This window comes from Pseudarthrobacter sp. DSP2-3-2b1 (assembly GCF_049895945.1).
GTDB lineage: Bacteria > Actinomycetota > Actinomycetes > Actinomycetales > Micrococcaceae > Arthrobacter.
The window spans coordinates 55,772-111,960 of the sequence record NZ_JAFCTI010000004.1 but is presented as its reverse complement, the minus strand read 5'-3'; the positions used below and the strand labels follow the sequence as shown (position 1 = coordinate 111,960).

Genomic DNA, 56,189 nt, shown 5'->3' with positions numbered 1-56,189 from the left:
CATTGCGGACTGACTGGAAGCTGCCGATCACCACGGACGGTTCCTCCCAGTCCCAGAACCGCAGCGTCGGGTTGCGGCGGCCCGCTCCCACCTCCTCGGTGAGGACCTCATCCAGGGCCACGTTGACGGCCGTGGGCAGCACCGCGGGCGCAATGATGTTCCAGTGATGGTCCGCCCAGGTTGTCGCCTTGGCGAGGGCACGCCTGACCGTCACGGCGATGGCATCGGCAGAAAAGCCGAACAGGGCAGCGCCGGGAGGCAGCGAGGCGGTCACCACCGCCGACAGATCCGCCGCCGTCGTGGTTTCCGGAAGTCCGGTGAGTGCGCGGTTGATGTCCAGGAGCGCCTCGTCCGGTTCCAGGAAGAAGTCCCCGCTGACTGAAACGCCGGTGAGCACACCCTCCTCGACGCCAAGGTCAACCACCACCAGCTTGCCGCCCGGCACCTTGTACTCGCCGTGCAGGCGGGCGGCGGTGCTGTCTTCAGCTGTGTTTGGCGTGTCAGTCATGCGTTCCATCCTGCCGCACTTTGGGGAGGCTGCGGAAATGTCCGCAGAACGCAAAAAGCCCGCACCGTTTCCGGTGCGGGCTTTCCAAAGAACCAGGGGGTGAAGTGAATTACTTCTTGCCGCCGAAGCCCTTGAAGCGAGCGTTGAAGCGCTCGACGCGGCCTGCAGAGTCCATGATGCGCTGCTTGCCCGTGTAGAACGGGTGGGACTCGGAGGAGATTTCGACGTCGATAACCGGGTAGGTGTTTCCGTCTTCCCACTCGATGGTCTTCTTGGAAGACACGGTGGACTTGGTCAGGAACTTGACGCCGGAAGCCAGGTCGTTGAAAACAACAGCTTCGTACTTCGGGTGTGTATCAGACTTCATAATTGGACCTTTGTTCGCACAACTGGATTTTGCCAGCTGCCAGGTATGAATGGGATGGCCGCTGCAGAAGGCGCAGTAGAGCCAGCTGTTAATAATAGCCGATCAACGTGGACCCCGCTAACCACGCGGGCGGAGCTCCCAGAACGCGACGGCCGAGGCTGCTGCCACGTTGAGGGAGTCGACGCCGGGGCGCATCGGGATCTTGACGGCGAGGTCGACGGCGGCAAGCGTTTCAGGGCTCATGCCGGCACCTTCGGTACCTAGCACCAGGGCGAGTTTGTCCGGATTCCCTGCAGCGAGTTCGTCGACGTCGACCGCGTCCCCAGTGAGTTCCAGCGCCGCGACAGTGAACCCCTCGCTCTGGAGCAGTGACAGGTCCTGCGGCCAGTTTTCCAGCCTCGCCCAGGGAACCTGGAATACGGTCCCCATGCTGACGCGGACGCTGCGGCGGTACAGCGGATCGCCGCAGCGCGGCGAGATCAGCACAGCGTCGATGTCCAGCGCGGCAGCCGAACGGAAAATCGCGCCCACATTCGTGTGGTCCACGATGTCTTCCAAAACGGCGACCCTGCGGGCACCCGCCAGAAGCTCGTCCAGGGGTACCGGCACCGGCCGCTGCATCGCTGCCATGGCCCCGCGGTGGAGGTGGAATCCGGTGATCTCCTCCAGCAGGGCGGCTGTGCCGATGAACGCCGGGACGTCCGGAAAGGCGGCCAGGACATCCTGCAGGTCCGCCAGCCATTTTTCGGCGAGGAAAAAGGATCTCGGCTGGTGTCCGGCCGCCAGCGCCCGGCGCAGCACGCGGGAGGACTCGGCGATGTACATGCCCTCCGCCGGTTCCCGCAGCTTGCGCAGGTGCACATCGGTCAGCTGGGTGTAGTCGGAGACGCGCGGGTCTGCGGCGGATTCGAGGTAATGGATTGTCACGGGCTGATTATTCCAGCAGGTTGGCGATCATAAAGCCCAGCGCCACCAGGCCCAGGATAAAGATGACGGTCCGCAGCACTGGCGGGGACAGCCGCCGCCCCACCTTCGCACCCAGGAGTCCGCCGATGGTGGAGCTCACCGCGATCAGGAGCACCACCAGCCAGTTGATCCGGTCGAAGGCGAAGATCAGGTACGAGAAGGCTGCAACGAGATTCACGCCCAGGACCAGGATGTTCTTCATGGCGTTGGCGTTCTGGATGGTGCCCGTCAGGAAAATGCCCAGGATGCCGACCAGCAGGATCCCTTGGGCGGCCACGAAATAACCCCCGTAGATCCCCGCAAAGTAGACCAGTACCAGCAGGAGGACACCATGCCTTTTGTCACGTACCGCGTGCTCGGGATTCGCTTCGCGGTCGCGGACCCACGCCTGCAGCCGCGGCTGGAACACCACCATCAGCAGCGCCATAACCAGCAGGACCGGAGCGACGAAGTGGAACACCGTCTCCGGCAGGTTCAGCAGCAGGAATGCGCCGGTGATGCCGCCCAGGAGCGACGCCGGCAGGAGCCTGAGCAGCTGCCTGCCCCTGCCCTTCAGTTCCCGCCGGTATCCCCAGGCGCCCGAGGCGCCGCCGGCCACCAGGCCCATGGCGTTGCTCATGGATGCAACAACGGGTGTGAGGCCGAGGGCGAGGAGGACAGGGAAGGTAACCAGGGTGCCGGAGCCGACGACGGCGTTGATGGTTCCGGCCCACAGGCCGGCGAAAAGCACAAAGATACTGCCGAGAAGATCCAAGGTGATGGTTCGGGCGGCGCTCTAGCGGCGTGCGGCGGCGGTGTACCTGCCGGCGTTCACCGTGACCTCAAGGTCAAGCCCGAAGGTCTCGCTCAGGTTTGCGGCGGTGAGGACCTCATCGATGGGGCCAGCCGCCACAACGTTTGCCTCGCGCAGCAGCATGGCGTGGGTAAAGCCCGGCGGCACTTCTTCAAGGTGGTGGGTGACCAGCACGATGGCCGGAGCGGCTTCGTCCCGGGCGAGCTCGCTGAGGCGGTGGACCAGGTCCTCGCGGCCGCCCAGGTCCAGGCCGGCGCCCGGCTCGTCAAGCAGCAGGAGTTCCGGATCAGTCATCAGTGCCCTGGCAATCTGCACCCGCTTGCGCTCCCCCTCGGAGAGCGAGGCGAAGGGCCGGTTAAGCAGTGGTCCCATGCCCCACTCGTTAAGGAGTGTGAAGGCCCGGCGTTCGTCCGCCTTCTCGTAGCCTTCGCGCCAGCGGCCAGTCACGCCGTAAGCGGCTGTGACCACAACATTCAGGACTTTCTCGTGCTCCGGGATCTGGTTCGCCAGGGCAGCCGAGGACAGCCCGATGCGGGGACGGAGTTCAAACACGTCAACCGCGCCAAGGATTTCCTCCAGAATGCCGGCCATGCCGCTGGTGGGATGCAGCCGGGCAGCAGCAATCTGCAGGAGAGTGGTCTTGCCGGCTCCGTTGGGACCGAGGATCACCCAACGCTCGCCTTCCTTGACCTGCCAATCCACCTTGTTCAGGAGCGTTTTTGCCCCACGGACAACGCTGACGGCGGCCAATTCAAGAACATCACTCATAGGAGTAGACACTAGGACAAAACGGGGGCCGACTGATAACTGATACGCCTGCCCTCCGTCCGCGGCGTCCCGGGTTCGCTGCTTGCAGAGGACGAATTCCGGCGGCACTCCCCCGCTGGCTAAGATTGCAGCCATGACTTCGAACGTGACTGCGGTCAGCTATGGCCTCAAACTGATCCCCGCAGAGCTCGAACAGCTGCGGTCCCTCCTCACCGGAAACGGCGCGGCTCTCCAGGCGGAAACCCAGGCCGGAGACGGCCGTTACGGTGTCCACACCGCAGACCTGGCCTTGCCGGACGCGGCGGCCGCCGGCATCGCTGCACTGCGGCACGCCGTAGCCCAGCACCCTCAGGACGGCATCGACACCGCCATTGTCCCCACCGGACTGCGGACGGCCACCCGCAAATTCCTGATCATGGACGTCGACTCAACACTGATCCAGCAGGAAGTCATCGAACTTCTGGCTGCGTACGCGGGCAAGCGCGAAGAAGTGGCCGCTGTCACTGAAGCCGCCATGCGCGGGGAACTGGACTTCGCCCAGAGCCTGCACGCCCGGGTGGCGGTTCTCGCCGGACTGCCGGCCGACGTCGTCGATTCCGTGCGGGCCGAGGTCAGACTCAGCGAAGGCGCCGCCGAACTGGTGGCCGCGTTCAAGGCCGCAGGCCATGTTGTTGCCGTGGTCTCCGGCGGGTTCAACCAGATTCTGAAGCCCATCGCCGAGAATCTGGGCCTGGATTACTGGATCGCAAATGAGCTGGAGATTGTGGATGGCGCCCTGACCGGGAAGGTGCTGGGGGCAGTCATTGACCGCGCCGCCAAAGAAAAGTACCTCCGCGAGTGGGCCGCAGCCGAAGGAATCCCGTTGGAGCACACCATTGCCGTGGGCGACGGCGCCAACGATCTGGACATGCTCAGTGCTGCCGGGATCGGGGTGGCTTTTAATGCCAAGCCGGCGGTCCGGGCGGTCGCAGATTCGGCCATCAACATGCCCTACCTTGATGCAGTGCGGCACATCGCGGGCGTCTGAAGCCACTCGCCGCCCGTCCTGGTGGCCGCGTTAACGCAAGGAAGGCACTCCACGGTTGATGTTCACCGTGGGGTGCCTTCGCTGTTGACGAAAGGGTTACTTTGCGCTCTTGCCGAAGTAGTCCGAACCGCCGGCGTACTCGGTGTGGCCGGACTCGACGTCGGCGGTGGCCATACCGGCCACTACCTCAGCGAACTCCTCCACGGAGTAGAGCTTGCCGGCTTCGGCGCGGCGGGCCTCGATGGCGCCCGGGTTTGACCGGTCCAGCAGCGTTGCCGTGACGGTTCCCTCGATCATGTCGCCGGACACGACCACCAGGGAGATGCCCTTTTCAGCCAGGTTCGGCAGGAGCGCGCGCAGGGCGTCCTCGCCGGCGCGCTTGCTGCGGGCAACAGGCTCGTACTCGGGCATGGTGGGCACGGAGTTGATGAAGTGGGCCTGGTGGCTGGTCACGAAGACAACCCGGGAGCCCTCCTTCATGAGCGGCACTGCGGCGTTGAGCATGTTGACCTGCGCGTCGCGGTTCAGCTTGAGCGCGTAATCGTCCGCCATGCCGGATTCCATGCCGCCGGAGGCGTTGAGGACCAGGACGTCCAGCGAACCGAAGTTCTCCATGGCGGCGCTGGCCAGAGCCTGGACGCCTTCCTGAGTGGTGAGGTCCGCGCCAACAGCAACGGCACGGCCGCCCGCGGCTTCGATTCCTGCCACCACTTTGTTGGCGCGCGGCGCCTTCTGGCGGTAATTAACCACGACGGCGGCGCCCGCGGAAGCGAGGTTCTTGGCCACTTCTGCGCCGATTCCCCGTGAGGATCCGGTGACGATGGCAGTCTTGTTATCCAGCAGTCCCATGTGTACTCCTTTTGTTCGAAACGTCTAAAAGCCTCTAGGTCTGCAGTCCATCATGCCAGCGCTGTACCCGAATTTGCTTGTGTGACCCCCACAAAGAAGCCCGGGCCGGCTAGTGTCCGGTCCGATTCCGGGTACCCGGCAGAGGTCATGCGGCGTAGGCTCGCCCCATGATGAGCCGCCGGAATCCAGCAGGGCCCCGGCCATGACCGGCACCGCAGGAACCGCCTCCACTCCGGAAGAGCTGTTCAGCAATTCGCCCGAGGGACTTCAGCTCTGCCAGGTTGTCCGGAGCGCGATTCTCAACGCCGGTCCGGCGGTTGAACGCACCACCACCAGCCAGGTGGCCTTCCGGAACAGGCGCGGTTTCGCCTACGTCTGGAATCCCCGGCGGCACCTGAAAACCGAGGTGCCGGCAGTCCTATCCATCGCACTGCCGCGGCGGCTCGAGTCGGCCCGGTTCAAGGAGGTGGTCCAGCCGTCCCCCGGCGTCTGGATGCATCATCTGGAACTGGCCACCGCCAGCGACGTCGATGCCGAAGTGACGGAGTGGCTCCGCGAGGCGTTCGAAGCCGCGTCCTGACGAAGGCCCGTCAGTGACCCATGCCCAGGCCGCCGTCCACCGGGATGATGGCGCCGGAGATGTAGGCTGCCTCGTCGCTGGCGATCCAGCGGACCACGTTCGCCACTTCCGACGCCTCGGCGAACCGGTTGGCCGGAATGCTGGCCAGGTAATCCTTCTGGGTGGCCTCGGGAAGTTCGGCCGTCATATCAGTATTGATGAAGCCGGGGGCCACCACGTTCGCGGTGATGCCGCGCGATCCCAGTTCCCGGGTCAGTGACCGTGCGATGCCCACCAGGCCGGCCTTGGATGCGGAGTAGTTGATCTGGCCGGGTGCCCCGTACTGTCCGGAGACGGAAGAAATCAGCACTACGCGGCCCTTCCGCATCTTGATCATGCCCTTGGAAGCTCGCTTGATAACCCGGAAAGCACCCGTGAGGTTGGTGTCGATGACTGAGGTGAAGTCTTCTTCGCGCATCCGCAGCAGGAGCATGTCCTTGGTGATCCCCGCGTTGGCCACCAGGACCTCCACCGGACCGTGGGCGGCCTCCACCTCGGTGAATGCCGCATCGACGGAGGCTTCGTCGGTGACATCTGCTTTGACGCCGAGGATTCCGGCAGGCAGCTGAGATTCACTCCGGTAGGTCACGGCAACCTTGTCGCCGTTGGCCAGGAACGCCTCGGCGATGGCCAGCCCGATGCCCCGGTTCCCTCCGGTGATCAGGACGCTGCGGGGGGTCTGGGCTGCTTCAGGCATGAGGGGCTCCGTGATTCTGCGGCAGGTGGCACCGCGATGAAAACGCAAGGGATTTTTACTGCCTCCGATCTTAGCCTCCGTTTGGGCGGGCCTGCCGATGGTGAGAGAATTGAGGCAAGCCTTGGAGCGTGATCAGACAGCCGTGACCCTTGAAAACCATGCGGGACATTCCGTGCCCGGAGATCCTGAACGGTTCTCCGGCGATTCCGGGGTGCACAGCATCACGGACGCGTCCGCGGCCCACTCAGAGGACATGCGGCACCGGATGGTGCAGTACTCCCTGGCGATGGGAATCCGCATGGTCTGCCTCGTCCTGATCTTCGTGGTGGACGGCTGGTTCAAGCTCCTCATGGTGGCCGGTGCAGTGTTCCTCCCTTGGATCGCTGTGGTTCTGGCCAACGGGAACGATAAAGCAGAGAGCCACAGCGATTCACTCCTGGACTCCGCCCCGCTCGCGGAACTGGAAAGCACACCCGCGCCTGCGGCTCAGGAGAGCACCGCCACTGCGGTGCTTCAGGGTGAGCTGATAGTTGATGACGACGACGAACCAACGTACGGACAGGAACGGCGCGCTTCATGAACATTTTCGATCTGGCCGGCGGAACAGACAGTGCCGCGCCGGCCATGGGTGCCACGTGCTCCCGGAAGGCCTGCCGCTCGGACGCGTCGTGGCAACTGCTGTGGAACAATCCCAAGATCCATACTCCGGAACGCCGCAAGATCTGGCTTGCCTGTGACGATCACCGTGACTGGCTTGAGGACTACCTGCAGACCCGCGGCCTGTGGAAGGACACCGTGGTGATGGACCGGGGCCAGGAAGCCGGCGGGACCAACGTGGGGCAGGACAGCTGAATGTACCGTTTTCTGTTCTCCAGCAAGTGGCTCGCCTACCTGCTGCTGGCCGCCATTTTCGCCGCCGCGTGCGTCTTCCTGGGCCGTTGGCAGATGGACCGCCGCGCCGAGACCCTCGCTGAAATCAACCGGGTGGTGACCAACTATTCCGCGGCCCCGATCCCCTTCGAGCAGGTCCGGGACGAGTTCTCCGAACTGGACCCGGCCAAGGAATGGACCCAGGTGGAGCTCCGGGGAAGCTACGATGCCGCCGGTCAAAGGATCGTCCGCAACCGTCCGCTGAACGGGCAGCCCGGTTACGAAGTGGTTGTCCCGTTCAAACTTGAGACCGGCGAGACCGTCGTGGTTGACCGGGGCTGGCTCCCCATCGGCAACAAAAACCCGGGCAGCCCGGACTCCATTCCGGCGCCGCCTGCCGGCACCGTGACCGCCGTCGTCCGGCTTAAGCACGGTGAGCCCCAGTTGAACCGGGGTGCCCCGGCTGGCCAGCTCGCGTCCATCGATCTGCCCACCTACGCATCGGAACTGGGTTATCCCGTTCTCACCGGCGCCTACGGGCAGCTCGCGTCCGAGTCGCCGGCCGCGGCCCAGATGCCGTTCCCGTTCCCGAAGCCGGCCACCGAAGAAGGCACGCACCTGTCCTACTCGCTGCAGTGGTTTGCGTTCGGCGTGCTGATGTTTGTCGGCTTCGGCTACGCCGCACGGCAGCAGGCACGGAATGCAGCGATCGACGCCGAAGATGAAGAGGGCGACGAACTCAGTTCCGGCAGCGCCGTCCACTCCGCGGCCGCAGCAGCCCGCCGTCGTCCGCCGGTTGCCCGCAAAAGGAAACACGCCACGGCCGAAGAAGAGGAAGACGCCCTCCTCGACGCCCAGGGTTACTGATCGTTTCGCCTTGGGCTGCGTTCAGGGCCCGTGGCTGGGTGCGCTCCGCAACCTGCGTGATTTACCGCGTGCTCGCTCGTTCCTCGCTTAGACGCACGCTACACAAATCACCCACGCTGCTCCGCTCGTGCCGAGAGGTGCCGTGGACGGAAGTAGCACAAATGACGAGCCAGCAAGCGGCAAATTACGCTGTCGCTGGTGCGAAGGTGACCAGATTGCTGAGGGCTAAGCCAGCGTGATCAGGTCCAGGTAGTCTTCGTTCCAGTGGTCCTCGATGCCGTCCGGCAGCAGCACAACGCGTTCGGGGTTCAACGCTTCGACGGCACCTTCGTCGTGGCTGACCAGGACGACGGCGCCGGTGTAGTTGCTCAGGGCACCGAGGATTTCGGCGCGGCTGGCAGGGTCGAGGTTGTTGGTGGGCTCGTCGAGGAGCAGCACGTTGGCGCTTGAGGCCACGATGGTGGCCAGGGCCAGGCGGGTCTTCTCACCGCCGGAGAGGACACCGGCGGGCTTGTCGACGTCGTCACCGGAGAACAGGAACGAGCCAAGGATGTTGCGGACTTCTGCGTCGTTCATGTCCGGGGCGGAGGAGCGCATGTTCTGCAGGACTGTGCGGTCCACGTCGAGTGTCTCGTGCTCCTGCGCGTAGTAGCCCACCTTCAGGCCGTGGCCGGCCACCACCTCGCCGGTGTCCGGCTTGTCAACGCCTGCGAGCATGCGCAGGAGGGTGGTCTTGCCGGCGCCGTTGAGGCCCAGGATGACCACCTTGGAGCCGCGGTCAATGGCCAGGTCCACGTCGGTGAAGATCTCCAGCGAGCCGTACGACTTGCTGAGCCCGTCCGCAGTGAGCGGGGTCTTGCCGCACGGTGACGGATCCGGGAAGCGCAGGGCTGCCACGCGGTCGGTCGCGCGGACGGCTTCGAGGCCGCCCAGCAGACGTTCGGCGCGTTTGGCCATGTTCTGTGCTGCGACGGCCTTGGTGGCCTTGGCCCGCATTTTGTTGGCCTGATCGATGAGGACCTGGGCTTTCTTCTCCGCGTTGGCGCGCTCACGCTTGCGGGCGCGCTCATCCGTTTCGCGCTGGAGCAGGTAGCGCTTCCAGTTCATGTTGTAGAAGTCGACCTTGGCGCGGTTGGGATCCAGCAGGAACACTTTGTTGACGGTGGCTTCGAGCAGTTCGGTGTCGTGGCTGATCACGATCAGGCCGCCCTGGTGGTTCTTCAGGAACTCGCGGAGCCAGGTGATGGAGTCCGCGTCGAGGTGGTTGGTGGGCTCATCGAGGAGCATCGTTTCGGCGTCCGAGTACAGGATACGGGCGAGTTCCACACGACGGCGCTGGCCGCCGGACAGGGTCTTGAGCGGCTGGTTCAGCAGCCGGTCCGGGAGGGCCAGGTTGGAGCAGATCGCGGCGGCCTCGGCCTCGGCAGCGTAGCCGCCCGCAGCCAGGAACTCGGATTCCAGCCGGTCGTAGCGGTTCATCGCCTTGCGCTGGACCTCGGCGTCCTCGCTGGCCATGTCATCATGGGTCTGCTTGAGATTGTTGACGGCGACGTCCAGGCCGCGGGCGGAGAGGATGCGGTCGCGGGCCAGCTGTTCCATGTCCGGGGTCCGGGGATCCTGCGGCAGGTAACCGATCTCGCCGCTGCGGGTAACCTTGCCGCCGGCGGGCTGGCCTTCGCCGGCGAGCACGCGCGTGAGGGTGGTCTTGCCTGCACCGTTACGGCCCACAAGCCCGATCTTGTCTCCCTTGTCGATGCGGAAACTCACCTGGTCCATAAGGAGCCGGGCACCGGCGCGCAGTTCAAGATCCTGGACAGTAATCACAGCAGGTAAGGCCTTTCACAACAGGGAACGCCACAGCTCAACAGAGGTCCTCTGGAAGAAGCGGGCAGATTGGCCGGACAGAGCGGCCTCATCCAGTCTACCGGCCCTATCCCTGCCCGATAACCGCCGCGGCCGCCGCTTTCCTTGTATCGGGCAATCAACGCTCGGCCGTCCATTTAGTAGAGCCTCTACAAAATGGGCCTTGACGGCGGCCGGTAACGTCAGGATCACCCCATGCTTCCTTTGTTTATTCACGACAGGACCACCCCATGAGCCAGACTGACACCGCCGTCAACGGCACCACCTCCCGCGAACGTTCCCGCTGGAACGCGACCGATCTCGGCCTCATCGCCGTGTTCGCCGCCCTCGTTGCAGGCTCCGCACTGGTGCCCGGCATTGCCGCCAACGTGTTCGGCATACCCATTACGTTCCAGACCCTCGCGGTGATGCTCACCGGCCTGATGCTGGGCCCGGCCAGGGGTTTCGCCGCCGTCGGCCTGTACACACTGCTCGGGCTTGCCGGCCTGCCCATCTTCAGCCAGGGGCGCAGCGGCCTGAGCATCCTGGCCGGCCCGTCGGCCGGCTACATCATCGCTTTCCCGATCGCCGCCGCAGTGGCGGGCTGGCTCGCCGTCGTTGTCATCCGGCGCACCGCAAGGGCCCGCGCCCTGTGGTTCTTCGCCGCTGCCATGGTGACCAGCATCGTTGTGGTGCATACCCTCGGTGTCATCGGGATTGCCGTCAACACCAAAACAGAGCTCGCCCAGGCGTTCCTGGCGGACCTCGTTTTCTATCCCGGAGACGTGATCAAGAACATCCTCGCCGCAGTGATTGCGGTTGCCCTGCACCGCGCATTTCCGGATGTTCTGGTCCGCAGGGTGAAGCGGATCAAGCGCTAAGCAGCCATGGCAACCATCTCCTTCCGGGGCGCGTCGGTGGCCGTCGTCGTCGACAACCACCCCGAACCCAGAACCCTGCTTCAGGACGTCAGTCTCGAACTGACCGAACAGCGGATCGGCGTGATCGGCGCGAACGGGTCCGGCAAATCCACCCTGCTGCGGATGATCAACGGCCTGGTCCAGCCGACGTCCGGCACAGTGCTGGTGGACGGCGCCGATACTGTGGGCGCCGTCCGGGCGGTGCGCCGGCAGGTGGGCTTCGTCTTCACCGATCCCCTCTCGCAGCTCGTGATGCCCACGGGCCGCGAGGACGTTGAACTGTCGCTGCGGCGATCAATCCGCAACGGGCAGGAACGCCGGCGGCTGGCCGAGGCTTCACTGGACCGTTTCGGGCTGCTGCCCCTCGCGGACCAGAGCATTTACGAGCTTTCCGGCGGGGAGCGCCAACTGATGGCCCTCGCCGCCGTCCTGGCGGTGAATCCGTCCGTGCTGGTCCTGGACGAACCGTCAACCCTGCTTGATCTGCGCAACCGGGAGCTCCTCCGACGGACACTCTCGGGACTGGATCAGCAGATCATCATGTCCACCCATGACCTGGACCTGGCACTGGATATGGACCGCGTTCTAGTCATTGAGGCGGGCCGGGTGATGTTCGACGGCGGCCCGGCAGCCGCCGTCGACGCCTACCGGGCAGTGGCCACCCAAGGACTGGCGACCCCGTGAGAGGACATGGTTTCCTGCTGGCCAACTATGTACCGGGAAACTCACTCATCCACCGGACGCCGCTTGGCCTGAAGTTCCTGCTGGTGGTGGGATGCGGGCTGGCATCGTTCCTGGTTGTCGACTGGCTGGCATCGGCGGCGGTCCTGGCGGCCCTGTGCGGGCTTTACCTGCTCACGGGTGCGGGTCCGCGCAGGCTGTTAGGCGCCATCCTGCCCCTGCTGTATGTCCTGCCGGTCATCGGCCTATTCCAGTGGTGGCAGCTCGGCGGTCCCACGGCAGCCCGGATCGTCCTGAACATCCTTGTCTGCATTGTTGCGGCGTCCCTGCTGACCGCGACAACCCCCATGCAGCGGCTGCTGGATGGTGTGGTGTCGCTGGCCAAGCCGTTCCGCCGCTTCGGCGCCGACCCGGAACGCTTTGCCCTGACCATCGCCATCATGCTCCGAAGCATTCCTTACATCGCCGGCGCCTTCGCGGACGTCCGCGACTCCGCCCGTGCCCGCGGCCTGGAACGGAACCCGCGCGCACTGGTGTTGCCCGTGTTCATCACCACCGTGGCATTCGCGCGTCAGACGGGTGAGGCGCTGGCAGCACGGGGACTGGGTGAGGCCGAGGACTGAAGGTCAACTCATCGAGAGGCGACGTCCCGGCGCTAAGAAGGCTCCTAAGCGCCGGGACGTCGCCGTTCGATCTGCTCGTAGCGCAGCAACGCGGCCGTCCCCATGCCGCCGGCGATGCTGATCAGCGCCAGCGCCAGTTGCCCGTCTTCTCCGTTCCGCCGCGCCTGGGCCAAGACCCGGGTCACCAGCACTGCGCCTGACGCACCGTAAGCGTGGCCCAGTGCCAGTGCACCGCCGTCCAGGTTGACCCTGTCCGGCTCAATTCCGAGGTAATCCAGGCATGCGAGGGCCTGCGACGCGAACGCCTCATTAAATTCCACCAGGCCCACTCCGGCCACGGATTGATCTGCAGCCGCCAGCAGGCGTTCGGCGGCAACGGCGGCACCGATGCCCAGCAGCCGAGGCTCCACGCCGGCGGTGTCCGTTGCCAGGACCAGCAGTCCGTCCGCTGCGCCCAGCTCCCGGGCCCTTTCCAGCGAAGTAATCACGACGCCGGACGCTGCGTCCGCGTCAAAGCACGAGTTCCCGGCGGTGACTGTTCCCCCTTCAACAAACGCGGGCGGGAAACGAGACAGGACGGCGGAGTTGAGGCGCGGGCGCGGACCGTCGTCGGTGCTGATGCTTCCCGCCCGGGTTTCCAGCGGAGTGATTTCGCCGGTAAACAAGCCGGCCTTGCCCGCCGCCACGGCCCGTTGGTGGCTGGCGAGTGAAAAGGCGTCCTGCCGGTCCCTGCTGATTTCAAAGCGGGCCGCCACGTTCTCGGCGGCCACGCCCATGTCAGGGTCCCCAAAGCTGTGCGGCACAAACTGTGCGCGGGGGAAAAAGTCAGGTTCGCCGTCGTCAATCCGGTGGGCGCGCAACGGCGCGGTGCTGATGCTCTCCACTCCCCCGGCGAGATAGATCGGGCTGCCGCCGCCGGCCACCAGCCGGGCAGCCAGAGCAATGGCATCCAGCCCTGAGCCGCATTGCCGGTCCACGGTCAGGCCGGGGACGCTGACCGGAAGTCCGGCGTCCAACAGGGAAAGGCGGGCAACATTGCCGCCGCCACCCACAGCATTGCCAATCACCACGTCTGTGATGGCTTCGGCCGGAATGCTGCTTTCGGCGAGCAGGTGCGCCAGGACCGGTGCCAGCAGTTGGTGGGCACGCAGGTCTTTCAGTGCACCGTTCGCGCGTCGGATTGCGGTGCGCCGGGCCGCGATGATCACCGGCTGCCGGTCGGGCGGCAGCTGATCAGCGTTCAAGGTGCCGGGCCCTCCGGTCATGTGAGCCAATCCACTCCAGCAGCATGTTCCGGCTGACTTTGCCGCGGTCGGTGGTGGGGAGTTCGGACAGGGCAAAGTACTGGAGGGGGCGCTTGCCGCGGGGCAGGATGCTTTCGAGCCCGGCCTTGAGCTGGGTGGCAGTGACTCCGCCATGCGACGGGACCACCCCTGCAACAACGCGCTGGCCCCGGAGATCGTCCGGCATTCCGGCAGCCACAGCAGCGGCCACGCCTGGAATTGAGGCCAACGCCAGCTCCACCTCGTGCGGATAAACGTTCTTGCCCGACGTCAGGATCATGTCCGAGCGCCTGCCCAGGATGTGCAGTTCGCCGTCCGCGAGGTAGCCCTGGTCCCCTACGGTGAACCAGCCGTCGAAGGAGCGGAGCGCCTGGCCGTCGTCCCCCCACAGGTAGCCGTTGCTGACCATGCCGCTGCGTACGCAGATGTTGCCGGGCTCGCCGGCGTTCAGCTCAGACCCGTCGTCGTCAAGGATCCTGACCTCCACGCCGGGGAAGGGGTGTCCGATCCCGGTGCCGCCGGCGTCCAGAGGCTCCCCGGCTGCCAGGCCGGCGCCCGAGACAAAACTGAGCTCGGAGGCGCCATAGTATTCGAAGATGGTGGCGTTCGGAGCCCAGCGGCGGGCGGCTTCGAGGGTGCGTGCGTCCAGTTTGGAGCCGGCGCAGATTATTGTTTTGACCCCGGAGGCATCAACGCAGCCCGTCAGCCCACGCTCGCTGAGCAGCCGCAGCATGGTGGGAACGAGCACCAGCCGGGTGACGGCGTCGTGAGTGATGGCGGCGTGGACGTCTCCGACGTCGAAACTCTCCAAGGTCTGGAACTCGGACCCGGCGTAAAGGCACTCGGCAAGGGCGTAGAGGTTGAGGCTGGACGCGAGCGGGCCAGGGGCGAGCGTGACATCGTCCTGGCGGAGGCCGAAGAACTCGATGGAGGCCGCGAAGGAATGCTGCCAGGATCTCCGGGACCTCGTGAAGGCCTTCGGCACGGACGTGGTCCCGGAGGTCAGCCCGATCAGGAATGTCGAGTCCGGTGGCCCGTCTGCCAGCAGATCATCCACGGATACCGGGAACGGCTGCGCTGATTCCGCCAGCCGCTGCAAAATTTCTGCCTGCAGCGCCGCGGGCCAGGTGGGGTCCAGGACTGCGCACTGGCGGCCGCCGGCCACCGCTGCGGCGAACCGGGCCGCGAAGTCAGTGGAGTTAGCTTCCGCGAGGACCGTGATGCCGGCCGAGGCAGGGACGGCGGCTGTGGCGGCGCCGCGGAGGTCAGCCCAGCTGAGCCGCCGGCCCGCCACCACCACGGCGGTGTCGTCGGGGCGTTCATTGGCCCAACGCTGGATCTTATCGAGAAAAGGCATCGTCCCAACTTTACCGGCCGGCCTGGGTTAGGGACCGGCGGTAAAGGCTATTGTGACTTTATGAGCTTCAATGACAACGTCCAGCTGGACCCCTCCCAGGTGCAGGACCGGCGCGGCATGGGCCGTGGCGCCAAGGTCGGCGGCGGGATCGGCGGCGGCCTGATCCTCCTGATCGCAGCACTCCTCGGCGTCAACCCTGCCTTGCTCGAAGGCCTGACCGGCGGGGGCGGCACCGCCGAACAAAGCCAGGGCACAGCGCCCGCCTGTGCCACCGGCGCGGACGCCGACGCACGGCTGGACTGCCGGATCACCGGAACGGTCAACAGCCTGAACGCGTTCTGGCCGGCCTACCTCAAGGACTACGGCGTCGAATACCCGCAGCCGGAAACGGTCATCTTCACCGGGGGGACCAACACAGGCTGCGGTGCGGCCACCAGTGCGGTGGGCCCCTTCTATTGCCCGGCGGACACCACGGCCTACTTCGATCCCGCCTTCTTCCAGGATCTCGTAGACCGGTTCGGTTCCTCCGGCGGTCCGCTGGCCCAGGAATATGTAGTCGCCCATGAGTTCGGCCACCACATCCAGAACGTGCTCGGCTACCTTGGACGCGCCCAGCAGGACCCCCAGGGCCCGGAGTCAGGCGCTGTCCGTGTGGAACTCCAGGCTGACTGCTACGCCGGCCTCTGGACGCGCTACGCCACCACCCAGCCGGACCCCAAAACCGGCCAGCCATACCTCGAGCAGCTGACGCAGCAGGACCTGAATGATGCCCTGTCAGCCGCTTCGGCCGTGGGCGACGACCGGATCCAGGAAGCCGCCACCGGCCAGGTTTCCCCCGAGGCCTGGACGCACGGCTCCAGTGAGCAGCGGCAGAAGTGGTTCTACCTGGGCTACACCTCGGGCGATATCAACCAGTGCGACACTTTCGCGGCCCCCACGCTCTAACCCGACTGATATTACGACGACGGCCGGTTACCTTCGCTGGGAAGGTAACCCGCCCTCCTCGGGATTTCATGAACCCCGGAGGGCGGTGGGGCCTAGATGTTGAAGCCGAGGGCCCGCATCTGGTCCTTGCCGTCATCCGTGATCCGCTCAGGACCCCAAGGCGGCATCCATACCCAGTTCAGGCGCCAATCGTCCACAACGCCATCCAGGGCCTTGCCGACCTGCTCCTCGATGACATCGGTGAGCGGGCAGGCTGCCGTGGTGAGCGTCATGTCGATCAGCAGTGCACCGTCGTCATCGGAGTACTTCAGGCCGTACAGAAGCCCCAGGTCCACGATGTTCACACCGAGTTCGGGGTCGATGACGTCCTTGAGTGCCTCTTCGACATCCTCGAGGCCCGTGCGGGCCGCATTGATTTCGGTCATGGCAAGTCCTTACTAGGCTTGTGAGGCGGCGATGGTGGCTGCGCCGGCGCCAGTGGCGTAACGGTCGTAGCCTTCTTCTTCGAGGCGGTCGGCCAGCTCAGGGCCGCCTTCCTCAACAACCTGGCCGTCAACGAACACGTGAACGAAGTCAGGCTTGATGTAGCGCAGGATGCGGGTGTAGTGCGTGATGAGCAGCGTGCCCATGTTGCCCGACTCGTGGGCGCGGTTCACGCCTTCGGAGACAACCTTCAGGGCATCAACGTCCAGGCCTGAATCGGTCTCGTCCAGGATGGCGAACTTCGGCTTGAAGAGTTCCAGCTGGAGGATCTCCACGCGCTTCTTTTCGCCGCCGGAGAAGCCTTCGTTGACGTTGCGCTGGGCGAAGTCGGCGTCGATGCGCAGCTGCGCCATGGCGTCCTTGACTTCTTTGGTCCAGGTGCGCAGCTTGGGTGCTTCGCCGTCAATGGCCGTCTTGGCGGTGCGCAGGAAGTTGGTCATGGAGACGCCGGGGACCTCCACGGGGTACTGCATGGCCAGGAAAACGCCGGCGCGGGCGCGTTCGTCGACGCTCATGGCGAGGACGTCTTCGCCGTCGAGCGTGATGGTTCCGCTGGTGACCTTGTAGCGCGGGTGGCCGGCAATGGTGGATGCCAGGGTGGATTTGCCCGAACCGTTGGGGCCCATGATGGCGTGGGTCTGACCGGTCTTAATGGTCAGGCTGACGCCCTTCAGGATCTCCTTGGTGCCCTGCTCCGTGTCAATGCTGACGTGCAGGTCCTTGATCTCAAGAGTAGACATAGGTCTTGTTCTCCTCTGCACCATGCCCTCCGGCTATGGTGCGGTCTGTATCTGGAAGTTTGGTTCTGTTGCTGTGTACTGCCGGCTGGCCGGGGTGATGCTGCTAGCTGAAGTTCGGGGCTTCTGCTTCGTTGAGGACGTTCGTGAAATCCACGTACACCTCGTCGCCACGGATCTCCACGGCGAACACCGGAACGGGATCGTAGGCGGGAAGCTGGAGCGGCTCACCGCTGCGCAGGTCGAACTGGGAACCGTGGCCCCAGCATTCGATCATGCATCCTTCAACCTCACCCTCGGACAGTGAGATATCCGCGTGGGAGCAGGTGTCCCCGATGGCGTGGATTTCCCCCATGGAATCCTTGACGATGGCTACCGGATAGTCATCAATCACGATCCGCAGCGCCTGCTTGAGCTGGATTTCGTCCGTCTTGCAGACAAACTCGCCCTTTGGCTGTTCAGTCATCGTGTCCCGTGCCGTCTAGTTGTTCGTCACGGCGAGTTCGCGCTCAACAGCGTCGGTCAGCCGCTCTTCGAGGGCGGGAACCTTGATCTGCTGGATGATCTCGTGCAGGAAGCCACGGACCACCAGGCGGCGGGCAACGTCTTCCGGGATGCCGCGTGCCATCAGGTAGAACAGGTGCTGGTCATCCAGGCGGCCGGTGGCGCTGGCGTGGCCGGCACCCTTAATCAGGCCGGTCTCGATCTCCAGGTTCGGCACTGAGTCCGCGCGCGCACCGTCCGTGAGGAGCAGGTTCCGGTTGGCCTCGTAGCTGTCGGTGCCTTCGGCTTCCTTGCGGATCAGGACGTCGCCCACCCACACGGCATGGGCATTGCGGCCCTGCAGTGCGCCCTTGTACAGGACGTTGGAGGTGCAGTTGGCTACCGCGTGGTCAACGAACAGGCGCTGTTCCAGGTGCTGGCCGGCGTCGGCGAAGTACAGGCCGAACATTTCAGCTTCGCCGCCCGGGGCGGTGAAACGTGCCGACGGCGTGACGCGGACCAGGTCCCCGCCGAGGCTGACGACGACGTGCTTGAGTTTGGCGTCGCGGCCGATCTTTGCCTGCTGGGAGGAGGCGTGGACGGCGTCGTCGTTCCATTCCTGGAGCGAAACGACCGTGAGGTCGGCGCCGTCTTCGACTACAATCTCGATGTTTTCCGACACAACGGCCGAGCCCTGGTGATCAAGGACCACCACGGACTTGGAGAACTTCTGCGCCACGATCACCAGGTGCTGGGCGGCCGCCACAGTGTCCTGGCCCGTAATGAGAACCGTGATCTCGGTCCCGGCTTCAAACTCGGCCGGGATGGTGAGGACGGTGGCTTCGCTGAAGTTCTCCCAGGCGTTGGCGGACACGCGGTCCTCCGGGATGCCCGCGGAGCCGATGCGCTTGTCCTCGCGGGACACGGTCTCCACCGTGACCTGCTCGGGGCCGCTGACGGTGACGGACGGGGCCGCGCCGTTCAGGACATCGCTGTGGAGGCCACGGAGACGTTTGAGCGGGGTGAACCGCCAGTCCTCTTCCAAGCCCGTGAGCGGCTTGAAGTCCGCCAGCTTGTAGGAGGTCAGGCGGCCGGCCCGTGAACTGTCGGGAACGCCCACGCCGCCGCCGTGTGAGTGGCGCTTGACTGCTTCGCCGGCAAGGGGTGCCTTGGAGGCGTTGGCATTGATCGGAGACAGGCTTTCGCCCTCTTCGGTGAAACCGTTGATAAACGGCTGGGCTGAGGGGGCGCCGATGCGCGCCTTTTCAGTAGTGATTTCAGTCATCGTTATCCGACGGACCCTTCCATCTGCAGTTCAATCAGGCGGTTCAGCTCAAGTGCGTACTCCATGGGGAGTTCGCGGGCAATGGGCTCGATGAAGCCGCGGACGATCATCGCCATGGCCTCGTCTTCGCGCATGCCGCGGGACATCAGGTAGAAGAGCTGTTCTTCGCTGACCCGTGAAACGGTTGCTTCGTGACCCATGACCACGTCATCCTCGCGGATGTCGATGTACGGGTAGGTGTCCGAACGGCTGATGGTGTCCACCAGGAGCGCGTCACAGCGGACCGTGTTGGCCGAGTGCTTGGCACCTTCGCGGACCTGGACCAGGCCGCGGTAGGCAGCACGTCCGCCGCCGCGGGCAACTGACTTGGAGATGATGGAGCTCTTGGTGTTCGGAGCGATGTGCACCATCTTCGATCCGGTGTCCTGGTGCTGGCCGGCGCCGGCGAAGGCGATGGACAGGGTCTCACCCTTGGCGTGCTCGCCCACCAGGTAGACGGCCGGGTACTTCATGGTGACCTTGGAGCCGATGTTGCCATCCACCCATTCCATGGTGGCGCCCTCTTCGCAGATGGCACGCTTGGTCACCAGGTTGTACACGTTGGTGGACCAGTTCTGGATGGTGGTGTAGCGGACGCGGGCGCCCTTCTTGACGATGATCTCCACCACGGCCGAGTGCAGCGAGTCCGAGGTGTAGATCGGAGCCGTGCAGCCTTCGATGTAGTGGACGTAGGAGTCCTCGTCCGCGATGATCAGGGTCCGCTCGAACTGGCCCATGTTCTCGGTGTTGATGCGGAAGTACGCCTGCAGCGGGATGTCCACGTGGACGCCCTTGGGAACGTAAACGAAGGATCCGCCGGACCAGACGGCCGTATTCAGGGAGGCGAACTTGTTGTCGCCCACGGGAATGACGGTGCCGAAGTACTCCTGGAAGATCTCCGGGTGCTCGCGCAGCGCGGTGTCGGTGTCCAGGAAGATGACGCCCTGCTGTTCGAGGTCCTCGCGGATCTGGTGGTACACCACCTCGGACTCGTACTGTGCTGCCACACCTGATACCAGGCGGCTGCGCTCGGCTTCCGGAATACCCAGTTTTTCGTAGGTGTTCCGGATGTCCTCGGGCAGGTCCTCCCACGTGGCGGCCTGCTTCTCCGTGGAGCGCACAAAGTACTTGATGTTGTCGAAGTCGATACCCGAGAGGTCTGCACCCCAGGTGGGCATGGGCTTGCGGTCGAAGTACTTCAGGCCCTTGAGGCGAAGATCGAGCATCCATTCGGGTTCGCTCTTTTTGTCCGAGATGTCCCGGACCACTTCGTCATTGATGCCGCGGCGGGCGTTGGCGCCGACGTCGTTCTTGTCGGACCAGCCGTACTCGTACGTGCCGATGCCGTGGAGCTCGGGATTCTTCTCAAGAATCTCGGAGATCACAGTGTCTTCGGCTACCGCTTTCTCTGATAGTTGGTCCGTCATCACGGCCTTTCTTGCTGATGGTTGTTTACTTCAACCAGGCTGGCGGTGGCAGTCCGGGGGATTTTTGATCCTCCGGCGGCCAGCCGGCCTGTAGGTATATGGGTGGTGCAGACGTGCCCGCCGCGCGCCAGCGTTGACAGCCGGCGGACATCGACGCCTACCAGCCTTGCGAACACCTCGGTCTCCACATCGCAGAAGACGGGGAACTGGGCGGCTAGCTGCTGGATGGGGCAGTGCCCCTGGCACAGCTGGACACTGGAAAGAGCCGCAGGCAGCGGGGCCTTGGCCTGGATCTCGGCGGCCGAGGCCACAAACCCGTCCCGGCTCAGTGCCGCTGACAGCGCACGTGCCCTGGCGGTGATGTCCGGGCCGGCCTGCTCGATTTCGGGTGCGTAGCGGGCTTCCATTTCAGCGAATCGGTCGACGGCGAACTGGCGGACCGCTTCGTCGCCCGCCACGGCCTGGAGCTGCTTGAGCGCCAGGCTGGCGATGTCGAGGTAGTCGTTACCCAGGGACGATTGCCCCTGGGAGCTAAGGACGTAGCGGCGGGCGGGCCGGCCTGCGCCGGCCCCGGCCTTCGCCACCCGTTTGACCTCGATGACACCGCGGCGGGAGAGATGGTCAAGGTGGCGGCGGACGGCCGCGGGCGTGAAGCCCAGCAGGTCGCCAAGTTCGGCCGCGCTGACGGGACCGTGTTCCAGGACAGCCCCGAGGACCCGGTCCCGGGTGCGCTCGTCTGCATCCGCCACCGGTACGGCGGCGATGTGGCCGCGCTCAGCGGCGGCGCGTGGCGCCCCGTGCCCGGCAAAAGGCACAGCAGTAGCATTGCTCATGGAATACACAACACAATCATGTCGTAATTTACTCCCCCCTTCCAGTAAGGCGAGGCTGACCTGATGCCGGCCGGTGAAACGGCCGGCTGTTACTACATCACGTAGAATGCTGGGGTGCGATCCCCCGAGTCCCCGGTCCTGACCATCAGCGGGTTAATAAAGGATGTTGGTCCGCTGGCCAGCCTGGACGGCAAGATGCTCCGGGTGGTGAGCGGCGTCTCCCTCGTTGCCGAACGCGGTCAGGTCACTGCCCTCCTCGGCGCCAACGGAGCAGGAAAAACCACCACGATCGAATGCGCCCAGGGACTCCAGAAGCGTACCGGCGGAAACATCTCCCTGCTGGGCCAGGATCCCGGCCAGGCCGGCGCCGGACTGCGCGCCCGCGTGGGCGTGATGCTCCAGGACGGTGGCCTCCCGCCGTCGGCCCGTCCTATCCCGCTGCTGCGGCACATCGCCGGGATGTACTCAAGGCCGCGCTCCGTGGACGATCTCGTCCAGCGGCTCGGCATTGACGAATTCAGCAGGACCTCCGTGCGCCGGCTTTCCGGCGGGCAGAAGCAGCGGCTGGCACTGGCCGCGGCGCTGATCGGCAACCCGGAGGTGCTTTTTTTGGATGAGCCCAGTGCCGGCCTGGATCCCCAGTCGCGCCAGCTTGTCTTTGACCTGATCGGGGAACTGCGGAACGCCGGAATGGGGATCATCCTCACAACCCACCTGATGGACGACGCCCAGCGGCTGGCGGACTATGTCTACATCATCGACGCCGGCAGGAACGTCGCGGAGGGCACCGTTCCCCAGCTGCTCCAACGCGACCCGGTGGTCGAAGAGGGCATGGAGCATATCCGAACCCTCGTCTTCGAGGCACCTGCCGGGCTCGATCTTGCCGGTGTGTTGCCCGCAAACATCATGGTCACTGAGACCCGGGCCGGCAGCTACGTTGCCTCAGGACCGTTGACCCCGCCCGACCTTGCCGCGCTGGCGTCCTGGTGGGCCGCGCACAACATCATGCCAGGCTCCCTGAGCCTTCAGGCACGGAGCCTGGAAGACGTCTTCCTTGATGTTTCCGGAAAGGACACCCGATGACCAAGGCGCCCTACCCGGCTTCGGCCGCCACTTCCTCGTCCGGGATGCCCGCATCCCAGTCGCCCGCTTCACTGGCGCGGCGGATCCTGCTGCAGGGCCGCTACGAGTCCCTCACCATGCTGCGCAATGGCGAGCAGCTGATTCTCGCCGTCGTCCTGCCTCTCCTGGCGCTGGTGGGCCTGACCGTTACTCCTTTCCTGGACGGCCTCGGGGCAAGCCGGATCAACGTGGCAGTGCCGGGCATCCTGGCTTTGTGCGCCATGTCCACAGCCTTCACCGGGCAGGGCATCGCCACGGGCTTTGACAGGCGTTACGGGGTTCTCCGCTTCCTGTCCACCACTCCCCTTGGCCGCACCGGCCTCATCGCGGGCAAAGTGCTGGCCGTGCTGGTGGTTCTCAGCCTGCAGGTCATTGTGGTCGCCCTGGTGGCCCTTCCCTTGGGCTGGCAGCCGCCAGCCGCGGGCTGGCTCCCGGGACTGTTCCTGCTGGTGCTTGGCGCCGCAGCGTTTACGGCCCTGGGGCTGCTCGTTGCAGGCACGGTCCGGCCCGAAGCAACCCTTGCCATCACCAATCTGCTGTGGATCCTGCTGGGCGTCCTTGGCGGGATCGTGATCCCGGCCGACCGGTTGCCCGCTGTAGCCCAGAGCATTGTGGGGTACCTGCCTTCCGGCGCCCTCGGCGAGGCCTTGCGCGAAGCTTTCCTGTTCGGCACCGTAGATGTGGGTGCCGCCCTTATCCTGCTGGCCTGGACAGTTCTTGCCGGCGCCGCAGCCATCCGTTGGTTCAAGTGGAATTGAGATATCAGTGAGTACGGCTTCACGCCTCCCCCAGATCGCCGGCAATCTCATGGCCCGGCTGCCCCGGACTGTTGATTCCCGGGTCCGCCGCCTGGCGGTGGCGTCCCTCGTTGGTCAAACGGCGCTGGTAGTCACCGGCGGCGCAGTGCGTCTGACCTCGTCCGGCCTTGGCTGCCCCACGTGGCCACGTTGCACCGACAATTCGTTGGTCAACACTCCGGAGATGGGGATCCACGGGTTCATCGAATTCGGCAACCGGCTCCTGACGTTCGCCCTGGCCGCCGTTGCCGTCATGATGCTCGTCTATTTGTGGAACCTCCGGAAGGAACGCAAGGACCTCTTCCTGCTGGCCGCGGGGCTGCTGGCCAGCATTCCGGCGCAGGCTGTGATCGGCGGGATCACCGTCCTGACAAACCTCAACCCCTGGGTGGTGGGCCTGCACTTCCTGGTATCCATGGCGCTGGTGGTCATCGCCACCCTGCTGGTGAACCGGGCTTTCGGCAGGACCGGCCGCTTTGCCACACTCCCCCTCCCCGCTCTGCCGGCGGTCCTGCGCCCGGTGGCCGCCGCCGTCGCGCTTTTTTCGGCAGTGGCGGTGATGCTCGGAGTGGTGGTCACGGGCGCCGGCCCCCACGCGGGCGACGCTGATGCACCCCGCAACAACCTCGACTGGGACCTCTTCTCACACATCCATGCGGTACCTGCCTACCTGATTACTGCAGGAACGCTCTTCGCGCTGGTCATCGTCTTCACCGGAAAGATCACCGGGCCCTTCCGCACAGCCGCCCTGCTGCTCCTCGCCGTCACACTGCTGCAGGGCGTCATCGGCTTCACGCAGTACTACAACGGCATCCCCGCCCTGCTGGTGGGCGCCCACATGCTCGGCGCCGCACTGCTGATAAGTGCAGCAACGAACGCCGCCGACGTCGCGCGTTCCAGCCCGCAGAAGTAGTCACGCACCGCGCCTCCCGTCCACCACACCCTCTATCAGTTAACGCTGCTTTTTAGGCAACGCTCTATCAGTTAAAGCGGCTTTTTGGGTAACGCTTAATCAGTTGATGCGGCTCATTCAGCACCCCCTACAGTTTCGTGGTCTGGTGCTCTTTGCCGGCTCTCTTAAAGTTCCCGCCCATTAACCCGAAGGCCCCGCCGCACGTGACGTGCGGCGGGGTCTTCGGATTTATAACCGATGGTGAGCGAGGGTGTCCGGATTTTCCACATTAACTGAGAGAGGGTGCCCGGAAAACCGGCATCAAGTGAGAGAGCGTCCTAGCCGATGATGGCTGAGCCGACGAACGGGTCCACGGCAAGGGCGATGAACAGCAGCGTCAGGTAGCTGATGGAGCCGTGGAAGACCTTCATGGCGCCCTTGTCCGGGATGTCTTCGCGGTGGGCCCGGCTGTACAGAGCGTGCGATTCGTAGAGGAACCAGGCTCCGGCGAGGACCGCGGTGACCGTGTACACCCAGCCGGCACCGCCGGCCGGGATCATCAGCAGCGAGCAGACCACCATGGCCCACGCGTAGAGGACCACCTGGACTGAAACCACTTTGGCGCCGGCAATGGCACCGAGCATGGGGACGTTGGCCTTGCGGTAGTCCTCGCCGTAGCGCATGGACAGGGGCCAGTAGTGTGGGGGCGTCCACAGGAAGATGACCATGAACAGGATGACTGCAGGCCACTCAACGGTATTGGTTACCGCGGCCCAGGCGATCAGCACCGGGAAGCAGCCCGCTGCTCCGCCCCACACGATGTTCTGCGCCGTGCGGCGCTTGAGGATGATCGAGTAGATGACCACATAGAAGAAGATGGCACCGAAGCCCAGCCAGGCGGACAGCGGGTTTGCGCCGAACCAGAGGATGACAATGGCAGCTGCGCCCAGCAGCCACGAGAAGACCAGGGCCTCACGGGGTGTCACTTCTCCGGTGACGAGGGGCCGCTTCTCGGTGCGGTGCATCAGTTTGTCGATATCGCGGTCGATGTAGCAGTTGAAGGCACCGGCGCTGCCGGCTGCGAAGGCGCCGCCCACGAGGGTGGCGATGATCAGCCCGATGGACGGGAATCCGCGCTCGGCGTAGATCATGGTGGGCAGGGTGCTGACCAGCAGCAGTTCGATGACCCGTGGCTTGGTGAGGGCGAGATACGCCTTTGCCTTGCGGGCAATCCCGGCTCCCCCTCCGGAGCGGGAAGCGTTCAGCGGCGTATCAGTTGTGCTCACGGTGGCAGTCACCCGTTCTGGTTGGTAATTCTCTGTCTGGCTGTACGGCTGTCTGGTGCAGGCGCTCCGCCGGGAATTCCACGAATTCATCATGGCCGGGTTCGCGCAGCGGCCGAAACTCTGCGAAAGTCCAAGCGGACGTGCAGTTTCAGGCCCAAGCCTCCGAATATCATACCGTGCCGGGTACGTCGCCACGGGCCCCTGATAGGCCCTGATGATTGCGCGAACGCTGATTCGAGCAGATTAACTCAACCTCACGGAATGCTGATTCACATAAGGGGAAATTGCGTCCACTAGGTGAGATTTGCGCTGACCGGAGAGTGGAATCGGGCTAAGCTGTCACCAGATCAGGACGCGGTGGGGAGTGCATCGGAAAACGCATTCCCGACGTCGGTGCCTGAGTGATAGGTCAAACGTTTCGATGGTGAACGGCTGGTACACACCGCAGCGGGCACCAAAGCGTGCCCGGACCGGATCCCGTGTACAGCCCACTGTCAGCATAGAGAGGGGCCCGGTTTTCGTGCCACATTTGGAAGAGCAAGAACTGTCATGGACCAGCTTGGACCAGCGCGCGGTGGATACCATCCGCGTTCTGGCCGCAGACGCGGTGGAGAAGGTCGGTAACGGCCACCCCGGAACGGCTATGAGCCTGGCACCGGCCGCTTATCTTCTCTTCCAGAAACTCATGCGGCACGATCCGCGGAACCCGGACTGGCTGGGACGGGACCGCTTCGTCCTGTCCCCGGGCCACACCTCGCTGACCCTCTACATCCAGCTGTTCCTCTCCGGCTACGGCCTGGAACTGAAGGACCTTGAGGCGCTCCGCACCTGGAACTCGCTGACCCCGGGCCACCCCGAATACAAGCACACCGCCGGTGTGGAGATCACCACTGGCCCGCTGGGCCAGGGCCTGGCTTCCTCCGTGGGCTTCGCGTACTCCCAGCGCCGCATGCGCGGCCTGTTCGACGCCGATGCTGCCGCCGGCGAGAGCCCGTTCGACCACACCATCTGGGTCATTGCTTCCGACGGCGACCTCCAGGAAGGTGTCACAGCCGAGGCTTCCTCACTGGCCGGCCACCAGGAACTGGGCAACCTTGTAGTGGTCTACGACGAGAACCACATCTCCATCGAGGACGACACCGACATCTCCTTCACGGAGGATGTCCTCAAGCGCTACGAGGCCTACGGCTGGCACACCCAGCGCGTGGACTGGACCAAGACCGGCGAATACAAGGAAGACGTCCAGGAGCTGTACTCGGCCCTGCTCGCAGCCAAGGCCGAGACGTCAAAGCCCTCCATCGTCTCGCTGCGCACCATCATCGGCTACCCGGCCCCCAAGAAGCAGAACACCGGCAAGATCCACGGTTCCGCCCTGGGCGCCGAGGAAGTTGCAGCGCTCAAGGAAGTCCTCGGCTTCGATCCGGCCAAGTCCTTCGACGTCGACCAGGAAGTCCTGGCCCACGCCCGCTCCGTTGTGGACCGCGGCGCCGCCGCCCATAAGGAATGGGAAGAGTCCTTCAACGCCTGGCAGGCAGCCAACCCGGAAGGCGCCTCCCTCCTGGAGCGCGTCGAGTCCAAGGAACTGCCCGAAGGCGTGGACGCGGCCCTTCCGGTGTTCCCGGCCGGCAAGGACGTCTCCACCCGCGCCGCCTCCGGAAAGGTGCTCAACGCCCTCGGCCCGGTCATGCCCGAACTCTGGGGCGGTTCAGCGGACCTCGCCGAATCCAACAACACCACCATTGAGGGCTCGCCGTCCTTCGTTCCTGCCTCCAAGCAGACCGACGCCTGGTCCGGCAACCCGTACGGCCGTGTCCTGCACTTCGGCATCCGCGAGCACGCTGCGGCGTCGATCGTGAACGGGATCGCCCTGCACGGACGCACCCGCGCATTCTCCGGCACGTTCCTGATCTTCAGTGATTACCAGCGGCCGGCCATCCGCCTCGGTGCCCTGATGGGTGTTCCCTCCCTCTACGTGTGGACCCACGACTCCATCGGCCTGGGCGAAGACGGCCCCACCCACCAGCCGGTGGAGCAGCTTGCCTCCCTCCGCGCCATCGTGGGCCTGGACGTTGTCCGCCCCGGTGATGCCAACGAGGTGGCTGTTGCATGGAAGACCATGCTCGAGAACCACGAGAACCCGGCCGGAATCGTGCTCACCCGCCAGAACATCCCCACCTACGCCCGTGGTGAGGGAACGGCCGACGGCGAGACGTTCGGTTCCGTTGCAGGCGTCGCCAAGGGCGGTTACGTCCTGGCCGAAGCCTCCAAGGACGGCGCCACCGTGCCTGCCGATGTCATCCTGATCGGCACCGGCTCCGAGGTCCAGCTGGCCGTCCAGGCCCGCGAAGCCCTCCAGGCTGACGGCATCGCGGCACGCGTTGTTTCGATGCCGTGTGTCGAGTGGTTCAACAAGCAGGACGCCGCCTACCGCGAATCCGTCCTCCCGGCCGCCGTCAAGGCCCGGGTATCGGTCGAAGCCGGGCTTGCCCTCGGCTGGCGCGAATTCGTCGGCGACGCCGGCCGTTCCGTCTCACTCGAGCACTACGGTGCTTCCGCTGACTACAAGCGCCTTTTCCAGGAGTTCGGCATCACCGCGGAGGCCGTCGCCGCCGCTGCCAAGGACTCCCTCGCTGGCCTGCAGGCCTAAACAGATTCCTGGAGATTCAAAATGACTACGCCTACTCAGCAGCTTTCCGACGCCGGAGTTTCCATCTGGCTGGATGACCTTTCCCGCAGCCGCCTCGAAACCGGGACCCTGCGCAAGCTCATCGAAGAGAAGAACGTTGTTGGTGTCACCACCAACCCTTCCATCTTCCACGCCGCCATCACGGCCGGCACGGACTACGACGCCACCATCGCCGCGCAGGCCGCTGCCGGTGCCAGCGTCGAAGACACCATCTTCGAAATCACCACCACTGACGTGGCGGACGCCTGCGACCTCTTCGCACCGGTTGCCGCCGCGACCAAGGGCGTTGACGGCCGCGTGTCCATCGAAGTTGACCCGCGCCTTGCCTGGGACACCGCCGGCACCATCGCCGAGGCCAAGCACCTCTACAAGAAGGTCAACAAGGACAACGTCCACATCAAGATCCCGGCAACGCTCGAAGGCCTGGAAGCGATCACCGCCACCTTGGCCGAGGGCATCAGCGTCAACGTGACCCTGATCTTCTCGCTGGAGCGGTACCGCGCCGTCATCAACGCTTTCCAGTCCGGCCTGGAGCAGGCCAAGGAGAACGGCCACGACCTCGCCGGGATCCACTCGGTCGCCTCGTTCTTCGTCTCCCGCGTTGACTCAGAAATCGACAAGCGCCTCGATGCCCTGGGCACCGACGAAGCCAAGGCACTCAAGGGCAAGGCCGGCGTCGCCAACGCCCGCCTCGCCTACCAGGTCTACGAAGAGCTGTTCTCCACCGAACGCTGGGCCCTGCTGGCCGGGGCCGGCGCGCTCCCCCAGCGCCCGCTGTGGGCTTCGACCGGCGTCAAGGATCCGGCTTACCCGGACACTCTGTACGTCACGGAGCTGGTAGCACCCGGTGTGGTCAACACCATGCCGGAGAAGACCCTGGACGCCACCTTCGATCACGGTGTGGTCACCGGCGACACCGTAACCGGCACGTACGCTGATGCCAACGCCACACTCGACGCCCTCGAGAAGCTGGGCATCTCCTACAACGAGGTCGTCGCGCTCCTCGAATCCGAAGGCCTCGACAAGTTCGTGGCCAGCTGGAAGGAACTGCTGGCCGACGTCGAAGGTGCCCTCGCCGCCGCACGGAAGGCTTCCTAACCCCTCATGAGCACACTCAGCTACGACGCCACCGGTGCCGCACAGCAGGCACTCGAGCAGCACCTCCCCGCCCTGGTAGAGGACCGCATTGCCACCCGGATCTTCGCCAAGGACCACACCCTGTGGGGTCCCGACGCCGAAGCCGAGTCGGCAGTCCGCCTCGGCTGGGTTGAGGCGGCCACCGTCTCCCAGCCCCTGGTGGCGGACATCATCGAACTGCGCGATGCCCTGCGGGCAGAAGGGGTGACCCGGATCGTGCTTTGCGGCATGGGCGGGTCCTCCCTCGCTCCCGAGGTCATCGCCGGCACCGCTGGCGTCGAGCTGACTGTGCTGGACAGCACGGACCCCGACCAGGTCCGGGTTGCCCTGGCGGACCGGCTGGGCGAGACCGCCATTGTGGTCTCCTCCAAGTCCGGCTCCACCCTTGAGACCGATTCCCAGCGCAGGATCTTCGAGCACGCCTTCACCGAGGCCGGCCTGGACGCCAAAAGCCGGATCATCATCGTCACCGATCCAGGGTCCCCGCTGGACAAGGCATCGCGCGAGGCCGGCTACCGCGCCGTCTTCAACGCTGACCCCAACGTGGGCGGCCGCTACTCGGCGCTGACCGCGTTCGGACTGGTCCCCTCGGGCCTTGCCGGCGTGGACATCCAGGCTTTCCTGGATGAAGCCGAGGAAGCGGCCGAAATCCTGAACGAGGACGCGGCCGAGAACATCGGGCTGGCCCTGGGCACGGCGCTGGGTGGTACCAACCCGCTGCGCAACAAGATTGTCATCGCCGAGGACGGCTCGGGCATTGTGGGCTTCGCGGACTGGGCCGAACAGCTCATCGCAGAATCCACCGGAAAGCTCGGCACCGGCGTCCTTCCGGTGGTGGCCGGACCCGACTCGCCGGAGGTCACCTCCGGTGCCGCCGACGTCCTGGTGGTGCGGCTGGTTGCCGCGGACGCCGACGTCGAACTCGGCGAGAACGAAGTAGCGATCGCCGGTGGCCTGGCCACGCAGATGATGGTCTGGGAATTCGCCACCGCCGTCGCGGGGCGCCTGCTGGGCATCAACCCGTTCGACCAGCCGGACGTAGAGGCTGCCAAGGTTGCTGCCCGCGGCCTCCTGGACGCACAGCCCGAACCCACGCCCGCCGCCTTCGTTGACGGCGCCATCGAGGTCCGGGGCGGGGACTGGCTCCGCGGCGCAGCCACTGCGGAGGAAGCCGTTGGCGCCCTCCTCGGAACGCTCGACGACGAGAGCTACCTCAGCGTCCAGGCTTACTTCGACCGGCTGGCATACGCGCAGCTGGAGGGCATCCGCGACGAACTCGCGGCCGTCAGCGGCCGGCCTGTCACCTTCGGCTGGGGTCCGCGCTTCCTGCATTCCACCGGACAGTTCCACAAGGGCGGCCCCGCGATCGGTGTCTTCCTGCAGGTCACCGCGGCTCCGGCTGAAGACCTGGCCATCCCGGACCGTCCGTTCTCCTTCGGGGAACTGATCTCCGCCCAGGCAGCGGGCGACGCCCAGGTCCTGGCCGGTCACGGCCGCCCCGTCCTGCGTCTGCACCTGACCGACCGCGCCGCCGGCGTGGCACAGCTGCAGAACATCATTGCAGCGCTTGCCGCCCGGCCTGCCGCCGTCACTGAAAGCTAAGGCACAACAGCAACCATGCCAGAAACCGAATACGGCAACAGATCCGCGCGCTCCAAATCAGGGCGCAATCCGCTCCGGGATCCGCGCGACCGCCGTTTGAACCGGATTGCCGGTCCGTCCTCGTTGGTGCTCTTTGGAGTGACCGGTGATCTTGCCCGCAAGAAGCTTTTGCCGGCGGTGTATGACCTGGCGAACCGCGGCTTGTTGCCGCCGAGCTTCGCTTTGGTCGGTTTTGGCCGGCGGGACTGGAGCGACGCTGATTTCGCCGCTGAGGTCAAGGCATCTGTCAAGGCCTACTCGCGGACCGCGTTTGATGAAGCGGTGTGGAACCAGCTTGCCGAGGGCATCCGTTTTGTCCAGGGCGGGTTCGACGACGACGACGCCTTCGAGCGTCTGGGCGAGGTGACCGAGGAGCTCGATGAGACCCGCGGTACCCGCGGAAACCACGCGTTCTACCTTTCGATTCCGCCGAAGGCCTTTGAGCAGGTCTGCCGGCAGCTGTCCAAGCACGGCCTGGCCCAAGCTGACGGGGACAAGTGGCGCCGGGTGGTGATTGAGAAGCCGTTCGGGCATGACCTGGAGTCGGCCCGCCAGCTGAACGACATCGTCGAGTCGGTGTTCCCTGCCGATGCTGTGTTCCGGATCGATCACTACCTCGGCAAAGAGACGGTGCAGAACATACTGGCCCTCCGGTTCGCGAACCAGCTCTTTGAGCCGTTGTGGAACGCGAACTACGTGGACCATGTCCAGATCACCATGGCCGAGGACATCGGCACCGGTGGCCGGGCAGGGTATTACGACGGCGTGGGTGCGGCCCGCGACGTGATCCAGAACCACCTGTTGCAGCTGCTGGCCCTGACCGCGATGGAGGAGCCCATTTCCTTCAACGCGGACGATCTGCGGGCTGAGAAGGAAAAGGTTCTGGCCGCGGTTAAGCTCCCGGAGGACCTCTCCACCCATTCGGCACGCGGGCAGTTTGCCGGCGGCTGGCAGGGCGGGGAACAGGTCCAGGGCTACCTGGAGGAGGACGGCATCCCGGCCGATTCCACCACCGAGACGTTCGCCGCGATCCGGGTGGACATCAACACCCGCCGCTGGCATGGTGTGCCGTTCTACCTGCGGGCAGGCAAGCGCCTGGGCCGCCGCGTGACGGAGATCGCCGTGGTGTTCAAGCGCGCACCGAACCTGTTGTTCCGTGACCACGGCGAGGATGATTTCGGCCAGAACGCCGTGGTCATCCGGGTCCAGCCGGATGAGGGCGCCACCATCCGGTTCGGGTCCAAGGTTCCGGGCACGCAGATGGAAGTCCGCGACGTCACCATGGACTTCGGCTACGGGCACTCCTTCACCGAATCCAGCCCTGAAGCGTATGAGCGGCTGATCCTGGATGTCCTGCTCGGTGAGCCGCCGTTGTTCCCGCGGCACGCCGAAGTGGAGCTTTCCTGGAAGATCCTTGACCCGTTTGAAGACTTCTGGGCGGAACAGAACAAACAGCCCGAACCCTACGCCCCGGGCAGCTGGGGACCCGCCTCGGCGGATGAACTGCTGGCCCGCGACGGACGAACCTGGAGAAGGCCATGATTGTTGACCTGCCGGACACCACCACCTCGAAGATCTCCAAAAAGATCATGGCCCTGCGTGAGCAGGGCGGTGTGATCGCTTTGGGCCGGGTCCTGACCCTCGTAGTGGTCACCCGTTCCGGGCTCGAGGAAGAAGCGATCGAGGCGGCAAACGAGGCCAGCCGCGAACACCCCTGCCGGATCATCGTCCTGGCCGATGCCGGCGCCAAGGCACCGGATCGGCTCGATGCCCAGATCAGGGTCGGCGGCGATGCCGGCGCGTCCGAAGTCATCGTGCTGCGCGGTTACGGGGAACTCGCCCACGAAAGCGAATCCCTGGTTGCGGCGCTGCTGCTGCCTGACGCCCCGATCGTGGCCTGGTGGCCGCATGGGGCCCCGGAGAACGCCTGCGAAACCTCTGTTGGCCGGATCGCACACCGCCGCATCACTGACTCGGCGAATGAACCGGACCCGCAAAAGGCGTTGGAGAATATCCGTGCCACGTACAAGGCCGGTGACACCGACCTCGCCTGGACCCGGCTGACCAACTGGCGGATCCAGCTGGCGGCCGTCCTGGACCAGGTGGACCCGTCCCCGGTGACCGCTGTCGCGGTCGAAGGCGCCTCCGACTCACCCTCGACCATCCTGCTGGCAGCCTGGCTCACGCTCGCCCTGGACGCCCCCGTGACCATCGTCGCGGACCCTGCCGGAACCGGTATCCGGCGCGTCCGGCTCAGCCGCCCCGGCGGCGATATCCAGCTCTTCCGTCCCGGACTGTCCGTCGCCGAACTCACGCAGCCCGGGCAGCCCGCCCAGCGCATCTCGCTGCCCCGCCGCAGCCTCAAAGACTGCCTGGCAGAAGAGCTCCGCCGCCTGGACCCCGACGAGGTCTTCGGTGAAGTGATTACTATTGGACTGCCACGTACCAATCTAAGGAGCGTCCGTCCCAGTGAGCGTTGAGCCAAGAGTAAGCATCCATCCTGATTCGTCCGTACTTATGGCCGCCATAGCGGCCCGCCTGATCACCAAGCTGGTGGATGTGCAGGACAAGCATGGCGAGGCCACGGTGGTGCTGACAGGCGGCACCGTGGGCATCGGCACGCTGAAGGCTGTTGCGGACTCTCCCGCCGAGCGCGCGGTGGACTGGTCCAAGGTCAATTTCTGGTGGGGTGACGAGCGTTTTGTCGCCGCCGACGATCCTGAGCGGAACACCCGGCAGGCTTTTGATGCTCTGCTTTCGCACATCCCGGTTGACCCGGCCAGGGTGAACCAGCCCGGGTCCTCGGATGAATTCGGGAGCCCGGAAGAGGCTGCCGAAGACTACGCCCGCAGGCTCCAGGACGCAGCAAGGGCCGAGCACGCGGCCGACATGTCAGATGACCGGCCGGATGAGCCGGGGGTCCTTCCGCGCCTGGATGTGGTGCTGCTCGGCGTGGGACCGGACGCCCACGTTGCATCCCTCTTTCCGGAGCAGGCCGGGATCCGGGAGAAAGAGAGAATGGTGGTGGGTGTCCACAACTCCCCCAAGCCGCCGCCGCTGCGTATTTCCCTGACCCTGCCCGCAATCAACACCGCCGCCGAGGTCTGGATGGTGGTGGCCGGCGAAGACAAGGCCGGCGCCGTAGGCCTGGCTTTGGCCGGGGCGAACCCCGTGCAGGTACCCGCCGCAGGTCCCCGCGGGACATCGCGCACTTTGTGGCTTATCGACGAAAACGCGGCGTCACGGGTCCCCCGGCAGCTCGTCCGGAAGGACGCCGCCGGCGCGTAACTTCTCCAGCGCTCCGGCCAGCACCGCCTCGGCGTCCTGGTCGGAGCGCCTTTCTTTAACGTATTCCAGATGGCTTTTGAAGCCTTCCTCCAGCGGTTCGAGCCCGGCAGCTTCCTTGCCGTCCCGGGCGGCCGGAGACCCGCACCGCCGGCAGTCCCAGACGGCCGGGATCTGCTCGTCCGGCAGCCGGAGGAAGACCAGCTGGGTCTCATGCCCCTTGGCACACCAAAAGGAAACACGGATGCGCGGCACTCTTTCGCCGGCAGCAGCTTCGGACTGATTCTTTGGACCTGCTCCTTCCGTCACACCCACCCGGGTGCCACGGAACGCTGATGCACTATGTACCATCGGGACTCCTGGCTTCGCACATTGCTGCTTACACGACATTGTGGTTAAACGACACTGTGGCTGTTGGGAGCCAACAGCCACAGTTTAGTTCGGAGATCCCGGCAACGGCAGTGCCGCACCGCGATTAAGTCAGCGGGTCAGGAGTCCCCTGCGCCGCTGAACCGCATGATCAGGCCCAGACCGATGATGACGATGCCCCAGGTGACACCCAAAACCACGGTGAACCTGTTCAGGTTCCGCTCAGCTACCCCTGAGGAACTCAGGCCGGAACTCATGCCGCCGCCGAACATGTCCGACAGCCCGCCGCCCCGACCTTTGTGGAGCAGGATGAGGAAGGTCAGCAGAAGGCTGGTGATGCCCAGGAGGATCTGCAGGATGACTTGAAGAACGTCCACGACGGCCTTTCAGAAAGATTGGAAGTGCGGGAGCCGGAAGCAGTGTACGGACTAGTCCGTCAACAGGTGACTCTCGAACCTGACAATATTAGCAAACTCCGCGGGATCGAGGCTGGCGCCGCCCACCAACACGCCGTCGACGTCCCGCTCATTGAGGATCGCAGCGACATTGTTGGCCTTGACTGAACCGCCGTAGAGGAGGCGGATCTTTGCGGCGACGTCGTCACCAAAGATGGTGGCGAGCTCGGCGCGGATGGCTGCACACATCTCCTGGGCGTCGTCAGGGCCGGCAACCTCGCCGGTACCGATGGCCCAGACGGGCTCGTAGGCCACCACGAGGGTGGCAGCCTGCTCCGGGGTCAGCCCGGCGACGTCGGCGCGGAGCTGTTCCAGCGTGTGCTGGACATGGGTCCCTGCCTGCCGGATTTCCAGGCCCTCGCCAACGCAAAGAATCGGCGTTACTCCGTGCTTGAACGCGGCCTTGACCTTGGCGTTCAGGACGTCGTCGGACTCGTTGTGGATGGTCCGGCGTTCACTGTGCCCCACCAGTACGTACCGGCAACCGAGCTTGTTCAGGAACTGGCCGGAAATGTCGCCGGTGTAGGCACCCGAATCGAACTGGGAAAGGTCCTGGCCACCGTAGGCTACGTCCAGTTCATCGCCCTGGACCAGGGTCTGGACACCACGTAGATCGGTGAACGGCGGGAAGACCGCAACTTCGACACGGCTGTAATCGTGCTTGGCATCGGACAGGGTCCAGGCAAGTTTCTGCAGAAGGGTGATGCCCTGGACGTGGTCCATGTTCATCTTCCAGTTGCCTGCAATGAGAGGCGTGCGGTCAAAAGCGCCGTTTGTTGACGTAGTCACGTGTTCTCCATATGTTTCGTGATAAGTGTGCGGCCGGCAGGGTGCCCGCGGCCCCCCCCCCGGCCGGAGGACTTGGCAGTCCAGGTCTTTCGAAGGACGGTAGCCGAAAGTCCGGTTCCCTAGCGGTCCAGAACGCTGAGGCCCGGGAGTTCCTTGCCTTCAAGATATTCCAGGCTGGCGCCTCCGCCAGTGGAAATGTGGCCGAACTGATCATCCGCGAAGCCAAGGGTCCGCACAGCTGCCGCTGAATCGCCGCCGCCGACAACTGTCAGGGCTTCCGCCTCAGTCAGTGCCTGGGCGATGGCGCGGGTGCCGCCGGAGAATGCCTCGAACTCGAAGACGCCCATGGGCCCGTTCCAGAACACCGTTTTGGCGCCCTTGATCCGCTCCGCAAAGGCAGCCGCCGAGTCAGGTCCGATGTCCAGTCCGATTCCCTGGGCACCAAAGCTGCTGCCCTCGATGCCGTCCGCCGGGACGGTCTCGTGGTCTGCGTCGGCGGCGAACTTGCTGGCCACCACAACGTCGGTGGGAACAATGAACTCCGTGCCGGCGTCGGCTGCGCGCTTCAGGTAGTCCTGCACGACGGGGATCTGGTCCTCCTCCAGGAGGCTGCCGGCCACTTTGTGGCCTTCCGCCGCGAGGAACGTGAAGAGCATTCCGCCGCCCACCAGGATGGCGTCAGCCTTCCCGATGAGGTTGTCAATGACGGCGAGCTTGTCCGAGACCTTGGAGCCGCCGAGCACCACCACATAAGGCCGCTGGGTGTCGGCTGTGAGCTTCCGCAGTACTTCAACCTCGGTGTGCACCAGGTCGCCCTGGTACGACGGCAGCCGGGTGGCGACGTCGTAGACGCTGGCGTGCTTCCGGTGCACTGCACCGAAGGCGTCATCCACGTAGGCCCCGTTATCTCCGGTCAGTGCCACGAGCTCGTCCGCGAAGGCGCCGCGTTCGGCGCCGTCCTTGGACGTTTCGCGTGAGTCAAACCGGACGTTCTCCAGAACGAGCACTTCGCCGTCCTGCAGGGCCGCGGCGTGTTCCTTGGCGGACGGGCCCACGGTGTCCCCTGCCAGGGTTACCTTGAACCCGGCAAGTTCGGCGAGCCGCGTCACTGCGGGCTTGAGCGAATACTTCTCCTCGGGAGCGCCCTTGGGGCGTCCGAGGTGGGCTGTTACCAGCACGCGGGCACCGGCGTCCGTGAGCTTTCCCAGTACTGGCAGTGAGGCCTTGATGCGGCCGTCGTCAGTGACTGTAGAGCCGTCGAGCGGCACATTCAGGTCACTTCTAACCAGAATGTACCGCCCGCGGACACCTTCAGCGATCAGTTCGTTGAGGGTGTGAAATGTCATGTGACTAACCCTAGCCCAGCTTGGCTGCGACGAGCTCCGTGAGGTCAACGAGGCGGTTGGAGTAGCCCCATTCGTTGTCATACCAAGAAACAACCTTGACCTGGTTGCCGATGACCTTGGTCAGGCCGGAATCGAAGATCGACGACGCGGGGTCGCCCACGATGTCGGAGGAGACGATCGGCTCATCCGTGTAGGTCAGGAAGCCCTGCAGCGAATCGGACTCGGCGGCCTTCTTCAGTGCTGCGTTGACTTCCTCGACCGTGGTCTCGCGGGAGACGGTGACAGTGAGGTCGGTGGCGGAGCCTGTGGGGACCGGAACGCGGATGGCGTAGCCGTCAAGCTTGCCCTTGAGCTCCGGCAGGACCAGTCCGATTGCCTTGGCCGCACCCGTGGAGGTGGGGACCATGTTGATGGCGGCGGCGCGGGCGCGACGGAGGTCGTTGTGGGGACCGTCCTGGAGGTTCTGATCGGCGGTGTAGGCGTGGATGGTGGTCATCAGGCCACGCTCGATGCCGAATTCGTCGTTGATGACCTTGGCCAGCGGGCCGAGGCAGTTCGTGGTGCAGGAAGCGTTGGAGATGATGTGGTGCGTTGCGTTGTCGTAGAGCTCGTGGTTCACACCCATCACGATGGTGATGTCCTCATCCGAGGCCGGTGCGGAGATCAGGACCTTCTTGGCGCCTGCTTCGATGTGCTTCCTGGCAGCTGCGGCCTTGGTGAAGAACCCGGTGGATTCGATAACGATGTCAACGCCCAGCTCCCCCCACGGCAGGTTGGCGGGGTCGCGCTCGGCCAGGACCTTGACGACGTTGCCATTGACGACGATATTGCCGTCCTTGACCTCAATGGTTTCCTTCAGGCGGCCGCCGACGGAGTCGTACTTGAAGAGGTGGGCCAGCGCCTCGGGGCTGGTGAGATCGTTGACGGCAACGATCTCGAGGTCAGCGCCCTGTGCGAGTGCTGCGCGGAAGTAGTTGCGGCCGATACGGCCAAAGCCGTTGATACCAATACGGGTCGTCACTTTTTCATTCTCCTTGGTGCTTGTTAAGCACAACTAGTTGAGCGGGCGTTCAAGCCAACTAACAGATCCCGCACGCCGTTGGGCAGAGATGATTTACAGATCGGAGGGCGACCAGCCACATTGCTGAAGGCTGACCGCCTTCCGTGACCTATCTTACGTTTAACAGGGTCTGCCCCCGCAAGTGCGGGGGCAGACGGTCCACATTCCGGCCCGAAAGCTTCCGGATTGTGAACTTTGTTACAGCAGCATGTATTGCAGGTCACCTACGGGAGGGTGATCAGGCCCGTGGCGTTGGTGCGCGCTGCTTCGAAACGCTTGGCGACGTCGGCCCAGTTCACGATGTTCCAGAAGGCCTTCACGTAGTCAGCCTTGACGTTGACGTAGTCCAGGTAGAAGGCGTGCTCCCACATGTCCAGCATCAGCAGCGGGGTGGTGCCCAGCGCAACGTTGCCCTGCTGGTCGTAGAGCTGTTCGATGACCAGGTTGCCACCGATGGGCTCGTAGGCGAGGAAGCCCCAGCCGGACCCCTGCAGGCCAAGAGCGGCTGCGGAGAACTGCGCACGGAAGGCGTCGAAGGACCCGAAGGCGTCGTCGATGGCCGCGGCCAGCTCGCCCTCGGGCTTGTCGCCACCGTCCGGGGACAGGTTCTTCCAGAACACCGAGTGGTTGACGTGGCCGCCCGTGTGGAACGCCAGGTCCTTGGAGAGGCGGTTGATGTTGGCGAAGTCGCCCTTGTCGCGGGCATCAGCAAGCTGGGCCAGCGCGTTGTTGGCGCCTGCGACGTAGGCTGCATGGTGCTTGCTGTGGTGCAGCTCCATGATGCGCGCTGAAATGTGCGGCTCAAGCGCGGCGTAGTCGTAGTCGAGCTCTGGCAGTACGTACTCGGTCACAAAATCCTCCAATGTCGTGGACGGTCTGTCCGGGTTGTAACTCTCGGATTATGCATCCGGATGACGGGCATCCGGAAGATCAGGGTGAACGCTCTGATTCTAGGGCGCGGCTACTCGTCCAGCATTTCAGGCGTCACATTGGCATCCGTACCGGGGATGCCGAGGTCAATGGCACGTTTGTCCGCCATGGCCAGGAGCCGCCGGATGCGTCCGGCGATGGCATCCTTGGTCATGACCGGATCGGCAAGCCTGCCCAGTTCGTCCAGGCTCGCCTGTTTGTGGGCCACCCGGAGTTCACCGGCGTATTTGAGGTGGTCCGGGACGTCGTCGCCCAGGATCTCGAGGGCCCGGTCAACACGGGCGCCTGCGGCCACGGCGGCCTGGGCGGAGCGCCGCAGGTTGGCGTCGTCAAAGTTGGCGAGGCGGTTGGCCGTGGCCCTGACCTCTTTGCGCATCCGGCGTTCTTCCCAGACCATCAGGGCATCGTGGGCGCCCATCCGGGTCAGCAGCGCGGCAATGGTGTCGCCGTCGCGGATGACAACGCGGTCCACTCCCCTGACTTCGCGCGCCTTGGCCTGAATACCGAGCCGACGGGCGGCACCGACGAGGGCAAGTGCGGACTCGGGGCCGGGGCAGGTGACCTCCATCGAGGAGGAACGGCCAGGCTCGGTGAGTGAACCGTGGGCGAGGAAGGCTCCCCGCCAGACCGCCTCGGCGTCAGCAGCCGAACCGTTCACCACAGCAGAGGGAAGCCCGCGCACGGGCCGTCCACGGCCGTCCAGGAGCCCGGTCTGGCGTGCCAGGGACTCGCCGTCGCGCACTACACGGACCACGTAGCGGCTGCCGCGGCGCAGCCCTCCGCCCGAGACGACGATGATTTCGCTCTGGTGGCCGTAGACCTCCGCGATGGCCGCCCGCAGGCGGCGTGCCGTTGACGCCAGGTCAACCTCTGCCTCGATCACGATCCTGCCCGAGATGATGTGCAGGCCGCCGGCGAACCGGAGCATCGCGGAAACCTCAGCCTTGCGGACTGATGACTTCTTGATGTCCAGACGGGACAGTTCTTCCTTGACCGATGATGTCAGTGCCATGGCACCTTCCTAACTGTTCCCAAAAATGTCGTGGTACGCCGCTGCCAGACGCAAGGGGTCATGGACGGGCCGGCTGTCCGACGCCCCCACTTTACCCAAGACAACCTCGGCCCCGATCATCCCGGCGGCTTTCTCAAACTCCTGCCGGTCCGGCACCGACGCCGGGTCTGCCAGGACGACGTCGACGCTGAACCCGGGGGCGTACCGCCGGAGTGCGTGGAGGTGATCTGCGGCGGACATGCCGGTGGTCTCTTTCGTGTCCGTCGCCAGGTTCATGGTGAGGCATCTTTTCGCGGCCGTGTTGCACAGGGCTGTCCGCATTTCGGGGAGCAACAGGTGCGGCAGCACCGACGTGTACCAGGAACCCGGCCCCAGGATGACCCAGTCGGCAAGTTCGATGGCCGTCAGGGCCTCGATGCAGGCGGGAGCCTCTTCCGGCAGGAGCCGGACCTGTTCGAGATGGCCGGCCACGGCACAGCGCGCCTGCCCCTTCACCGTCTGCAGCGTTGAGGTGCCGTCGGGCGCGGCCACCAGGACGTCACCTTCGATGGTGAGCGGGACTGTGGACATGGGCAGGACCTGCCCCCGCGCGCCCAGCAGCGCGCCGGCCCAGGTGAGGCCAGCTACGGCGTCCCCGAGCAGTTCCCACAAAGTGACGATGAGCAGGTTTCCCATGGCGTGCTCATCCAGGGATCCGCTGCGGTCCTTGCCAGGTTGAAACCGGTGCTGCATAACGTCACGCCAGGTACGGCCCCAGTCGGTGTCATCGCACAGGGCGGACAGTGCCATCCGCAGGTCTCCGGGCGGGAGTACACCGTACTCCTCGCGCAGACGCCCGGATGACCCGCCGTCGTCCGCCACCGTGACGATTGCGGTGAGCTCGGACGTGAGGAGCCGGAGCGCCGACAGCGAGGCCGACAGGCCGTGCCCGCCGCCCAACGCAACGACGTTCGGTCCCTTCTCCTTGCCCGCTGCCGTTCCGCCCGAAGCCGGTACCAGCGGCAGCGGCCCCGTAAGCATCGCCATTATTCGCGGCCCAGGTCCCGGTGGGTGGTGGTTACGGTCACGCGGGGATACTGTGCCAGCTTCTTGGAAAGCTCGACGGCGACCGCCACGGAGCGGTGCTTGCCGCCCGTGCAGCCCACGGCGATGGTGGCGTAGTGCTTGTTTTCGCGACGGTACCCTTCCAGGACGGGTTCGAGCGCAAGCACGTAGCGGTCCACGAAGTTCTTCACGCCTTCGGCCTCGAGGACGTACTCGCTGACGTCCTGATCGAGCCCGGTGTGGGGGCGCAGCTGCGGGACCCAGTGCGGGTTGGGAATGAACCGGACGTCGGCAACATAGTTGGAGTCCACGGGCAGCCCGTACTTGAATCCGAAGCTCATGACGTTGAGCCGGAGGGCCACCGGACCCGAATCGGTGAAGAGTTCGGTAATGGCGGTGGCCAGGCCGTGGACGTTGAACGCGGATGTATCGAGGACGACGTCGGCGCTGTCGCGCAGTTCCTTCAGCACCTCACGCTCGGCAGCTATGCCGTCGAGGATCCGGCCGCCTCCCTGAAGGGGGTGCGGCCTGCGGCCCTGCTCGAAGCGGCGCACCAGGACGTCGTCGTTGGCGTCAAGGAACAGCACCCGGAACGTGACGCCGCTGGCCTCCAGCGCGCCGAGGGCGGCGCGGATGTCGGCGAACAGACCCTTGCTGCGCACGTCCATGACGACGGCAAGCCGCGGGATGGACTGTGGGGCATGGGACACCAGTTCCGCGAGGGTCCCGAGCATCTGCGGCGGGAGGTTTTCGACGACGTACCAGCCGTGGTCCTCCAGCGCGTCCGCGGCGGTGCTCCGTCCGGCCCCGGACATTCCGGTGACCACCAGCAGTTCCGCTTCGACGGGTTTAATGGGCGTCATCCCATCAAGCCCCGTCCCGGATTCCGCCGTAGAGTCTGCCATTCGTTCCGCCCCGTTTCGTGTGTGGTGAAGCAGGCAACCGCGTCGGCTGAAACCTGCGCTCCTTACCCTACCTAGGTTTCAATGATTTCGCCGGTCGTCATATTCACCGCGGGCACGGTATCGCCTGCCAGTTCCACAGAGTTGAAGTGGGTCACGATGGCGCCGGCGAGGGAGGGCCCGATGCCCTTGGCGGCGGTGAGCTCGGCCACGGTGGCCGTCTTCACGCCCTTGACCGAGCCAAAATGGGCCAGCAGCGCCTTCCGTTTGGACTCGCCCAGCCCCGGCACGCCGTCCAGCGCGGAGACCGTCATGGCCTTCCCGCGCTTTTGCCGGTGGAACGATATGGCGAACCGGTGTGCTTCGTCGCGGATCCGCTGCAGCAGGTAGAGCCCCTGGGACGTGCGGGGCAGGATCACCGGGAAGTCACTGTCCGGAAGCCATACTTCTTCCAGGCGCTTGGCCAGGCCCACCACGTAGACGTCCTCGATTCCAAGGTCCGCCAAGGCCCGGGCTGCGGCGTTGACCTGCGGTTTCCCGCCGTCCACCACCACCAGGTTGGGCGGATAGGCAAACTTGGCCCGCGGGGCGGCCGTGGTGGAGTCCAGCACTGCGGCGTCCCCCGCTGCTGTGAGCGCGGCCTGGTGCCCCGGCAGCCCGGAGGCCTCCACCTGGGCCGACTTGTCCAGCAGGTAATGCCGGAAGCGCCGCGTCAGGACATCGTGCATCGCGGCTGTATCGTCCGCAGCAGCAGCCCCCGTAACCGAGAACTTGCGGTAGTCCGACTTCTTAGGCAGGCCGTCCTCCACCACCACCATGGATGCCACCACGTTGGTGCCCTGGACGTGGGAGACGTCGTAACACTCAATCCGGAGCAAGGCGACAGGAAGATCCAAGGCCTCCTGCAGCTCCTGCAGCGCCTGTGACCGGACGGTCAGGTCCCCTGCCCGTCGGGTCTTGTGGAGTTTCAGCGCGTGCTCGGCGTTCTCCCGGACGGTGGACATGAGGGCGGCCTTGTCGCCGCGCTGCGGGACCCGGATGTCCACCCTGGCGCCGCGGATGCCCCCGAGCCAAAGCGTCAGTTCCTCGGCGTTGCTCGGCTCCACCGGCACCAGCACTTCCCGGGGCAGCCTGCCGTGGCTTTCGCCGTCCTCGCCGTAGACCTGCTGCAGGAGGTGTTCCACCAGGTCCGGAGTGGTGGCGTCCTCCACCTTTTCAACAACCCAGCCGCGCTGGCCGCGGATCCGCCCGCCGCGGACATGGAACACCTGGACCGCGGCCTCAAGTTCGTCCTCGTGCAGGGCGAAGACGTCGGCGTCGGTATCCTCGGCGAGGACCACGGCGTTGCGTTCGAAGACCTTCCGGAGGGCCGAGATGTCGTCCCGGAGCCGGGCCGCCCGCTCGTAGTCGAGCTCGGCCACCGCTTCGGCCATCTGCTTTTCAAGCTTTGAGATAAAACGCTTGGAATCGCCGCCCATGAAAGCGCAGAAGTCCTCGGCGAGGACCCGGTGTTCCTCGGGGCTGATCCGGCCTACGCAGGGCGCAGAGCATTTATCGATGTAGCCCAGAAGGCACGGCCGGCCGCTCGCCTGCGCCCGCTTGAGGACCCCAGCGCTGCAGCTGCGGACGGGGAAGACGCGCAGGAGCGTGTCCATGGTTTCCCGGATGGCTCCGGCGGTATACGGGCCGAAGTAGCGGGTGCCTTTGCGCCGGTCCCCCCGCATGACCTGCACCCGGGGGAGCTTCTCGCTCATGGTCAGGGCCAGGTAGGGATAGGTTTTGTCGTCCCTGAAGACCACGTTGAAACGAGGTTTGAATTCCTTGATCCAGGTGTATTCGAGCTGCAGGGACTCCAGTTCACTGCCCACCACCGTCCACTCCACACTGCTCGCCGCGTGGACCATGGCATACGTCTTCGGGAGCAGGCCCATGGGGTTGGCGAAGTAGGAGTTCAGGCGGGACCGGAGGCTCTTGGCCTTGCCAACATAGATGACCCGGCCATGTGGATCGCGGAACCGGTAAACCCCGGGGTTGGTGGGAATCTCACCCGTTTGGGGCCTGTAAGTTGCTGGATCTGCCACGACTCCAGTCTACTGAGGCGAGGACGGGCTCCTTGCCACGTGGGCTAATCCGTGACCTTGCTCTGGTTATAGGTGGTGGCGCGTTCCTGGCCGCTGAGTTCAGCAATCGCGTCCATGATGGAGTCCGTTACGTGCCGCCTCGCGGGCAGGGAATGATCCGGTCCCGTCTTGTCGAAGTACAGAGGCTCCCCCACCTTCATGGTGAAGTGATGGGGCCGGAACCCCTTCTCGCCGGCCGGCTGCAGGTTTTCTGTGCCGATCAGGCCGACCGGAATCACCGGCGCGCCGGTGGTCAGGGCAAGCCAGCCCACGCCCGTTCGGCCGCGGTACAGGATGCCGTCGCGGGAGCGCGTACCTTCGGGGTAGATGCCGATTCCCTTGCCGGACTCCAGGATGTCCAGGAGGGTCTTGAGGGCCTGGACACTTGCTGCCTGCTCGCCGCGCTCCACCGGGATGGAACCCACGGACTCAAAGAAGGACTTCATGACCTTTCCTTTGACGCCGCCGGTGGTGAAGTACTCGGCTTTGGCGAAGAACGCGACCGGCCGGGGCATCAACGCCTGGACGATAACACTGTCGAAGAAGGAGAGGTGGTTGGGCGCCACAATGAACGGACCGTCCTTGGGAACATTCTCCAGGCCGACGACGGTGGGCCGGCAGGAGCCGGCAATCAGTCCCCGGGTGCTCCAGCGGACAGCTTCAAACAGCGCCATCGTTGCGCACCTCACTCATGGCGGACGTGTGGATGGCTTCAAGCCGCTCGATCGCGGCCAGCAGGCCTGCCGTGGTGTCCACCACGGCAACAGCCCCGGCGTCGTCGAGTTCGCCGTCGGGCGCGAATCCCCAGGCCACACCGATGCAGTCCAGTCCGTTGGCGATGGCGCCCGCCACGTCCTGGGCGCGATCGCCCACCATAACGGCGTGCCGGGTGGAAAGATCGGCCAGGGCCTCGGCGATGATGCTGGCCTTCCCCACGGGAGCTTCAGTGGAGGATTCGTTGTCCGCGGAGCCCCTGATGGACTGGAAGAGGGCGTCGATCCCGTGGTGCCGCAGCACGATCTGGGCCAGACCCTCCGGCTTCTGCGTGGCCACGGCGACAGGCCGTCCGGCCGCCACAAAGCCCTCAAGCAAATCCCTGATCCCCGGATACAGGCGGCTCTGGGCAATTCCGGTGGCCAGGTAGTACTGCCGGTAGCGCCGGATGACAGCATCGAGCTTCGCCGCCGGCACCATGGCCACGCTCAGGAGTGAGTCACTGAGCTTCGGGCCGATCATCGCATCGAGCAGGTCCTGCGAGGGAACCGGGAGCCCCTCGGCGGCAAGGGCGGCCGCGATTCCATCGGTTATTCCGCCTGCCGGGTCGACAAGAGTGCCGTCCAGGTCAAAGATCACGGGCACTGTTGTTTGAGTCACCGGCTTAGTTTCTCACGACACCACGCATGCCTGAAACTCGCATACCCGCCGAGGCATACTTCGGCGGGTCCGCCGGCTCCCGATGCGGGAACCGGCTGGTGGCAGGCGAACTAACCCAGAATCTCGGCGAGGAAGGAGGCGGTGTAGCTCTTTGTAGATTTCGCCACCTGCTCCGGGGTTCCCGTAGCCACAATCTGGCCGCCGCCTGAACCGCCGTCCGGGCCCAGGTCAACGATCCAGTCAGCGCTCTTGATGACATCCAGGTTGTGTTCAATGGTGATGACGGTGTTGCCTTTGTCCACCAGCCCCTGAAGCACCATCAGCAGCTTGCGGATGTCCTCAAAATGCAGGCCCGTTGTGGGCTCGTCCAGGACATAGACGCTGCGTCCGTTTGACCGCTTCTGCAGCTCCGCTGCCAGCTTGACGCGCTGCGCCTCCCCGCCGGACAACGTGGTGGCAGGCTGCCCGAGACGGACGTAACCCAGGCCAACATCCACCAGCGTGTTGAGGTGCCGGGCGATCGGCGAGAAAGCAGCGAAGAATTCCGCACCCTCCTCGATGGGCATGTTCAGGACATCGGCGATGGTTTTGCCCTTGTAGTGCACCTCTAGGGTCTCGCGGTTGTACCGGGCGCCGTGGCAGACCTCGCAGGGAACGTAGACATCGGGCAGGAAGTTCATTTCGATCTTCAGCGTGCCGTCGCCCGAGCAGGATTCGCAGCGCCCGCCCTTGACGTTGAAGGAGAACCGTCCCGGCAGGTAGCCACGGACCTTCGCCTCGGTGGTCTCCGCGAAGAGTTTGCGGATGTTGTCGAAGACACCTGTGTAGGTGGCCGGATTGGACCGGGGTGTCCGGCCGATGGGGCTCTGGTCCACATGGACCACTTTGTCGAGCTGGTCCAGGCCAAGGATGCTCTTGTGCCGGCCGGCAACCTGCTTGGCCCCGTTGAGCTTGTTGGCCAGCACCTTGTAAAGGATTTCGTTGACCAGCGTGGACTTACCGGAGCCGCTGACGCCGGTGACGGCGGTAAACAAGCCCAGCGGGAAGGCCGCATCAACGTTCACGAGGTTGTTTTCGCGCGCGCCAACCACCTTCAGCTCGCGCTTCTTGTCGTATTTGCGCCGCTTCTTGGGGATTTCGATCTTCTTGCGGCCGGACAGGTAATCGCCGGTCAGGGACTCCTTGTTTTCCAGCAGCTCCTTGTAGGAGCCGGAGTGCACCACCTGTCCGCCGTGCTCGCCTGCACCCGGCCCGATGTCGACGATCCAGTCCGCCACCTGAATGGTGTCCTCGTCATGTTCGACGACGATGAGCGTGTTCCCCATGTCACGGAGCCGGGTCAGGGTGTCAATGAGCCTTCGGTTGTCCCGCTGGTGAAGGCCGATGGAGGGCTCATCCAGGACATAGAGGACGCCCACCAGACCGGAACCGATCTGGGTTGCCAGCCGGATGCGCTGGGCCTCACCGCCGGAGAGGGTGGCAGAGGGGCGTTCGAGGTTCAGGTATTCCAGCCCGACATCGAGCAGGAAGGTCAGCCTGGCCTGGATTTCCTTCAGCACCTGGTGCGCAATCTGGGCTTCACGGCCTGTCAGCACCAGGTTGTTCAGGAAGTCAGCGCAGACGCGCATGGGCATCGCCGCGACATCGGCAATCGACTTGCCGTTGATCAGGACCGAGAGCGAGGCAGGGTTCAAACGTGCGCCGTTGCAGGCAGGGCAGGGAATCTGCCGCATGTACTCTTCGTACCGGTCCCGGGCCCACTCGGAGTCCGTTTCGCCGTGCTTGCGGTGGACGTACTGGATGGCACCTTCGAAGCCGGTGCTGTACTTCCGCTCCCGGCCGAACCGGTTCTTGTACTGGACCACAACTTTGTGGTCCTTCCCGTGAAGGACCGTCTGGCGGACATCGTTGCCCAGTTTCTCCCATGGAGTGGTCATGGAGAAGCCGAGTTCCTTCGCGAGCCCTTCAAGCAGGCGGTTCCAGTACTCGGTGGTTGCGGTGCCCAGCGACCACGGCGCGATGGCACCCTCCGACAGGGACAGCTCAGGATTGGGGACGATGAGCTCCTCATCAACCTCAAGGCGGGTGCCGATGCCGCTGCAGGCGGCACAGGCGCCGAAGGGGTTGTTGAAGGAGAAGGACCGGGGCTCGATCTCATCGATCGCCAGCGGATGCTCATTGGGGCAGGCCAGGTTCTCGGAAAATGCCCGGAGCCGCTCCGGAGCATCGGCGTCGAGGTCCACGAACTCGGCCAGCACGCGGCCCTCCGCGAGGCCCAGGGCGGTCTCGACGGAATCGGTCAGGCGCTGGCTGATGCCCTCCTTAACCACCAGGCGGTCAACCACCACCTCGATGGAGTGCTTGAACTGCTTGCCCAGCTTGGGCGGATCACTGAGCTGGATCAGCTCGCCGTCCACGCGGGCGCGGGAGTAGCCCTTAGCGGTGAGCTCCTTGAAGAGGTCAACGAATTCGCCCTTCCGGCCCCTGACCACAGGTGCCAGGACCTGGAACCGGGTGCCGTCTTCAAGTTCAAGCAGCTGGTCCACGATCTGCTGGGGCGTCTGGCGGGCAACAACTTCGCCGCAGACCGGGCAGTGCGGCCGCCCTACGCGAGCCCAGAGCAGGCGCATGTAGTCGTAGATCTCGGTAATGGTTCCCACGGTTGAGCGGGGGTTCTTGCTCGTGGACTTCTGGTCGATGGAGACGGCCGGTGAGAGGCCTTCGATGAAGTCGACGTCCGGTTTGTCCACCTGGCCGAGGAACTGCCGGGCGTAGGCGGACAGCGACTCCACGTACCGGCGCTGGCCTTCGGCGAAGATGGTGTCGAATGCGAGCGAGGACTTCCCTGATCCGGACAGGCCCGTGAAAACGATCATGGCGTCGCGGGGCAGGTCCAGGTCCACGTTGCGGAGGTTGTGTTCCCTTGCCCCCTTGACCACGAGGCGGGAAAGGTCAGGACGGGCAGGCGTGACGGGGGCCTGGGCAACGGTGACGGGGACGGATTCGACTGCTGTTTCTTCAGCTACGGCTTTAGGCACCCACTAATGCTAATCGAAAACTTCTTCGAATATCCATGCGGGTGCCTCGGTGGCCGCATCAGCCGGCGTCGTACGCGGCCGCGAGCAGCTTGACTGCTTCGGCAAAGGTGGCGCCCTGGGCCTTCGCCACTGACGCATAGGCATTGGCGGCAAGGGACAACGCGTCCAGGCGTTCGTCACGGGCGCAAACCACTGTGCCGTTCCTGCCTTTGGTGGCGACTACCCCTGCCGCTTCAAGCTCCTTGTACGCCCTGGCGACGGTATGCGGCGCCACCTCAAGGAGGCCGGCCAGAGTCCGGACAGCCGGCAGCCTGGTCCCGGGCGGCAGTTCTCCGTTGTCCGCGAGCCTGATGACATGCAGGCGCAGCTGCTCGTAGAGGGCTACCGTGCTGGCCTGGTTGGGCTTCCAGTTCCCTGGGAAGGAAGCGCCCGCGGTCATTGGCGCCCCTTCCGGGCCACGGCAAAAATCCGCCGGAATGGAAAGACCGTCCCATGGCCGGTTGCCGGATAGGCTGCCCGCAGACGGACGGCGTACTCCGCTTCGAAAGCCCGGCCATCGTCGGTGGAGAGGGCAGCCAGGACAGGCCGCAGGGCTGTGCCGCGGACCCACTCGAGGACTGGATCGGCGCCCGGCAGGAGCTGGAGGTATGTGGTCTCCCAGGCGTCCGCGGTGCAGCCAGCGTCCAGCATGATGCGCAAATAGTCAGCAGGCTCCCCCACTGATTCACCTCCCCGGAGCACGCCATCCAGTTTGGCCGCCCAGGCTGCCGAGCCGGCCAGGTCCCGCATCAGCAGATGAGAGGGCGCATTGAAGTTCCCCGGGACCTGCATGGCGAACCAGGCGCCAGGCTTGAGCGCCTTGAGCCAACGCGCCATCATCTCCTGATGGCCTGGCAGCCACTGAAGAGCAGCGTTGGTGACAACTACATCGGTGTCTGCGGCCGGCATCCAGTCAGCAATGTCTGCCAGCTGGAAGCTCAGTCCCCGATTCGCCTCCGCATGGACACCGGCTTTGGCAAGCATCGCGGCGGAGGAGTCGATTCCCGTGACGCGTGCTTCCGGCCAGCGGCCGGCAAGGGTTGCCGTGAGGTTCCCGGGTCCACAACCCAGGTCAACAACATTCAGCGGGCCATCCGCCTGGACCCTGCCGGTGAGGTCAAAGAAAGGCCTGTCACGGGCGTCGCCGAACTGAACGTACTTCACGGGGTCCCACATCATGGTTTCGCCATGGTGCGTTGCGTCTGTGGCCATACCGCGAGCCTAATACGCCCTTGCCCGGATCCCCGGATCCCGCTGGGCACTAAGCTGGAAAACAATGAAACTCGTTGACCAGCTGCCCGTCCTGCCCGCCCCGAACGCCTCCGGCGCAGGCATGGACCCGGACGCCCTCTACACACGATTCCTTGAGTGGACCGAAAGCCGGGGCCTGGAACTCTACGCCGCCCAGGACGAAGCCATCATGGAGCTGGCCACCGGCGCCAACGTCATCCTCGCCACCCCCACAGGTTCGGGAAAGTCGCTCGTGGCCATCGCAGCCCATTTCCAGGCAATGGCCCGGGGCGAGCGGAGTTACTACACAGCCCCCATCAAGGCGCTTGTCTCGGAGAAGTTCTTTGCCCTGTGCGAGATCTTCGGGGCCGAGAACGTGGGCATGATCACCGGAGACTCCGGCGTCAACCAGAGCGCACCGATCATCTGCTGCACCGCGGAGATCCTTGCCAACATCGCCCTGCGTGAAGGAGCCGGCGCGGACCTGGGCTCGGTGATCATGGACGAATTCCACTTCTACTCCGATCCGCAGCGCGGCTGGGCGTGGCAGGTCCCGTTGCTCGAACTTCCGCAGGCACAGTTCCTCCTGATGTCCGCCACCCTGGGCGATGTCAGCAGGTTCGAGAAGGGCATCACCGAACTCACCGGCCGCCCAACCACCACGGTCAGTTCAGCAGAGCGGCCCATTCCGCTGCACTACTACTACCACCAGACCCCGGTCCACGAGACCCTGGAAGAGCTGCTCTCCACCCGGCAGGTACCCGTCTACGTGGTGCACTTCAGCCAGATCGAGGCTATCGACCGTGCCCAGACGCTGATGAGCATCAATGTGTGTACGCGTGAGGAAAAAGACAAAATTGCGGAGCTGATCGCGAACTTCCGCTTCGCTGCCGGGTTCGGGAAGACCCTCAACAGGCTGGTCCGGCATGGAATCGGTGTCCATCACGCCGGCATGCTGCCGAAGTACCGACGCCTGGTGGAGCAGCTGGCTCAGGCCGGCCTGCTCAAGGTGATCTGCGGAACGGACACGCTGGGTGTGGGCATCAACGTGCCCATCCGAACCGTCCTGCTCACCGCTTTGAGCAAGTACGACGGCGTACGCACCCGCCCGCTTAACTCCCGGGAGTTTCACCAGATCGCCGGACGGGCCGGCCGCGCCGGGTATGACACCGCCGGGACAGTGGTGGTCCAGGCCCCCGAGCACGTCATTGAAAACGTGAAGGCCATGGCCAAGGCCACCGCCAAATTTGGTGATGACCAGAAGAAGCTCCGCCAGGTGGTCAAGAAGAAGCCGCCGGAAGGATTCGTGTCCTGGGGCGAACCCACCTTCAAGCGCCTGGTCGAGTCTGTGCCCGATCCCCTGAACTCAAGTTTCAGCGTCACCCACTCCATGCTGATGAACCTGATGGAACGCCCCGGCGACCCGTTCACGGCCGCACGCCGCCTCCTGACGGAAAACCACGAATCCCGGTCCTCGCAACTCCAGCTGATGAAAAAGGCCCTGGGGATTTACCGCGAGCTCCTTGCCGCGGAGGTGGTGGAGCGCATCCCGCCCGAACAGCAGGGTGCCGACGGCAGGACCGTCCGGCTTACAGTGCACCTCCAGCCGAACTTCGCCCTCAACCAGCCGCTCTCGCCGTTTGCGCTGGCGGCGCTGGAACTGCTCGCCCCGGACTCGCCGTCGTACGCCCTGGACGTGGTCTCGGTGATCGAGGCGACCCTCGAAAAGCCGCGGCAGATCCTCTCGGCCCAGCAGAAGAAGGCCCGCGGTGAAGCCATCGCGGCCATGAAGGCGGACGGCATCGAGTACGACCAACGCATGGCGATGCTGGAGGAGGTTACCTACCCGCAGCCGCTGGCGGAGCTCCTGGGCGAAGCCTTCGAGGTCTACCGGAAAGCTGCTCCGTGGGTAGGTGACTTCGAGCTGGCTCCGAAGTCCGTGGTCCGGGACATGTACGAGCGTGCCATGAACTTCGGCGAATTCGTCCAGTTCTACGGCCTGGCCCGCTCCGAGGGAATCGTGCTGCGCTACCTCGCCGACTGCTTCAAGGCGCTGCGCCAGACCGTTCCGCAGGACATGCTCCGGGAGGACCTGGAGGACCTCATCGCGTGGCTCGGGGAACTGGTCCGGCAGGTCGACTCCAGCCTGCTGGACGAATGGGAGGAACTGACCTCCGGCGCCGCGCCGACACCCCACGACGCACCGCCTCCCCCGCCGCCGTCGCTGACCTCCAACATCCGCGCCTTCCGCGTGATGGTCCGCAACGAGATGTTCCGCCGCGTGGAACTGTTCGCCGACGAAAACGCGGCCGCGCTGGGCGACCTGGACAGCGCAGCAGGCTGGGATGCGGACCGCTGGGAGGACGTCCTGGACGACTACTTCGATGAGCACAACGACATCGGGACGGGCCCGGACGCCCGCGGACCCGGATTGCTCATCATCACTGAAGAGCCCGGACGGTGGAAGGTGCGGCAGATCTTTGATGACCCCGAACGCAACCATGATTGGGGAATCTCCGCCGTGGTGGACCTCGCAGCCTCGGATGAGACCGGCACTGCGGTGGTCAGCGTGACAGACGTGAACCGGCTCTAGGCAGTCCCACCGTGGAATCCGTCCCAGACCTCACCGGAAGTCTGCGGGTTCTGGACGCCATGGAGTCACAGCCGCTGGCACCCATTTCTGGTCCACGGCGGTGGTGGGGTGGCCCGCTGGATGTTGAGGGACTTGCCGCGGGGTCCGTCCAGGCCGCAGCAACAGCGCTCAATGCACTGACGGACACCGGGCGGTATTCCAGTGCTGCGGGCCCGGTGGCGCCAGCCTTCGATTCCTTGGGCCACTTGCGGATCGGGGGAACAAGGCCCGAAGGTTTTGCTCCGCTGTCCGGTTTCCGGCCAACCACGGACGGCTGGATCCGCCTGCATGCCAACTATCCGCACCACGCAGCCCGGCTGATGGCGGCCTTCTCCGTCAGCACAGCGCAGGGCGTGGAACACGCCTTGCTGCAGATGACGTCCCTGGCAGCGGAAGAAACCGTCGTCGCTGCCAAGGGCGTCGCCGCAGCTGTCCGCAGCCGGGACGGCTGGGTCTCCACTCCCATGCATACGGCTGCCGCTGCGGGGCCATGGATCTCGCTCTCACGCCCTCCGGCGGCTTCCCACGGAAGCAAGCCGCCGCCGTCGTGGGTTCGCTCCGCTGACCCGCTCCGCCCCCTGTCAGGGCTGAGGGTTCTGGACCTGACCCGGGTGATCGCCGGCCCCGCCGCTACGCGTCTCCTGGGCGCCCTCGGGGCGGAGGTGCTGCGGATCGACCCTCCCCAGCTGCCGGAGCTGCAGGACGCGTTCATTGACTCGGGCTTTGACAAGGCAAGTGCCGAGGCCGACTTGCGGAACCCTGCGGCGTTGGAGGCCATCAGGGATCTCGCCAATACGGCCGACGTGGTGGTCCTTGGCTACCGCGAAGGCAGCCTGGACCGGTTTGGGCTGGGGCCGGATGAATTGCTGGCGGCCCGGCCCGGTCTGGTGGTGGTCAGCCTCAGCGCGTGGGGCAGCGCAGGTCCCTGGAACGGACGCCGCGGGTTCGACAGCCTGGTGCAGGCGGCGTGTGGCATTGCTGACCTGTATGGACGCACCACCGACGGCGGGTGGAAACCCGGCGCCCTGCCCGTACAGGCACTGGACCACGCCACGGGATATGGCCTTGCTGCGGCAGCCATGGCTTTGCTGGCGGAACGCCTCAGCAGCGGTTCAGGCGGGCTGGCCCGGCTTTCCCTGGCCCGCACCGCTGAAGAACTGCTTCGGCTCCCGGCAGTGACTGCTCCCGCCGGTCCCCTGCCTGAACCCGAATTCCGCTTCATGGACAGTCCGTATGGCCCGCTGCGGTATGTCGGGCCGCCCGTCATGGCTGACGGCGTACCTCTTGACTACACCCAGGGACCCGTCCGCTACGGTACGTTGCCGCTGCGCTGGCTTAGGGAGCGGCCCGTGAGGCCCATGCGGCCCTAGTAAACTCGACGCATGAGTGTAATCCGCCCCGCCACCCGGCACGATGTCCCCGCAATCCTGCAGATGATCCACGAACTGGCCATCTACGAGAAGGAACCGGACGCCGTCCGCAACACCCCGGAAAAGCTCACGGAGGCCCTGTTCGGCGAGAATCCCCGCGTTTTTGCAACCATGGCCGGGAACGCCGCGGGCGAGGTCCAGGGGTTCGCCCTGTGGTTCCTGAATTACTCCACCTGGGAAGGCGTCCACGGCATCTACCTCGAGGACCTCTACGTCAGTCCCCACGCCCGCGGCGAGGGCCACGGCAAGGCGCTTCTGCGGCACCTGGCCGCCACCGCCGTCGAAAACGGGTACGCCAGGGTGGAATGGAGTGTCCTGGACTGGAATGAACCGTCCATAAACTTTTACCGCAGCCTCGGCGCCGGGCCCATGGACGGCTGGTCGACCTTCCGGCTGACCGGAACCGCTTTGGAGCAGTTTGGCAGCAGCACGACGGCGGCGTCCCGTGCCTGAGCTGTCGGACCGGGCCACTGCCGTGAGAACCAGGACGGAAGTCCCCCACACGGTCAGGGCGCGCCACGAATTCCGCGGCATGCGCACCGCAGAACACTACTTCACCGTGCCGCTGGACCACTTCGCTTCCAGCGAAGGCCATGGGGCAGGGCCGGAGACCATCACTGTCTTTGCGCGCGAATACGTTTCGGCAGCGCACACCGCGGCGGAGGCTGACAAGCTTCCTTGGCTGTTGTTCCTGCAAGGCGGCCCGGGCGGGCGCGGCAACAGGCTTGCCTCCCTCAACGGCTGGAGCAAGGCCGCAGCCCGTGACTTCCGGATCCTGATGCTGGACCAGCGCGGAACCGGGCTGTCATCGCCCATCGACCGGAACACGCTGCCGCAGCGCGGGACAACCGAAGCGCAGGCTGCGTACCTGGAGCACTTCCGGGCGGACTCCATCGTTGCCGACGCCGAACTCATCCGCGCGGCTCTCGGCTCCGGCCCCTGGAGCATCTACGGGCAGAGCTACGGCGGATTCTGCGCCCTCAGCTATCTCTCCTTCGCTCCGGAAGGTCTTCGCGAGGCACTCATCACCGGCGGGCTGGCGCCGCTCACCGGCCCGGCCGACCACGTCTACCGGGCAACCTTCCAGCGCGTGGCCGCCCGCAACGCCGAATACTTCAGCTGGTACCCGGAAGACCGCCGGACAGTGGAGCGCATTGCGGCCCACCTCCGGCAGACCCCGGAATTCCTGCCCGAAGGCGGCCGCCTCACCGTGGAACGGTTCCAGATGGTGGGGTCGTTCCTGGGCGGCAACACCAGGGTGGACGGGCTGCATTACCTTCTGGAGGATGCTTTTACCGAGACGGCGCAGGGCACCAGGCTCTCCGACGGGTTCCTCGAGCAGGTGCAGGGCATCGTGTCCCGCCTGGCCAATCCGCTCTACGCCCTCATGCACGAATCGATCTATGGCCAGGGACAGGCAAGCGGCTGGGCTGCGTGGCGGGTGCTGCAGGATTACCCCGAATTCCGTCCTGATGCCGAGCCGCTGCTCCTGACCGGCGAGATGGTCTACCCCTGGTACTTCGAGCAGGACCCGGCGCTCAGTCCGCTGCAGGAGGTGGCCGAACTGGTGGCCGGCAAAAAGGACTGGAAGCCGCTGTACAACCGGCCTCAATTGGCGGCGAACACCGTGCCGGTGGCCGCGGCGGTCTACCGCGACGACATCTACGTGGACCGCCACCTGTCCATGGAAACCGCTGCGGCGGTCCGCGGGCTCCAGGTCTGGGAGACGGGCGAGTTCCACCATGACGGCATCTCCGACGACGGCGAAGCCATTTTCGGCCGGCTGCTGGGGATGGTGCGCTCAGCCCGCAACTGACTTGCGCTGCCGCGGCACAAGGGTCAGGAGCGCGGCTGCCAGTACCGCCACCGCAACGACACCGCCCAGCATGTTCAAACCCAGGTAGCCTGCCCAGCTGAGCACCAGCCCGGACGTGGCCCCGCCCACCGCACCGGCGACGCCCATGAACATGTCCGAGACGCCCTGGACCATGACACGGGACTCCTGGCCCACGCTCTCAGCCAGGAGCGTGGAGCCGGAGATGGTGGACGCCGACCAGCCCAGACCGAGCAGGACCAGCCCCACGGCTACGGCCACAGTAGAGGTCTGGCCAAAGCCGGCCACCAGGACAGCGGTGATCAGCGTAGCGAATCCGATGAGGATGGTCTCTGTCCTGCCCACCTTGTCGGTCAGCCACCCCATCACCGGGGACAGCGCGAACATCCCGGCGATGTGCAGCGAGATGGTAAACCCGATGATCACCAGTACATCCCCCGAAGCCGCGTGGCCTGCATGGGATGCAGCCG

The 56,189-nt window shown here is 65.1% G+C and carries 55 protein-coding genes (2 of these 55 running past the window's edge); 22 read left to right on the top strand and 33 right to left on the bottom strand.

All coding sequences use genetic code 11. The features are described 5' to 3' along the window. The 5 genes from ACP7AX_RS07060 to ACP7AX_RS07040 form a co-directional block, all read right to left on the bottom strand. A protein-coding gene (locus tag ACP7AX_RS07060; RefSeq protein WP_131681415.1) for a lipoyl protein ligase domain-containing protein crosses the window boundary here: on the bottom strand, positions 1-508 show its 5' end (the start). It extends 587 nt beyond the left edge of the window; 508 of the gene's 1,095 nt are visible here — the first part of the coding sequence; its start codon is at positions 506-508; its stop codon lies off the left edge, out of view. A 109-nt stretch (positions 509-617) separates the two neighbouring features. Further along, the gene (locus ACP7AX_RS07055) at positions 618-875 is read right to left on the bottom strand and encodes a type B 50S ribosomal protein L31 (protein WP_024365679.1); all 258 of its coding nucleotides are present in this window, start codon (positions 873-875) and stop codon (positions 618-620) included. Positions 876-992: 117 nt separating this feature from the next. Next, positions 993-1,802, bottom strand: a complete 810-nt coding sequence (locus tag ACP7AX_RS07050; protein ID WP_131681416.1) for a TrmH family RNA methyltransferase — start codon at positions 1,800-1,802, stop codon at positions 993-995. 7 nt (positions 1,803-1,809) lie between these two features. Continuing rightward, positions 1,810-2,595: a TSUP family transporter gene (locus ACP7AX_RS07045; RefSeq protein WP_131681417.1), complete on the bottom strand. Its 786-nt coding sequence runs from the start codon at positions 2,593-2,595 to the stop codon at positions 1,810-1,812. Between the two features lie 21 nt (positions 2,596-2,616). Continuing rightward, positions 2,617-3,402, bottom strand: a complete 786-nt coding sequence (locus tag ACP7AX_RS07040) for an ATP-binding cassette domain-containing protein (RefSeq protein WP_131681418.1) — start codon at positions 3,400-3,402, stop codon at positions 2,617-2,619. Positions 3,403-3,535: 133 nt separating this feature from the next. On the opposite strand from ACP7AX_RS07040, the gene serB reads away from it, so the two are divergent. Further along, complete coding sequence (gene serB / locus ACP7AX_RS07035) at positions 3,536-4,429, top strand: phosphoserine phosphatase SerB (RefSeq protein WP_426225901.1); 894 nt, start codon at positions 3,536-3,538, stop codon at positions 4,427-4,429. Positions 4,430-4,525: 96 nt separating this feature from the next. Here serB and ACP7AX_RS07030 read toward each other — a convergent pair whose 3' ends face one another. Beyond that, a complete protein-coding gene (locus ACP7AX_RS07030) occupies positions 4,526-5,278 on the bottom strand; it encodes an SDR family oxidoreductase (protein WP_426225900.1) in 753 nt (250 codons plus the stop codon). Positions 5,279-5,480: 202 nt separating this feature from the next. Here ACP7AX_RS07030 and ACP7AX_RS07025 point away from each other — a divergent pair, with 202 nt between their 5' ends. Beyond that, positions 5,481-5,858 (top strand): DUF5655 domain-containing protein, encoded by a 378-nt coding sequence (locus ACP7AX_RS07025; protein WP_426225899.1) that lies wholly within the window; start codon positions 5,481-5,483, stop codon positions 5,856-5,858. Positions 5,859-5,868: 10 nt separating this feature from the next. Here the strand turns inward: ACP7AX_RS07025 and fabG are convergent, their stop codons facing one another. Beyond that, entirely contained in the window at positions 5,869-6,594 is a 726-nt protein-coding gene (gene fabG, locus ACP7AX_RS07020) for a 3-oxoacyl-ACP reductase FabG (protein ID WP_131681422.1), read from the bottom strand. A gap of 142 nt (positions 6,595-6,736) precedes the next feature. On the opposite strand from fabG, the gene ACP7AX_RS07015 reads away from it, so the two are divergent. The 3 genes from ACP7AX_RS07015 to ACP7AX_RS07005 are packed head-to-tail and all read left to right on the top strand — an operon-like array spanning position 6,737 to position 8,331. Next, positions 6,737-7,174, top strand: coding sequence for a DUF3099 domain-containing protein (locus ACP7AX_RS07015; protein ID WP_426225897.1), 438 nt, complete (start codon positions 6,737-6,739; stop codon positions 7,172-7,174). After that, positions 7,171-7,446, top strand: coding sequence for a hypothetical protein (locus ACP7AX_RS07010; protein WP_426225896.1), 276 nt, complete (start codon positions 7,171-7,173; stop codon positions 7,444-7,446). Before ACP7AX_RS07015 ends, ACP7AX_RS07010 begins: the two co-directional genes overlap by 4 nt. Continuing rightward, on the top strand, positions 7,447-8,331 hold the full coding sequence (locus ACP7AX_RS07005) for an SURF1 family cytochrome oxidase biogenesis protein (RefSeq protein ID WP_131681425.1): 885 nt from the start codon (positions 7,447-7,449) through the stop codon (positions 8,329-8,331). A gap of 225 nt (positions 8,332-8,556) precedes the next feature. On the opposite strand, the gene ACP7AX_RS07000 is transcribed toward ACP7AX_RS07005, so the two are convergent. Further along, on the bottom strand, positions 8,557-10,155 hold the full coding sequence (locus ACP7AX_RS07000; protein WP_131681426.1) for an ATP-binding cassette domain-containing protein: 1,599 nt from the start codon (positions 10,153-10,155) through the stop codon (positions 8,557-8,559). A 269-nt stretch (positions 10,156-10,424) separates the two neighbouring features. Between ACP7AX_RS07000 and ACP7AX_RS06995 the strand changes: the two genes are divergently transcribed. The 3 genes from ACP7AX_RS06995 to ACP7AX_RS06985 are packed head-to-tail and all read left to right on the top strand — an operon-like array spanning position 10,425 to position 12,397. Next, complete coding sequence (locus ACP7AX_RS06995) at positions 10,425-11,054, top strand: biotin transporter BioY (protein WP_426225895.1); 630 nt, start codon at positions 10,425-10,427, stop codon at positions 11,052-11,054. Between the two features lie 6 nt (positions 11,055-11,060). Continuing rightward, positions 11,061-11,777, top strand: a complete 717-nt coding sequence (locus ACP7AX_RS06990) for an energy-coupling factor ABC transporter ATP-binding protein (RefSeq protein ID WP_426225894.1) — start codon at positions 11,061-11,063, stop codon at positions 11,775-11,777. Continuing rightward, on the top strand, positions 11,774-12,397 hold the full coding sequence (locus ACP7AX_RS06985; protein ID WP_426225893.1) for an energy-coupling factor transporter transmembrane component T family protein: 624 nt from the start codon (positions 11,774-11,776) through the stop codon (positions 12,395-12,397). The genes ACP7AX_RS06990 and ACP7AX_RS06985 overlap by 4 nt, the downstream gene beginning before the upstream one ends. Positions 12,398-12,441: 44 nt before the next feature. Here ACP7AX_RS06985 and ACP7AX_RS06980 read toward each other — a convergent pair whose 3' ends face one another. Continuing rightward, entirely contained in the window at positions 12,442-13,662 is a 1,221-nt protein-coding gene (locus ACP7AX_RS06980; protein WP_426225892.1) for a thiolase family protein, read from the bottom strand. Further along, positions 13,631-15,037, bottom strand: a complete 1,407-nt coding sequence (locus tag ACP7AX_RS06975) for a class I adenylate-forming enzyme family protein (RefSeq protein ID WP_426225891.1) — start codon at positions 15,035-15,037, stop codon at positions 13,631-13,633. Before ACP7AX_RS06975 ends, ACP7AX_RS06980 begins: the two co-directional genes overlap by 32 nt. Positions 15,038-15,097: 60 nt before the next feature. On the opposite strand from ACP7AX_RS06975, the gene ypfJ reads away from it, so the two are divergent. After that, entirely contained in the window at positions 15,098-15,982 is an 885-nt protein-coding gene (ypfJ, locus tag ACP7AX_RS06970) for a KPN_02809 family neutral zinc metallopeptidase (protein WP_131681432.1), read from the top strand. 92 nt (positions 15,983-16,074) lie between these two features. On the opposite strand, the gene ACP7AX_RS06965 is transcribed toward ypfJ, so the two are convergent. The 6 genes from ACP7AX_RS06965 to ACP7AX_RS06940 form a co-directional block, all read right to left on the bottom strand. Continuing rightward, a complete protein-coding gene (locus ACP7AX_RS06965; RefSeq protein WP_108599656.1) occupies positions 16,075-16,407 on the bottom strand; it encodes a metal-sulfur cluster assembly factor in 333 nt (110 codons plus the stop codon). A 12-nt stretch (positions 16,408-16,419) separates the two neighbouring features. Then, the gene (gene sufC, locus ACP7AX_RS06960) at positions 16,420-17,205 is read right to left on the bottom strand and encodes a Fe-S cluster assembly ATPase SufC (RefSeq protein WP_131681433.1); all 786 of its coding nucleotides are present in this window, start codon (positions 17,203-17,205) and stop codon (positions 16,420-16,422) included. A 103-nt stretch (positions 17,206-17,308) separates the two neighbouring features. Next, positions 17,309-17,668, bottom strand: coding sequence for a non-heme iron oxygenase ferredoxin subunit (locus tag ACP7AX_RS06955; protein ID WP_426225890.1), 360 nt, complete (start codon positions 17,666-17,668; stop codon positions 17,309-17,311). Between the two features lie 15 nt (positions 17,669-17,683). After that, positions 17,684-18,970, bottom strand: coding sequence for a Fe-S cluster assembly protein SufD (sufD, locus tag ACP7AX_RS06950; RefSeq protein ID WP_426225889.1), 1,287 nt, complete (start codon positions 18,968-18,970; stop codon positions 17,684-17,686). 2 nt (positions 18,971-18,972) lie between these two features. Then, a complete protein-coding gene (gene sufB, locus ACP7AX_RS06945; protein ID WP_108599660.1) occupies positions 18,973-20,436 on the bottom strand; it encodes a Fe-S cluster assembly protein SufB in 1,464 nt (487 codons plus the stop codon). Next, positions 20,436-21,278: a helix-turn-helix transcriptional regulator gene (locus ACP7AX_RS06940; protein ID WP_426225888.1), complete on the bottom strand. Its 843-nt coding sequence runs from the start codon at positions 21,276-21,278 to the stop codon at positions 20,436-20,438. Before ACP7AX_RS06940 ends, sufB begins: the two co-directional genes overlap by 1 nt. Positions 21,279-21,383: 105 nt before the next feature. Between ACP7AX_RS06940 and ACP7AX_RS06935 the strand changes: the two genes are divergently transcribed. From ACP7AX_RS06935 to ACP7AX_RS06925, 3 genes are read left to right on the top strand one after another with little or no spacing between them, the layout of a single operon-like run. Continuing rightward, positions 21,384-22,352: an ABC transporter ATP-binding protein gene (locus ACP7AX_RS06935; RefSeq protein ID WP_426225887.1), complete on the top strand. Its 969-nt coding sequence runs from the start codon at positions 21,384-21,386 to the stop codon at positions 22,350-22,352. Between the two features lie 44 nt (positions 22,353-22,396). Beyond that, complete coding sequence (locus tag ACP7AX_RS06930; RefSeq protein WP_426226000.1) at positions 22,397-23,149, top strand: ABC transporter permease; 753 nt, start codon at positions 22,397-22,399, stop codon at positions 23,147-23,149. 7 nt (positions 23,150-23,156) lie between these two features. Further along, entirely contained in the window at positions 23,157-24,101 is a 945-nt protein-coding gene (locus ACP7AX_RS06925) for a COX15/CtaA family protein (protein WP_426225886.1), read from the top strand. A gap of 317 nt (positions 24,102-24,418) precedes the next feature. Here the strand turns inward: ACP7AX_RS06925 and ACP7AX_RS06920 are convergent, their stop codons facing one another. Next, positions 24,419-25,378: a heme o synthase gene (locus tag ACP7AX_RS06920; RefSeq protein ID WP_426225885.1), complete on the bottom strand. Its 960-nt coding sequence runs from the start codon at positions 25,376-25,378 to the stop codon at positions 24,419-24,421. Positions 25,379-25,895: 517 nt separating this feature from the next. Here ACP7AX_RS06920 and tkt point away from each other — a divergent pair. Genes tkt through pgl form a run of 6 tightly spaced genes read left to right on the top strand, consistent with a single transcriptional unit; the run spans position 25,896 to position 34,118 of the window. Beyond that, positions 25,896-28,013: a transketolase gene (gene tkt / locus ACP7AX_RS06915; RefSeq protein WP_131681868.1), complete on the top strand. Its 2,118-nt coding sequence runs from the start codon at positions 25,896-25,898 to the stop codon at positions 28,011-28,013. 21 nt (positions 28,014-28,034) lie between these two features. Next, entirely contained in the window at positions 28,035-29,150 is a 1,116-nt protein-coding gene (tal, locus tag ACP7AX_RS06910; RefSeq protein ID WP_426225884.1) for a transaldolase, read from the top strand. A 6-nt stretch (positions 29,151-29,156) separates the two neighbouring features. Then, complete coding sequence (locus tag ACP7AX_RS06905; protein WP_426225883.1) at positions 29,157-30,791, top strand: glucose-6-phosphate isomerase; 1,635 nt, start codon at positions 29,157-29,159, stop codon at positions 30,789-30,791. 15 nt (positions 30,792-30,806) lie between these two features. After that, complete coding sequence (gene zwf, locus ACP7AX_RS06900) at positions 30,807-32,372, top strand: glucose-6-phosphate dehydrogenase (protein WP_131681442.1); 1,566 nt, start codon at positions 30,807-30,809, stop codon at positions 32,370-32,372. Then, positions 32,369-33,310, top strand: a complete 942-nt coding sequence (locus tag ACP7AX_RS06895) for a glucose-6-phosphate dehydrogenase assembly protein OpcA (protein ID WP_131681443.1) — start codon at positions 32,369-32,371, stop codon at positions 33,308-33,310. Before zwf ends, ACP7AX_RS06895 begins: the two co-directional genes overlap by 4 nt. Further along, complete coding sequence (pgl, locus tag ACP7AX_RS06890) at positions 33,300-34,118, top strand: 6-phosphogluconolactonase (protein ID WP_131681444.1); 819 nt, start codon at positions 33,300-33,302, stop codon at positions 34,116-34,118. Before ACP7AX_RS06895 ends, pgl begins: the two co-directional genes overlap by 11 nt. On the opposite strand, the gene ACP7AX_RS06885 is transcribed toward pgl, so the two are convergent. The 15 genes from ACP7AX_RS06885 to ACP7AX_RS06815 form a co-directional block, all read right to left on the bottom strand. Then, positions 34,071-34,466 (bottom strand): RNA polymerase-binding protein RbpA, encoded by a 396-nt coding sequence (locus tag ACP7AX_RS06885; protein ID WP_131681445.1) that lies wholly within the window; start codon positions 34,464-34,466, stop codon positions 34,071-34,073. The two genes, pgl and ACP7AX_RS06885, sit on opposite strands and share 48 nt — an antisense overlap. Positions 34,467-34,603: 137 nt before the next feature. Then, positions 34,604-34,861 carry a preprotein translocase subunit SecG gene (secG, locus tag ACP7AX_RS06880; protein ID WP_131681446.1) on the bottom strand — a complete coding sequence of 86 codons (258 nt, stop codon included), beginning with the start codon at positions 34,859-34,861 and terminating at the stop codon, positions 34,604-34,606. Between the two features lie 51 nt (positions 34,862-34,912). Beyond that, on the bottom strand, positions 34,913-35,728 hold the full coding sequence (tpiA, locus tag ACP7AX_RS06875) for a triose-phosphate isomerase (protein ID WP_131681447.1): 816 nt from the start codon (positions 35,726-35,728) through the stop codon (positions 34,913-34,915). A 119-nt stretch (positions 35,729-35,847) separates the two neighbouring features. Continuing rightward, positions 35,848-37,074, bottom strand: coding sequence for a phosphoglycerate kinase (locus tag ACP7AX_RS06870; RefSeq protein WP_131681448.1), 1,227 nt, complete (start codon positions 37,072-37,074; stop codon positions 35,848-35,850). A 10-nt stretch (positions 37,075-37,084) separates the two neighbouring features. After that, positions 37,085-38,095 (bottom strand): type I glyceraldehyde-3-phosphate dehydrogenase, encoded by a 1,011-nt coding sequence (gene gap, locus ACP7AX_RS06865; protein WP_131681449.1) that lies wholly within the window; start codon positions 38,093-38,095, stop codon positions 37,085-37,087. Between the two features lie 263 nt (positions 38,096-38,358). Next, positions 38,359-38,985, bottom strand: coding sequence for a Fe-Mn family superoxide dismutase (locus tag ACP7AX_RS06860; protein WP_131681450.1), 627 nt, complete (start codon positions 38,983-38,985; stop codon positions 38,359-38,361). Between the two features lie 110 nt (positions 38,986-39,095). Continuing rightward, complete coding sequence (whiA, locus tag ACP7AX_RS06855; RefSeq protein ID WP_108597830.1) at positions 39,096-40,076, bottom strand: DNA-binding protein WhiA; 981 nt, start codon at positions 40,074-40,076, stop codon at positions 39,096-39,098. Positions 40,077-40,085: 9 nt separating this feature from the next. Next, positions 40,086-41,102: a uridine diphosphate-N-acetylglucosamine-binding protein YvcK gene (locus ACP7AX_RS06850; protein ID WP_131681451.1), complete on the bottom strand. Its 1,017-nt coding sequence runs from the start codon at positions 41,100-41,102 to the stop codon at positions 40,086-40,088. After that, positions 41,102-42,025 carry an RNase adapter RapZ gene (gene rapZ, locus ACP7AX_RS06845; protein WP_131681452.1) on the bottom strand — a complete coding sequence of 308 codons (924 nt, stop codon included), beginning with the start codon at positions 42,023-42,025 and terminating at the stop codon, positions 41,102-41,104. Before rapZ ends, ACP7AX_RS06850 begins: the two co-directional genes overlap by 1 nt. 71 nt (positions 42,026-42,096) lie before the next feature. Further along, a complete protein-coding gene (gene uvrC / locus ACP7AX_RS06840) occupies positions 42,097-44,103 on the bottom strand; it encodes an excinuclease ABC subunit UvrC (RefSeq protein ID WP_131681453.1) in 2,007 nt (668 codons plus the stop codon). 44 nt (positions 44,104-44,147) lie between these two features. Next, positions 44,148-44,816 (bottom strand): 1-acyl-sn-glycerol-3-phosphate acyltransferase, encoded by a 669-nt coding sequence (locus ACP7AX_RS06835; RefSeq protein WP_131681454.1) that lies wholly within the window; start codon positions 44,814-44,816, stop codon positions 44,148-44,150. Continuing rightward, positions 44,803-45,516, bottom strand: a complete 714-nt coding sequence (locus ACP7AX_RS06830) for an HAD hydrolase-like protein (RefSeq protein ID WP_426225882.1) — start codon at positions 45,514-45,516, stop codon at positions 44,803-44,805. Before ACP7AX_RS06830 ends, ACP7AX_RS06835 begins: the two co-directional genes overlap by 14 nt. Positions 45,517-45,626: 110 nt before the next feature. Beyond that, positions 45,627-48,554 carry an excinuclease ABC subunit UvrA gene (gene uvrA / locus ACP7AX_RS06825; RefSeq protein ID WP_426225881.1) on the bottom strand — a complete coding sequence of 976 codons (2,928 nt, stop codon included), beginning with the start codon at positions 48,552-48,554 and terminating at the stop codon, positions 45,627-45,629. A 58-nt stretch (positions 48,555-48,612) separates the two neighbouring features. Beyond that, positions 48,613-48,993, bottom strand: a complete 381-nt coding sequence (locus ACP7AX_RS06820; protein WP_426225880.1) for a GntR family transcriptional regulator — start codon at positions 48,991-48,993, stop codon at positions 48,613-48,615. Further along, the gene (locus ACP7AX_RS06815) at positions 48,990-49,772 is read right to left on the bottom strand and encodes a trans-aconitate 2-methyltransferase (RefSeq protein ID WP_426225999.1); all 783 of its coding nucleotides are present in this window, start codon (positions 49,770-49,772) and stop codon (positions 48,990-48,992) included. Before ACP7AX_RS06815 ends, ACP7AX_RS06820 begins: the two co-directional genes overlap by 4 nt. Positions 49,773-49,869: 97 nt before the next feature. Between ACP7AX_RS06815 and ACP7AX_RS06810 the strand changes: the two genes are divergently transcribed. From ACP7AX_RS06810 to ACP7AX_RS06795, 4 genes are all read left to right on the top strand, one after another. After that, positions 49,870-52,416, top strand: a complete 2,547-nt coding sequence (locus ACP7AX_RS06810) for a DEAD/DEAH box helicase (RefSeq protein WP_426225879.1) — start codon at positions 49,870-49,872, stop codon at positions 52,414-52,416. Positions 52,417-52,427: 11 nt separating this feature from the next. After that, the gene (locus tag ACP7AX_RS06805) at positions 52,428-53,825 is read left to right on the top strand and encodes a CoA transferase (RefSeq protein ID WP_426225878.1); all 1,398 of its coding nucleotides are present in this window, start codon (positions 52,428-52,430) and stop codon (positions 53,823-53,825) included. Between the two features lie 12 nt (positions 53,826-53,837). Further along, entirely contained in the window at positions 53,838-54,338 is a 501-nt protein-coding gene (locus ACP7AX_RS06800) for a GNAT family N-acetyltransferase (protein WP_131681459.1), read from the top strand. Between the two features lie 79 nt (positions 54,339-54,417). Next, entirely contained in the window at positions 54,418-55,701 is a 1,284-nt protein-coding gene (locus ACP7AX_RS06795) for an alpha/beta fold hydrolase (protein WP_426225877.1), read from the top strand. Here ACP7AX_RS06795 and ACP7AX_RS06790 read toward each other — a convergent pair. Beyond that, positions 55,687-56,189, bottom strand: the final stretch of a protein-coding gene (locus tag ACP7AX_RS06790; RefSeq protein ID WP_426225876.1) for an MFS transporter. Its footprint extends 868 nt past the window's final position; the window shows 503 of its 1,371 coding nt (coding positions 869-1,371); its start codon lies beyond the right edge, outside the window — the gene reads right to left on this strand; the stop codon is at positions 55,687-55,689. The genes ACP7AX_RS06795 and ACP7AX_RS06790 overlap by 15 nt on opposite strands.

What these genes read in the sequence shown, in the direction of transcription:
- ACP7AX_RS07055 (WP_024365679.1), bottom strand. Translation starts at nt 875, where the DNA reads ATGAAGTCTGATACACACCCGAAGTACGAAGCTGTTGTTTTCAACGAC.
- ACP7AX_RS07040 (WP_131681418.1), bottom strand. Translation starts at nt 3,402, where the DNA reads ATGAGTGATGTTCTTGAATTGGCCGCCGTCAGCGTTGTCCGTGGGGCA.
- serB (WP_426225901.1), top strand. Translation starts at nt 3,536, where the DNA reads ATGACTTCGAACGTGACTGCGGTCAGCTATGGCCTCAAACTGATCCCC.
- ACP7AX_RS07030 (WP_426225900.1), bottom strand. Translation starts at nt 5,278, where the DNA reads ATGGGACTGCTGGATAACAAGACTGCCATCGTCACCGGATCCTCACGG.
- ACP7AX_RS07025 (WP_426225899.1), top strand. Translation starts at nt 5,481, where the DNA reads ATGACCGGCACCGCAGGAACCGCCTCCACTCCGGAAGAGCTGTTCAGC.
- fabG (WP_131681422.1), bottom strand. Translation starts at nt 6,594, where the DNA reads ATGCCTGAAGCAGCCCAGACCCCCCGCAGCGTCCTGATCACCGGAGGG.
- ACP7AX_RS07010 (WP_426225896.1), top strand. Translation starts at nt 7,171, where the DNA reads ATGAACATTTTCGATCTGGCCGGCGGAACAGACAGTGCCGCGCCGGCC.
- ACP7AX_RS07005 (WP_131681425.1), top strand. Translation starts at nt 7,447, where the DNA reads ATGTACCGTTTTCTGTTCTCCAGCAAGTGGCTCGCCTACCTGCTGCTG.
- ACP7AX_RS06995 (WP_426225895.1), top strand. Translation starts at nt 10,425, where the DNA reads ATGAGCCAGACTGACACCGCCGTCAACGGCACCACCTCCCGCGAACGT.
- ACP7AX_RS06990 (WP_426225894.1), top strand. Translation starts at nt 11,061, where the DNA reads ATGGCAACCATCTCCTTCCGGGGCGCGTCGGTGGCCGTCGTCGTCGAC.
- ACP7AX_RS06980 (WP_426225892.1), bottom strand. Translation starts at nt 13,662, where the DNA reads ATGACCGGAGGGCCCGGCACCTTGAACGCTGATCAGCTGCCGCCCGAC.
- ACP7AX_RS06975 (WP_426225891.1), bottom strand. Translation starts at nt 15,037, where the DNA reads ATGCCTTTTCTCGATAAGATCCAGCGTTGGGCCAATGAACGCCCCGAC.
- ypfJ (WP_131681432.1), top strand. Translation starts at nt 15,098, where the DNA reads ATGAGCTTCAATGACAACGTCCAGCTGGACCCCTCCCAGGTGCAGGAC.
- ACP7AX_RS06965 (WP_108599656.1), bottom strand. Translation starts at nt 16,407, where the DNA reads ATGACCGAAATCAATGCGGCCCGCACGGGCCTCGAGGATGTCGAAGAG.
- sufC (WP_131681433.1), bottom strand. Translation starts at nt 17,205, where the DNA reads ATGTCTACTCTTGAGATCAAGGACCTGCACGTCAGCATTGACACGGAG.
- ACP7AX_RS06955 (WP_426225890.1), bottom strand. Translation starts at nt 17,668, where the DNA reads ATGACTGAACAGCCAAAGGGCGAGTTTGTCTGCAAGACGGACGAAATC.
- sufD (WP_426225889.1), bottom strand. Translation starts at nt 18,970, where the DNA reads ATGACTGAAATCACTACTGAAAAGGCGCGCATCGGCGCCCCCTCAGCC.
- sufB (WP_108599660.1), bottom strand. Translation starts at nt 20,436, where the DNA reads ATGACGGACCAACTATCAGAGAAAGCGGTAGCCGAAGACACTGTGATC.
- ACP7AX_RS06930 (WP_426226000.1), top strand. Translation starts at nt 22,397, where the DNA reads ATGCCCGCATCCCAGTCGCCCGCTTCACTGGCGCGGCGGATCCTGCTG.
- tal (WP_426225884.1), top strand. Translation starts at nt 28,035, where the DNA reads ATGACTACGCCTACTCAGCAGCTTTCCGACGCCGGAGTTTCCATCTGG.
- ACP7AX_RS06905 (WP_426225883.1), top strand. Translation starts at nt 29,157, where the DNA reads ATGAGCACACTCAGCTACGACGCCACCGGTGCCGCACAGCAGGCACTC.
- zwf (WP_131681442.1), top strand. Translation starts at nt 30,807, where the DNA reads ATGCCAGAAACCGAATACGGCAACAGATCCGCGCGCTCCAAATCAGGG.
- ACP7AX_RS06895 (WP_131681443.1), top strand. Translation starts at nt 32,369, where the DNA reads ATGATTGTTGACCTGCCGGACACCACCACCTCGAAGATCTCCAAAAAG.
- ACP7AX_RS06885 (WP_131681445.1), bottom strand. Translation starts at nt 34,466, where the DNA reads ATGGTACATAGTGCATCAGCGTTCCGTGGCACCCGGGTGGGTGTGACG.
- ACP7AX_RS06870 (WP_131681448.1), bottom strand. Translation starts at nt 37,074, where the DNA reads ATGACATTTCACACCCTCAACGAACTGATCGCTGAAGGTGTCCGCGGG.
- whiA (WP_108597830.1), bottom strand. Translation starts at nt 40,076, where the DNA reads ATGGCACTGACATCATCGGTCAAGGAAGAACTGTCCCGTCTGGACATC.
- ACP7AX_RS06850 (WP_131681451.1), bottom strand. Translation starts at nt 41,102, where the DNA reads ATGGCGATGCTTACGGGGCCGCTGCCGCTGGTACCGGCTTCGGGCGGA.
- rapZ (WP_131681452.1), bottom strand. Translation starts at nt 42,025, where the DNA reads ATGGCAGACTCTACGGCGGAATCCGGGACGGGGCTTGATGGGATGACG.
- ACP7AX_RS06835 (WP_131681454.1), bottom strand. Translation starts at nt 44,816, where the DNA reads ATGGCGCTGTTTGAAGCTGTCCGCTGGAGCACCCGGGGACTGATTGCC.
- ACP7AX_RS06820 (WP_426225880.1), bottom strand. Translation starts at nt 48,993, where the DNA reads ATGACCGCGGGCGCTTCCTTCCCAGGGAACTGGAAGCCCAACCAGGCC.
- ACP7AX_RS06815 (WP_426225999.1), bottom strand. Translation starts at nt 49,772, where the DNA reads ATGATGTGGGACCCCGTGAAGTACGTTCAGTTCGGCGACGCCCGTGAC.
- ACP7AX_RS06810 (WP_426225879.1), top strand. Translation starts at nt 49,870, where the DNA reads ATGAAACTCGTTGACCAGCTGCCCGTCCTGCCCGCCCCGAACGCCTCC.
- ACP7AX_RS06800 (WP_131681459.1), top strand. Translation starts at nt 53,838, where the DNA reads ATGAGTGTAATCCGCCCCGCCACCCGGCACGATGTCCCCGCAATCCTG.
- ACP7AX_RS06795 (WP_426225877.1), top strand. Translation starts at nt 54,418, where the DNA reads ATGCGCACCGCAGAACACTACTTCACCGTGCCGCTGGACCACTTCGCT.